Origin of the sequence: Streptomyces sp. TP-A0356, assembly GCF_001417775.1 — a bacterium.
GTDB lineage: Bacteria > Actinomycetota > Actinomycetes > Streptomycetales > Streptomycetaceae > Streptomyces.
The window spans coordinates 393,217-447,195 of record NZ_BBZJ01000016.1 but is presented as its reverse complement, the minus strand read 5'-3'; the positions used below and the strand labels follow the sequence as shown (position 1 = coordinate 447,195).

Below are 53,979 nucleotides of genomic sequence, written 5' to 3'. Positions count from 1 at the left end.
CGTACCGCACCCTGCGCGAGCGCGGGGTCATCGAGACCGCCGGGCGCCGCGGCAGCCGGGTGCGGTCCGCGCCGGCCACGACGGGGCGCGACCACATTCGCGTGGACGTACCCGTAGGCGTGCGCGACGTGTCGAGCGGCAATCCGGATCCGGCGCTGTTGCCGCCGCTGGCACAGGCGTTCACGGCGGCCGCCGTACAGAGCGACCGTGAGCCGGTTCTGTACGGTGACGTCGCGGTGGAACCGGAGTTGGCGCGGATCGCGCGGGCCGCACTGGACGCCGACGGGGTCCCGGACGGGCCGCTCGCCGTCGTCTCGGGATCACTCGACGCCGTGGAGCGCGTTCTCACGGCCCACCTCAAGCCCGGGGACGCGGTCGCCGTCGAGGACCCCGGGTGGGGCAGGACTCTCGATCTCGTTCCGGCGCTCGGGCTGCGCACGGTGCCGGTCGGAGTCGACGACGAAGGGCCGCTGCCCGGCGACGTACGCGGTGCGCTGGAAGCGGGGGCGCGGGCCCTGATCATCACGGACCGGGCGCAGAATCCGACCGGTGCCGCGGTGAGCGCCGCACGCGCGCGTGCCCTGCGGGCCGTGCTGCGGGCGCATCCGGAGATCCTGCTGATCGAGGACGACCACGGTCACGGGATCGTCGACGTGCCCCTCCATCCCCTCGCCGGGGTCACCCGGCACTGGGCCTTCGTCCGCTCCGTCGCCAAGGCCTACGGGCCCGATCTGCGCCTGGCCGTGCTCACCGGTGACACCCTCACCGTCGACCGGGTGCGGGGGCGGCAGCGGCTGGGGCCCGGCTGGGTGAGCCGGATCCTGCAGCGGGCCGTGGTGCGGCTGTGGGCCGACGGCACGGTGGACGCGCGAGCGGTGGCGGCGGCGTACGGGGAGCGGCGTGAGGCGCTGATCGGCGCGCTCGCGAAACGCGGTGTCGCGGCCCATGGGCGCAGCGGGATGAACGTATGGGTTCCCGTGCCCGACGAGACCGGCGTGGTCGCGCGGCTGCTGCACGCGGGCTGGGCCGTCGCGCCCGGCGCACGCTTCCGGATGAGCGCCCAGCCCGGCATCAGGATCACCGTCTCCACGCTGGCCACGGACGAGACCGGGCCGCTGGCGGACGCGGTCGCCGCCGCCCTCGGCCCGGCCCCCGCCCGGAGCTACGGCTAGCCCTTCTGACGTATCTCCGTGGGACAAGGAGCGGCGTCCGGTGCGGCGAGCGGGGGCACCTCCCGGCCGAAGGCCGGGGGCGCGTGCCGGACGTCGCGACGACTCGGAGATCCGTCACAAGCGCCCTACTTCTCGGGGCGGGCCTTCGGCCTGGACTGTGTCAGCGCCGCGCCCGCCAGCACGATCACCGCGCCGACCGGGGTCGACCAGGTCAGCGACTCACCGAGGATCGCGACGCCCGCCGCGGTGGCGATGACCGGGATGAAGTACGTCACCATCTGCGCCGTCGTCGGCCCGACCTCGGCGACCAGGCCGTACTGGATCAGCACGGCGAGTCCCGTGCCCAGGGCACCCAGGGCCGCCACCGCGAGCAGCGGCACGAGCGGGAAGCGGCTGGGGAGGGTGGTGAACAGCGGGGTGACCAGAGCCAGTTGGACGGTGGCCAGCAGCAGCTGCGCGCCGGTCAGTGACAGATGGGAGTGGCTGGATCCCGCCAGGGTGCGGCGGACGTAGATCCAGCCCACCGGGTAGGCGAGCGAGGCCAGCAGGGCCATCGCCGTGCCCGTCAGATCCAGACCGTGGAAGCCCTGCCAGACGCCGAGCACCGTCAGCACGCCCAGGAAGCCGATCCCGAGGCCCGCGACCCGGCGCCGGGTCGGCCGGTCCTCCGAGAGAGCGACCAGGGACAGGACCATCCCCCACAGGGGTGAGGTCGCGTTGCAGATTCCCGCGAGGGTGGACGGGATCGTCAGTTCCGAGTAGGCGAAGAGCGAGAACGGCAGCGCGTTGAGGAGGAACGCCGCGACCGCGAGATGGCCCCAGGTTCGGGCGCCGCGCGGCAGGCGCTCGCGCTTGACGGCGAGGGCTGCCGCGAGCACCGCCGTACCGAACGCCAGGCGGCCGAGTGTGACCTGGAACGGGGCGAACGCCCCGGTGCCGACCTTGATGAACAGGAAGCTGAAGCCCCAGATCAGGGAGAGGATGCCGAAACGGATCCGCCAGTCGAGGGCGACCCTGCGGCGGAGGGTGGGGGGAGTGGCGGTGACGGTTCGTTGGCCGGCGACGGTGCTCATGGCCGTAACTCTGGCTCAGTCGATCTCGTAGGACAATCGAGATTTCGCTCCCGGTACCTCGTAGCATTGCTTACATGTTGAACCTGGAGCGCCTGCGCACGCTCGATGCCCTGGCCCGACACGGCTCGGTCAGTGGCGCGGCCGAGGGCCTGCACGTCACGACCTCGGCCGTCTCCCAGCAGATGGCCAAGCTGGAGCGGGAAGTGGGGCAGCAACTGCTGGCCAGGAACGGGCGGGGGGTACGGCTCACGGACGCCGGCCGGCTGCTCGCCGATCACGCGGCACGCATCCTGTCGCAGGTCGAACTCGCCCAGGCCGACCTGGAGGCACAGAGCGGACAGGTGGCCGGTGAGCTGCGCCTGTCGGCCTTCCCCACCGCGGCGCGCGGGCTGTTCCCGACCGTGCTGGCCGCCCTGCGCGCCGCTCACCCCGCGCTGCGGCTGCGCTCGTGCGAGCTGGAACCCGAGGCCGGGGTCGCCGGCGTGGTGCGCGGTGACCTCGATCTCGCGATCGTCCTCGACTGGTACAACAAGCCGATGCCGCTGCCCGAGGGTCTGGTGAAGGCGGCGATCCTCGACGATCCCGCCGATGTGGCGCTGCCGGCCGGACACCGGCTCGCGGACCGTACGGAGGTCGACCTCGGGGAGTTCGCCGACGACGAGTGGATCACCTGGGGCGAGGGCGAGTTCTGCCACGAGTGGCTCGTGTTCACCCTGCGTTCCAAGGGCGTCGAGCCGTGCATCGGCCACTGGGCCGGCGAGACGCACACCCAGCTGGGGCTGGTCGCCGCCGGGCTCGGTGTGTGCGTCGCGCCCCGGCTCGGGCGCGATCCGGTGCCGGCCGGGGTGGTCATGGTGCCGGTGCGGCAGCGGGTGCGGCGCCACGTCTACGTGGTGTGGCGGGCCGACGCCGACCGCCGCCCGTCGATCCGGGCGGCGGTGGAGGCGCTGCGGGCGGCGGGACGGGCGGTCTCGGACGGTTGACCGGCGAAGATGCGCGCCGTCGGCCGGTCTACAGCGAGCCCAGCTTGCGGAAGTCCCAGGAGACGATCTTCTTCGGCGTCAGCCGCAGCCAGGCGTGGCTGCCGTCGTGCGGCATCTCCTCCAGGCCGAAGTTCTTGCGGGCGAACAGCATCTCCGGGACGTCGAGTTCGGCGCACAGCTCCCCGGTGCGCGGGATCTCGCCCACGAACTCCACCGTGCCGGACAGCTCGGCGCCGCGCAGGTGGTCGTACTCCTCGCCCGTGTCGATGACGACGGCGACCCGCGGGTCACGGCGCAGATCGGCCCAGCGCTTGCTGCGCACGACGGAGTACAACCACAGCGAGGTTCCGTCCCAGGCGAACCACAGGGCGCTCACGTGCGGGGCGCCGTCGGCCGACACCGTCGCCACCCGGCAGGTGCGCTGGGTGGTGAGGAATTCGTCCAGCTCACCGGGCGTCATCATGATCTTCCGGCCCCGGCGCTGAGTGTCGGTCATACGGTCCCCCTCCTCTTCTCCCACGTCGTGTCGGGGAGATCCTCTGACGTCACGTCAGAAGAGCATGATGTGTCTTCCGTCCGTCCGCAATGGTCGTTACGCTCGCCGCTCCCGACCGTCGACGACAAGGCAGCCATGCCGTCGTCACCGGCGCCCCCGGAGGCGAACCGTGCCCCAGCAACACGACCACCTCGGCGAACTCCTCGAACCCCGGACCACGGTGCTGCTCACCGTCGAGTGCCAGCAGGGCGTCGTGGGCCCGGACGGGGCGCTGCCCGAGCTCGCCGAGGAGGCACGCTCCTCGGGCGCCCTCGCCAATGTGGCCCGGCTGGTCGCCGCCGCGCACGAGGGCGGGGTGCAGGTGATCCACGCGGTCGCCGAGCGCCGCCCGGACGGCCGGGGCGCGAGCCGTAACGCCCGGCTCTTCCGCGCGGCCGAACGGCTCCCGGTCCAGCAGTTGTCCGGCACCTCGGCGGTACGCGTCGCGCCGCCCATCGAGGTGACGGAAGAGGACTTCGTCGTACGCCGGCTGCACGGTCTGTCGCCGCTGACGGGCACCGAGGTCGACGCGCTGCTGCGCAACCTGGGCTGCCGCACCCTGATCGTCACCGGCGTCTCGGCCAACGTGGCGATCCCCAACGCGGTGTTCGACGCCGTCAACCGCGGCTACGCCGCCGTCGTGCCCGCGGACGCCATCGCGGGGGTGCCCTCCGACTACACCCCCGCGATCATCCGCAACACCCTCGCCCTGGTCGCCACGGTCGCGACCACGGACGAGGTGCTGGCCTGCCTCGGAGCACCAGGCCGGACGGCGCGTGCCTGAGAGGCGCGGGGTCACGAGGTCACGCGAGCTTGATCTCGCCCCCGGCCACGGTGATCTTCGCGGCGGGCAGCGGCTGCGTCGCCGGACCCTTCTTCACACTGCCGTCGGTGGCGGAGAAGTGGCTGTTGTGACACGGGCAGGTGATCACGCCGTCGGCGATGCCCGTCACCGCGCAGCCCCGGTGGGTGCACTTGGAGGAGAACGCCTTGAACTCGCCGGCCTTCGGCTGGGTCACCACGACACCCTGGTCGGCGAAGACCTTGCCGCCGCCCTGGGGGATGTCCGCGGTCTTCGCCAGGACTGTGCCGCCGGAGCCGCCCGAGACGTTGTCACCGCCGCCGGTGCCGCCGCTGCCCGCGGTGCTGCCCGCGGTGCTGCTCGGGGAGCCGCCGTTCTGCGTGTCGGAGGAGCTCGACGAGGACTTGTTGTCCGAGCCCCCGCACGCGGTCAGCGCGACGGCGAGCCCTGTGGCGCCGACCGCCGCCACGACCGCGCGCCGGGCGGGTGTCGAGGCGGGCTGAAGCGATTCGCTGGTCATGCTGACGTTCCCTTCCACGGATGTCTCGTCGATCTGCACGGTGGTACGGCCCCCGGGCGGTGGCCGTTCAGACGGCGTCCACATCTTGACCCGTTCGGGATCAGCGGACCGTAAGTCACGCTGCTTACGCAGCAGATGTGGCCCGCGTACAGCACGCGACGGGACGCGCCTTCGGTTCTGTCGTCCCAGGGGTGGCGCACTGTCTGACGTGCTTGCGGTGGCGACGAGTCGTGACTGGCGTCGTCGGCATCGCAGGAGGGATGTCAACGACCTTGTAAGCACGGCGCTTTCGGAGCTGTCGGCGCTGGTCGTGCACATGACTGTTCAGGGGCTCGGTTCCGGCCAGAACGGTTGAGCCTGGCCGGCAGCGGCCTGAATCGCGTCCGCGTCCAGGACAAGGCTGGCGTCTTGAAACCCGCGCTGGGGCCACGCGCACGTCACGGTCAACGGCCCCGGCGGTGGCAGTGGCCATATCCACAGAGTCAGGCGCATGTCCTCGCGGTCATCCGGACCGCTCGAGCCGTACTCGGACTTGCTCACCACCAGCATTGGCCCACGCCCGCCGCGTAGGCCCGTCTCGTCATCCTGTGCCGCTTCCCGCCCGTCGGCGAAGCGGACACGGAAACACGGTTGCGGATACCACGGGCCAACTGCGACAGGCGGCATACCGCCGGGTGAGGATCCGCGCGTATGCGCCTCGACCTCGATCTCGACGCCGACCGGATACGCCAGGACCTGCCGGACGGCCACCACGAACCCATCCGAGCGTCCAATGAGTACCGGTCCCGTGACGTATCCGCCGATCAACCGCGGCGGCATGCGCCACTCGGGCAGATCATCGGCAACCCCGTTGTCCGGCATCCCAAGCACTCCCGGAGCGTACATCTGCCGACTGCGCCGGTGGCGGTGCTCCTGAAGGTCTGGCTCGCCTCACATGCCTGCCGGTTGCGAAAGCCGGCAGCCTCTTGACCTGAGAACCCCTCAGCAGCCGGGTTCGCCGGCGGTCGCTGCACATCACCAGGATCAGGCGATGCGCGTTCACCAATCCGGGCCGGAGGCTTAGGTATGGCTGACGGAGACGAGGAGGACCGGTGAGCGTGCTGGTGCTGGGCCTGAGCCACAAGAGCACGCCGGTGGCGGTCCTGGAACGGGCCTCGGTGACCGGGGACACGCTCAGCAAGCTGCTGCATGATGTGGCGCAGGCCGAGCCCGTGGCCGAGGTGTTCGTGGTCTCGACGTGCAACCGGATCGAGGTGTACGCCGACGTGGACCGATTTCACGCCGGCGTGACGGCGATCTGCGAGCTGCTGGCGCGCCACTCCGGTGTCCCCGTCGGTGACCTGATCCCCCACCTGTACGTGTACTACGAGGACCGCGCGGTGAGCCACCTGCTGGCCGTGGCCTGCGGGCTGGATTCGGTGGTGGTGGGCGAGGAGCAGATCGTCGGCCAGGTGCGCACGGCGATCAAGCTGGCCGACCGGCAGGGCACCATCGGACGGGTCCTGGCGACCTCGGTCGGCTCGCGCTGCGGGCGGCCAAGCGGGCCCGGGCCGAGACCGGGATCGGCCGGGCCGGGGCCAGCCTGCTGAGCCTGGCGGTGGAGCTGGCCTCCCCGAGCCTGGACGGGTTGGGCCTGGCGGGCCGGGATGTGCTGGTGGTCGGGGCCGGGTCGATGGGCGGCCTGGCGGTGGCGACCGCGGCCAGGAGCGGCGCGGCCAGCATCGTGGTGGCCGACCGGACGCGCCGGAAGGCGGAGCGGCTGGCCGCCCGGCCGGGTACGGCGGTGACCCGGGCCGCCGGGCTGGATGACCTGCCCGCCGTCATCGCGGAGGCGGACGTCGTGATCTGCTGCACCAGCGCGACCGGGCACGTGATCACGGCGGACATGATGCCCGCCCGGCGGCGCGGCACCCTGGTGCTCCTGGACCTGGCGCTGCCCCGCGACGTGGAGCCCGCCGTGGCGGACCTGCCCGGCGTGACGGTGGTCGGCATGGACACGCTCAGCGCATACCGGACTGCCGCCAGGACCGATGACGTCGCTGCGGTGCGGGCGATCCTGGATGCCGAACTGGCCGCGTACAAGTCGGCGGTCGACGCCGTCCGGGTCGCTCCCACGGTGGTCGCGCTGCGAGCCAAGGCGGCCGGCGTGGTCGACGCCGAGCTGGCCAGGCTGGCCGGCTGACCTCCGACGGGCTGAGCGGGCACGCGCTCGATGAGATAGCCCAGGCCGTGCGGCGGGTGGTGGACAAGCTCCTGCACGCGCCGACCGTGCGGGTGAAGGAACTCGCGGGCTCACCGGGGGGCCGAGCGATGAAGCCGATGTTGGGTACCAGCTGAATGCGGTGATTTGGCACCGATACCGTGCGGGTATCGTCACAGGTCATGGATCTACGCACGCTGCGCTATTTCGTGGCCGTCGCCGAGGAACTCCACTTCGGCCGGGCCGCCGCCCGGCTGCACATGAGCCAGCCGCCGCTGAGCCGGGCGATCAAGCAGCTGGAGGCCGACCTCGGTGCCGTTCTGCTGCACCGCTCCGCCGCAGGCGTCACGCTCACCCCGGCCGGGGCGGCGCTGCTGGACGAGGCGCGTACCCTGCTGGATCGGGCCGACCAGGCCCGCATACGCGTGGCCGCGGCGGCCGGCGCCGCGACCATCACCGTCGGCATCCTGGGCGACAGCTCCGACCGGGGCGCGACGCGGCTGGCCGCCGAGTATCGCCGACGGCACCCGGGTGTCGAGGTCCGCGTCCGCGAGACCGACCTGACCGATCCGACCTGCGGGCTGCGCGCCGGACTGGTCGACGTCGCCCTGACCCGCGCGCCGTTCGACGAGACCGGCCTGACGGTGCACGAGCTGCGCGCCGACCCGGTGGGCGCGGTGCTGCGCGCCGACGATCCGCTGGCCCGCCGCGACCACCTGACTCTGGCCGACTTGGCCGACCGGCCCTGGTTCCAGTTCCCGGACGGCACCGACCCGATCTGGCAGTCGTACTGGAACGGCGGCGAGCCTCGCGAGGGTCCGGTGGTGCGCGCCGTCCAGGAGTGCTTGCAGGCCGTGCTCTGGAACGGCACGGTCGGGATGACCCCGCTCGGGCACCACCCACCCGAGGAGCTGGCCGTGGTGCCTATGATCGACATGGCGCCGAGCCGCGTCGTGGCGGCGTGGAACGAAGGCGACGCGAACCCGATGATCCGGTCGTTCGTCCAGATCGCGACGGCCGCCTACCGCGAATGAGCGACTCCCGGACGGCGAACGCACTGCGGGGGCTGCTGACGTCCGGCACCAGCGGCTGGAACCCCAACCAGCAGAAGTACGCCACCGCCACCAGCCTGGCCGGGCCCTGGACCGCCTTCACCGACGTCGGCGACGCCACCGCCTATGGGTCCCAGACCGCGTACGTGCTGTCTGTCCAGGGAACTTCGGGCACGTCGTACTTCTACATGGGCGACCGCTGGGGCAACTCCATGGGCGGCACCGTCAGCGACTCCCAGTACGTCTGGCTTCCGCTGGCCTTTCCCACCAGGACCACGATGAATCTGCCCTGGTATCCGCAGATCGCCATCGACACCGCGGCCGGCACGGTCACCGGCGTGGGCGGCGGCCCGTACTACGACCTCGTGGCCGAACACAGTGGCAAGTGCCTGGACATCACCGACAACTCCGCCGCCGACAACGCGACTGCCCTGCAGTACACCTGCAACGGCCGCCTCAACCAGCAGTGGCGGCTGCAGGACGCGGGCGGCGGCTACGTCCGCGTCCTCGCTCAGCACAGCGGCAAGTGCCTCGACGTCGCGGGCGGTTCCACCGCCGACGGCGCCTACGTGAACCAGTACCACTGCACCACCGGCACCAACCAGCAGTGGCAGTTCCAGGACCAGGGGGGCGGCCACTACCGCCTGGTGGCCCGGCACAGCGGCAAGTGCCTCGACGTCTCGGACGCCTCCACCGCCAACGGCGCCCGCCTCATCCAGTGGCCCTGCGGCGCCGGTGCCAACCAGCGGTTCCAGCGACGCTCGGCGTGATGGTGCCGCACACCTGTGCCTCGATCGTGACCTTGGCGCGGTGGCTCGGGCACTCCTCGCCCGCGATCACCCTCGGTTACTATGCTCACTTCATGCCGGAGGCCGGAAGCAAGGGTCGCACCGCCATAGACGGACTGCTCGGGAGGCAGGGGGAGTCGCATGCCAGCCAAGACTCCCCAGGTTCTCCCCAGGGCCGTCGACGGACGATTCCCGCTGCTCCTCCCCTCCGAAGTTGGTCGTGGATCGCAAGGCTGAAGAGACGGGTGGCCTGGGGACATGTTGAAAGAGGTCACCGTGACCCGCTACATCACCCCCCTGCGTGAGGGCGGATCGCTGCCGGGGCTCGTCGAGGCCGACGATCTCGGGACCTACGTCATGAAGTTCACCGGCGCCGGACAGGGTCGCAAGACGCTCGTCGCGGAAGTCGTCTGCGGGGAACTGGCCCGCCGGCTCGGCCTGCGGGTGCCCGGACTGGTGACCATCCACCTCGACCCGGTGCTGGGTCTGGGCGAGCCCGACCAGGAGGTGCAGGAGCTGCTCAAGGCGAGCGGCGGACGCAACCTCGGCATGGACTTCCTCAGCCGCGCGATCGGCTTCGACCCGCTCGCCTTCGAGGTCGGCTCCCAGGAGGCCGGGCGCATCGTCTGGTTCGACGCGCTCGTGGGCAACGTCGACCGCTCCTGGCGCAACCCCAACCTGCTGATGTGGCACGGCGACCTGTGGCTCATCGACCACGGCGCCACCATGATCTGGCACCACAACTGGCCCGGCGCCGAGGCCTCCGCCGCAAGGCCCTACGACGCCTCCGACCACGCCCTCGCCCCCTTCGCGCCGGACGTGGCGGGCGCCGCCGCCGAGCTGGCCCCGCTCGTCACCGAGGAACTGCTGACCGAGGTGACCGCCGCGATCCCGGACGAGTGGCTGACCGGGGAGGCGGGCTTCGACACCCCGGACGCGCTGCGCCGGGCGTACGCGCGGCCGCTGCTCGCCCGCGCCGCCGTCATCCACGAACGCATCCGGGGCATCGAGACCCTCCAGGGGGGCAAGTGAGCTCGGAAGGACGCATGACCGAGCGGGACGTCTTCGAGTACGCGCTGCTGAGGGTCGTGCCACGGGTCGAACGCGGTGAGTGCGTCAACGCGGGCGTACTGGTCTACTGCCGCGCCCAGTCGTTCGTCGCCGCCCGGACGCATCTGGACGAGGGAAAGCTGCTGGCGCTGGACCCGGGCGCGGACGTGGCCGGCGTGCGCGCCGCGCTCCGCGCCGTCGAGAGCGTGTGCGCCGGGGGCGCGGCGGCCGGGCAGGCGGCGCTCGACGACGCGGGTCGGCGCTTCCGCTGGCTGATCGCGCCCCGCTCGACGGTCGTCCAGCCCGGGCCGGTGCACACCGGGCTGACCGCAGATCCTGCGGCCGAGACGGAGCGGTTGCTGGATCTCCTGGTGAGGTAATGGATCACACGCGCCGGGTGTGACGTTGACACCGGGTGCCAGGGCTTCTAGCGTCACGTCTACTGAAGGTACTAAGCGGTCGCTCACCTGTGGGGGCTACCGTGGGAGCCCCAGACTTTCGAAGGTGTTCCAGGCTTTCCAAGGGCGAGGAGAACCAGCAATGTCCACCACTGAGCAGCGCGTCGCCGTCGTCACCGGCGGAGCGCGCGGCATCGGCGCAGCCACCGCCGTACGACTGGCCGCGGAGGGCCGCGCCGTCGCGGTGATCGACCTCGACGAGGCCGCGTGCAAGGACACCGTGGAGAGGATCACCGCCGCCGGCGGCAAGGCCATCGCCGTCGGCTGCGACGTCTCGGACGAGGCGCGGGTCGAGGAGGCCGTCGCGCGGATCGCCGAGGAGCTGGGCGCGCCGACGATCCTCGTCAACAACGCGGGCGTGCTGCGCGACAACCTGCTGTTCAAGATGAGCGTCTCGGACTGGGACACCGTCATGAACGTGCACCTGCGCGGCGCCTTCCTGATGTCCCGGGCGGTGCAGAAGCACATGGTGGACGCGGGCTTCGGCCGTATCGTCAACCTCTCCTCGTCCTCCGCGCTCGGCAACCGCGGCCAGGTGAACTACTCCGCCGCGAAGGCCGGGCTGCAGGGCTTCACCAAGACCCTGGCCAAGGAGCTCGGCAAGTTCGGCATCACCGCCAACGCCGTCGCCCCCGGCTTCATCGCCACCGAGATGACCAAGGCCACCGCCGAACGCGTCGGCATGGACTTCGAGGACTTCAAGGCCGCGGCGGCCACCCAGATCCCCGTGCAGCGCGTCGGTGAGCCCGACGACATCGCCAACGCGATCGCCTTCTTCACGGGCGAGGCGGCCGGATTCGTCTCCGGCCAGGTGCTGTACGTCGCCGGCGGACCGCTCGACTAGGGCCGGGGGAAGCAGACCATGACTTCGGTGGAACTCTCCGGCAAGGTCGCCCTCATCACGGGCGCCAGCCGCGGCATCGGCTACGGCATCGCCGAGGCGCTCGTCGCCCGCGGTGACCGCGTCTGCATCACCGGACGCAACGAGGAAGCCCTGAAGGAGGCCGTCGAGCAGCTCGGCGCCGACCGCGTCATCGGGGTCGCGGGCAAGGCACACGACGAGGCCCACCAGGCCGCCGCCGTGGAGCGGACCATGGAGGCCTTCGGCCGGGTCGACTTCCTGGTCAACAACGCCGGTACGAATCCGGTGTTCGGCCCGATCGCCGACCTCGACCTGAACGTGGCGCGCAAGGTGTTCGAGACGAACGTCGTCTCGGCGCTCGGCTTCGCGCAGCAGACCTGGAAGGCCTGGCAGAGCGAGAACGGCGGCGCCATCGTCAACATCGCCTCCGTGGCCGGTGTCTCCGCCTCACCGTTCATCGGCGCGTACGGCATCAGCAAGGCCGCCATGATCAACCTGACCCTGCAGCTCGCGCACGAGTTCGCGCCCAAGGCGCGGGTCAACGCGATCGCGCCGGCCGTGGTGAAGACCAGGTTCGCCCAGGCCCTGTACGAGGGCCGGGAGGCGGAGGCCGCCGCGGCCTACCCGCTCGGCCGGCTCGGCGTGCCCTCCGACATCGGCGGCGCCGCAGCGTTCCTGACGTCGGACCAGTCCGACTGGATCACGGGGCAGACGCTCGTCGTCGACGGCGGCATCTTCCTGAACGCGGGGGTCGGCTGACGGACGTCTCGACACGGGCGCGGATCGCCTCCAACCATTGACAGATTCCGCGCCCGTGTCACCGCGAAACGGGCACGCACGGGGATGACAACGTCGTCATAACGCGCTGGTCACACGCCCCGCCGGAACACGGTGAACCCGGCGGGGCGCTGCGGTATGGTCTGCCAACCCCTGGTGTGGCAGCTCGAGGAGCAACGCGTGTTCAACCGGAACCGAGGTCTGCGTCAGCTGGCGACGATCGCGTCCATATCGCTGGTGACCGGATGCGGGGTCCTGTCGTCGGACTCCTCCGGCAGCAAGAGCCCGATCGTGGTGGGCACCACCAGTTCCCCGAGCACGCTGGATCCGGCCGCCTCCTGGGACAGTTCCTGGGAGCTGTTCCGCAACGTCTACCAGACCCTGCTGAACTACCCCGACGGCGCCAGCCAGCCCGGTCCCGACGCGGCCGAGAAGTGCGCGTTCACCGACACCACGAACCTCACCTACCGCTGCGTCCTGCGCAGCGGCCTGACCTTCTCCAACGGGGACAAGCTCGACGCCCGGTCCGTGAAGTACTCGATCGACCGGATCAAGCGGATCAGTGTGTCCGGCGGCCCGGCGGGCCTGCTGGGCAGCCTCGACCGGATCGAGGTGAAGGGCGACCTGGAGGTCGTCTTCCACCTCAAGGAACCGGACGCCACCTTCCCCTTCGTCCTCGCCACGCCCGCCATGTCGATCGTCGACCCGGCCGACTACTCCGCCACCCAGGTGCGCAAGGACGGCCGGATCACCGGGTCCGGACCGTACACGCTGCAGTCCTACCAGGACGGCAAGGAAGCACGACTCGTCGGGAACAGCCGTTACCAGGGCTACGCCAAGCGGAAGAACGACGAGGTCACCATCCGCTACTTCCAGGACTCCTCCAGCATGGTGGACGCCCTCAAGAGCCGGAAGATCGACCTCACGTACCGCGGTCTCGCCGCCTCCGACATCGTCTCCCTCCAGCGCCACCAGTCCAACAGCGGCATCCAGCTCCTGGAGAACTCGGGCATCGAGATCAGCTACCTGGTCTTCAACCCCAAGGACCCGTGGGCCGGCAAGACCGCCGTCCGCAAGGCCCTGGCCCAGGTCGTGGACCGGGCCGCCATCGCCCACAACGTCTACAAGGACACCGTCCAACCGCTCTACTCCATGGTCCCGGCGGGGCTGACCGGACACACCACCGGCTTCTTCGACCAGTTCGGGGACCCCAGCACCGCCAAGGCCCGCAAGATCCTCTCCGACGCGGGCATCACCCAGCGCGTCCCGCTGACCCTCTGGTACACCACCGACCGCTACGGCTCCGAGACCGCGCCGGAGTTCCAGGAGATCAAACGTCAGCTGGAGGACTCCGGCCTCTTCCAGGTCACCCTGAAGAGCCGTCCCTGGACGACGTACGTGGAGGGCTACCAGAAGGGCGAATACCCTGTTTTCGGCCGCGGGTGGTTCCCCGACTTCCCGGACCCGGACAACTACATCGCGCCCTTCGTCGGCCAGCAGAACGCGCTCGGCACGCCCTACCCGGCGCCGAAGATCACCGGGGAGCTGCTGCCGGGGTCCCGGCGCCAGAGCGACCGCGCCAACGTGGTCAAGCAGTTCGAAGCGGCCCAGCAGATCCTCGTCGACGACGCCCGACTGCTGCCGCTGTGGCAGGGCAAGCAGTACGTGGCGGCGAACGAGGACATCTCCGGCGGTGAGCGCGCGCTGGATCCATCGACGATCATGATGATGTGGGAGCTGTCCCGCAAGACCAGCTGGTAGTCCGGCCCGGGAGGGTTCGGGAGCCCGTTGTCAGTGGTCGCCTGTAGGTTCTGAGACCTGGAAGTGACCGCACATCGGAGGAAGTTGACGTGACCGACATCGCCATGCTGCCGGAGTCCTGGCGGGGCGTTCTGGGCGACGAACTGCAGCAGCCCTACTTCAAGGAGCTCACGGAGTTCGTCGAGGTGGAGCGCGCCAAGGGTCCCGTCTACCCTCCGCGCGAGGAGGTCTTCGCCGCACTCGACGCCACGCCGTACGAGAAGGTGAAGGTGCTCGTCCTCGGCCAGGACCCGTACCACGGCGAGGGCCAGGGACACGGCCTGTGCTTCTCCGTGCGTCCCGGTGTGAAGACCCCGCCGTCCCTGCGGAACATCTACAAGGAGATGCAGGAGGAACTGGGCACGCCGATCCCGGACAACGGCTACCTCATGCCATGGGCCCGGCAGGGCGTGCTGCTGCTCAACGCCGTGCTGACGGTGCGCGCGGGGGAGGCCAACTCGCACAAGGGCAGGGGCTGGGAGAAGTTCACGGACGCGGTGATCCGTGCCGTGGCCGACCGGCCGGACCCGGCGGTGTTCGTGCTGTGGGGCAACTACGCGCAGAAGAAGCAGCCCCTGATCGACGAGACGCGGCACGTCGTCGTCAAGGGCGCCCACCCCTCGCCCCTGTCCGCGAAGAAGTTCTTCGGCTCACGCCCGTTCACGCGGATCAACGAGGCCGTGGCCCGGCAGGGGCACGAGCCGATCGACTGGACGATCCCGAATCTCGGGTGAGGCCCGACGGGGCGGACCGGCTCCGGCCCGCCCCCGCCGGTCACTGGCCGGCTCGTGTCGTCACCGTCTTGGCCCAGCGTCCGTACGGAGCCGCCTGACCGCGATCGACGGTGGGGGCGGTTAGCGTCGTGGTGACGGGTGACGAGCGTGGAGGACGCGGTGGCGAAGGGACAGGAACAGACGGCGCCGGACGCCGTCATGACCCGCATCGGGCAGGTCGTCATGCTGCACCACGGCGGCGACCGGGAGGAGGCCCGCGACCGCTTCCTCCAACTGTGGGCGGAGATCGGCGAGGACGGTGACCCGCTGCACCGCTGCACCCTGGCGCACTACATGGCGGACACGCAGAACGACCCGGCGGACGAGCTCGCCTGGGACCTCAGGGCGCTGTCCGCCGCCGAGGAACTCACCGACGAGCGCCTGGCCGAGCACGACAGGGCACTCGCGGTGCGTGCCTTCTATCCCTCGCTCCATCTGAATCTGGCCGCCGACTATGTGAAGCTCGGCCGCTCCGAGGCCGCCCGCGTCCATCTGGGCTGGGCCCGCGGCGCGGTGGGCGTCCTCGGCACCGACCCCTATGGCGACGGCATCAGGGCGGCGATCGGCCGCCTGGAGCGGCGGCTCGCGGAGGAGTGGCCGGCCGGCGGCGTACCCGAGCCCGGCCCCCGGGACGGCCCGGGCGGGGAGACCCTGGGGCCGCCGCGACGGCCTTAGGGGTCCTTGCACTATGCCCGCCCGGGTCGCGTGGTCTGGCACCGCACCTCGCCACGCGACCTCATCGGGCGCTCATAGTGCAAGGACCCCTTAGAGCTCCGAACAGAAGGGGAGGCCGCGAGCCGGGCGCCCACTCTGTTCGGAGCTCTTAGGGTTCCTCCCGAATGGGCTTCGGGCTTCAACGCCCGTAGGTGCTCCGGCAGATGACCGCCTCGGGGCTGTCCGAGGGCCACCCTCCGTATCTGCGGCCGAGCGCGCACACCTCCGCGTTCCTCGGGAAGGCCTCGGCGACGGCCGGGGGCACCTGGATGGGCGTCCCCGGGTGGGCCCGCCTCGGGTGTGGCTCGGGGTGGGCCCACCCGGGGGGCGGGGCCGCGGGCGGTCGGTGCGGGCCACCCGTCGGCGCGGCGGCGGGGGCCTGGCGGGGAGTGCGGCGCGAGGTGTCGGCGGACGGCGACGGGCCGGTGGACGGCCGGACCATCTCCAGCGCCTCCCGTGCCGGGGCCTGGACGACACGGGGCTGTGCGCTGCCGTCGGGGTGCGGTGCCGAGGGCGTCGAAGGCGCGGGCGGCGGGCCGGGGGCGGTCGGTCGCTGGACGGTCACACAACCGGTGAGGGCCGAGACGGCCACGGTGACCAGGAGCGTTGCGGTGGTCGTCGTTCGATGCACCCGCGCAACTCTGCTGGGTCCGGCCCGCTTTGGGGAGCGGACAGGCGGAGGATGCCCCGCACGGGTGATCCCCGCCTCCGCCGGAGGGCCGCGGGCCGCCCCGAGTGCGTCAGTCCCCGGTGGCCCCGTCGATCCGCTCACGGATCAGGTCGGCGTGGCCGTTGTGGCGCGCGTACTCCTCGATCATGTGGGTGTAGATCCAGCGCAGGCTGAAGGGCTAGTCGGTGAACCGGCTCGGGCCCTTGGAGAGGTCGTCGAGGTCGTGGTCGGCCGCGTGCCGCCGGGCGATCTCGATCTCGGCCTGCCAGGTGGCGTACGCCTCCTCCCAGGTGTCGGCCTCGGTGAGGTGGAACTCGCCGTCCGGGTCCTCGTCGCTGCAGTAGATCAGCCCGGGATCGTCACCGACGAGGACCCTGCGGAACCAGTTCCGCTCCACCTCCGTCATGTGCCGCACGAGCCCCATCAGGGAGAGCTCGGACGGTTCCACCGAGGCGGTCCTGAGCTGGGCGTCGGTGAGGCCCTCGCACTTCCACGCGAGTGTCTGGCGGTGGTAGTCGAGCCAGCCCTCCAGCATGGCGCGCTCGTCGGCGTTCAGGGCGGGCTCACGGCGCTCGACTGTCATGTCCGCATCCTGCCCCGGATCCCCGCATCGCCACAACGCATTTCCCACCGGGCGGCGGTCGCCCGGCCGGTATCCGCCGGACGGTCCTGGCCGGCCGCCGCACGCAGGTGCGCGAGCGCCGCCTCGCCCGTCCCCGGCAACGGCGCCCCTCTCGCGAGATCTCGGCGACCTCGTCGACCGGCGGCCCCGCGGCGGCCGTATCCTTCCGACGAGGCACCCGTCGGCAACCCCCAGGAGACGTCCCCGTGAAGGTCGGCTGCATCGGACTCGGCGACATCGCGCAGAAGGCCTATCTGCCGGTGCTCGCGCTGCAGCCGGGGATCGAACTGCACCTGCGGACGCGGACTCCCGCGACCCTCCACCGCGTCGGCGACAGCCTGCACCTTCCGCACGATCAGCGGCACCCCGACCTGGACACGCTGCTCGCCCAGGACCTCGACGCGGCGTTCGTCCACGCGCCCACCGCCGCCCATCCCGAGATCGTCACACGACTGCTGGAGGCGGGCGTACCGACGTACGTGGACAAGCCCCTCGCCTACCAACTCGCCGACTCCGAACGGCTGGTGCGGCTCGCGGAGGAGCGCAACGTGAGCCTCATGGTGGGCTTCAACCGACGCTACGCACCCGGGTACGTGCAGTGCGCCGACCACCCCCGCGAGCTGATCCTGATGCAGAAGAACCGCGCCGGTCGCCCCGAGGAACCGCGCAGGATGATCCTCGACGACTTCATCCACGTCGCCGACACCCTGCGCTTCCTGGTGCCGGGGCCGGTCGACGACGTGACGATACGGGCCCGGGTCGAGGGCGGTCTGCTGCACCACGTGGTGCTCCAGCTGGCCGGCGACGGCTTCACCGCGCTCGGCGTGATGAACCGGCTGAGCGGTTCGGCGGAGGAGATCCTGGAGGTCTCCGGGCAGGACACCAAGCGGCAGGTGTGCAACCTCGCCGAGATCATCGACCACAAGGGCCAGCCGACCGTGCGACGGCGCGGGGACTGGGTGCCGGTGGCCCGCCAGCGCGGCATCGAACAGGCCGCGCTCGCCTTCCTCGACGCCGTCCGCGCGGGCAAGGTACTCAGCGCCAGGGACGCACTGGCGACTCACGAACTGTGCGAGCGCGTGGTAGCTGCGGTGCGGGAGCGCCCCGTCGCACTCTGAGGGCACGCACGCCCTCGGCGGCGCACAGCCCGGCGAGCACCAGCACAGCCGTGTGCACAGGCCAGTCGCCATAGCGGACGTACGGAGTGATGCCATGGGCGAGGGGGACGTCGTACACCGCCGAAGTGCTTGCGCCGGTCCCCAGCCAGGAGCCGACGCGCTCGCCGCTCGGGCCGTAGACGGCGGAGACGCCGGTCAGCGTGGCGTGCACCATGGGGCGGCCGGTCTCCGCGGCGCGCAGCGCGGCCAGCGAGGCGTGCTGCTCCGGCGCCCAGCTGTCCTGGAACGTCGACGTCGACGACTGGGCGAGCAGCACCTCCGCGCCGTTGTCCGCGAGGTGGCGGCTCATGTCCGGGAACGCGGACTCGAAGCAGACCATGGGGCCGACGCGCAGCCCGTGCCCGACGTCCATGACCACCTGCTCGGTACCGCGTCTGCGGTCCTCGCCGGCTGCCCTGCCGACCGAGGTGGCCCAACCGAGCACGGACCGTGCCGGTATGTACTCGCCGAACGGGACGAGCCGCATCTTGTCGTAGCGCTCTCCGGTCGGGCCGTTCGGGCCGACGAGCACCGAACTCTTGTAGATGCCGCGGCGGTCGGAGCGGCGGGCGTCGACGTTGACGAGGATGTCGGCCTTCACCTGCCGGGAGAGTGCCGCGATCCGGGTGGCCAGATCGGGCCGGTGCGCGAGGTCGAACCCGACGCTGCTCTCGCCCCACACGACCAGGTCCACGTCCCGCCCGGCGAGCCGCCGCGTCAACTGCTCCTCGCGTTCGAAGCGCTGCGCACCGCTGGCCGTGCCGTCCACGATCCCGGGCTGGACGACCGCTATGCGCACCTGCCCGTCGAGGTCGGGGCGCGGCGACCACACCCAGGCCGCCGACGTCGCGGCGGCCGTGGCGACCAGTCCGGCCAGGGCGGGCAGGCGTGACGCGCGTACCGACAAGAGGACGGCGAGGGCGACGTTGACGCCCACGACCAGGAAGCTCAGCAGCCACACCCCGCCGACCGAGGCGAGCCGCAGAGCGGGCTCCACCTGCCACTGGCTCGACCCGAGCAGCCCCCAGGGGCCGCCGAGTCCCTGCCACGAGCGCACGAGCTCGACCAGCAGCCAGCCCGACGGCAGCACGACGAGGGCCGCGCCGATCCGGCCCGGGGAGGGCACGCCCGCCAGGAAGCGCCGTACCAGCAGCCCCCACGGCGCCCACAGCGCGCCGAGCAGTGCGGCTATGACGAACGTGAACACGTTCAGGTTCGGGATCAGCCAGTGGTGCACGGCCGTCATGAAGCCGAACCCGCCGAGCCAGCCGTCGTACGCGGCCTGCCGTCCGGTCGGCGCCGACCGGACGAGCAGGATCCAGGGGACCAGCGCCATGTAGGCGAACCACCACAGGGACGGCGCCGGGAAGGCGACCATCGGCAGCGCACCGGCGAGCATGGCGGCGACACCGCGCCGTCGGCGGGAGGTGAGCCAGTTGCTGGGCGTCCTCATTCGGCGCGTTCCTCCCTCTGCATGTCTCCAGTGTGCGCGCCGGAGAAGATCTTCGACAGGGGGCGTGGGGGAGCGCGGGGAGCGGCGCCGTGGTGGCTCCGGGCCTACGTGCGCGGATGCCGGGTGAGGCGCCATTTCTCCTCGACGACCACCTCACGCAGCCGCCAGCCCCCGTCCGTGCGCAGGAACGCGAACGCGTAGCGGCCGCCGCAGACGAAGTCCGGCTCGGACGGCGCGGAGGGACCGGACACTCCCTCGTCCGGTCCCTCGAACCGCATGGGATTGATGTAGTCGGCCTGGACCTGGGCCGTGTCGCCGACGTCCTGCGCCAGGACACCGAACGTCACACGCCGGTTGACGATCAGATGCTGGCGCATCGGAACCAGCAGCATGGTCCGCTCCAGCCATCCGGCTACCTGCCCGGCATCGCCCTCGATACCGCCCGCCGAGCGGTAGTCGGCCCGTCCGTCCGCCGTGAACAGTCCTCGGTACGCTTGCCAGTCGCCGTCGTCCACGGCCGCCGCGTACTCGGTGACGAGTCCGTCGACGGCCAGCCGGTCCATCACGGTAGCGAGCTCCACACGCTGGGTCATCGGCCAAGTGTTGGGGACGGGGGTGGCGGAGCCAAGAGGTGTGCGGGGTGTTTCGGCCCCGGGTTCGTACGCCGGAGTCGTGCCGGTGGCTCAGGAGGCGGCGGACGTCAGGTACGTCAGGTACACCCCTCCCTCGCAGCCGGGCATCTTCCGCAGGGTCCAGCGGCCGTCGACGGTCCCGGAGGAGAAGTTCGACTCGGCGTCGTTCTCGTCCACCTCGCCCTGCTTCAGGGCGTACCCGGCCTTGGGGAGCCGCTGTTGCAGGAAGGTCAGCGTGGCCTTGAAGCCGCCCCGTACGACCGTGCCGAGGACGAGCCGGTCGTGGGTGCGGTGCTCCACCGAGATCACCACGGCGCCGTCGGGCACCGGCAGGTTCGCCGGGAAGTCCTTGGGAAGCGGCAGTGAGGCGGCGGTGGGGCAGCCGCCGGGCGTGGCGTCGGCCTTCTTCCCGGCCGACGCGTCTGTTGCCCGCCCGGCCGCCTGCGGCGTCTCGCCCCGGGGCTCGGCGGGCCGGGCCGTCGCCGAGCATCCGGCGACGGCCGTCAGGCATAGGACGGCGCCGGCCAGCACGGCACCCGGAAGCACAGGCCTCATCTACCGGCCTCCTGCGCGCTTGTTGTGCTTGGCGCCGACCACGGCGTCGTACGCGCCGTACAGCGTGTTGCCGGAGGACTGGCGGGCGATGGAGGCCAGCGCGTCGTAGTTCTGCGCGCCGCCGGTGGCGCAGCTGCCGGTGCATCCGTCGGCGTAGGCGACGAGGACGCGGCCCTGGGCGTCGGTGGTGACGTCGTTGAAGTCCAGGAGGTTGCGGTCCTTGCCGCAGGTGGTGCCACCGGTGCAGATCGACCCCTTCTGAACCGGGTCGGTGGGGGTGGCGTCGACGGTGGCCCAGGACTGGCCGCCGTCGTAGGTGGTGGCCACATACAGGTGCCAGACACCCTTGAAATTCGCCGTGTCCTGGTAGTTGCCGCCCGTGGTGGTGCCGAGGAAGGCGAAGGCGGCGCGGTTGTCGTCGCCTGCGGTCACGGCTGGGAAGACGATGTTCTTGACGCCGAGGGCGGCGCCGACGTTCTGGTCGTGCAGCCACGTCTTGCCCTTGTCGTGGCTGACAGCGATACGGGCGGTTCCATCGCTGTTCTGGTACCCCATGTAGACGGTCCCGCCGGCGCCGACTCCCACGCTCGGGTCGGAGTCACCGGGGGTGCTGGACGGGTTGTGGCGGACGGTCCAGGTCAGCCCGTTGTCCTCGGAGACGGCCACGGCCTGATGGCCGCCGCAGCCCTTGTTGGGTACGTACACCGTGCCGTCCGGGGCGACCTTCACATGCCCGTGCAGGCCGCCGCAGTCCAGGAGTGAGTACATCGGGACGGCGGGCCCGTACGTCAGACCGCCGTCCCGGCTGATCGCGCAGGAGGCGTCGGCGATGTCCTGGGAGCAGTAGTACACGGCATGGGGGTACGAGGTGACGGCACCCGGGACGCCCGGGGCGAAGGGGCCGCCCCCGATGGTCTGGTGGTCCACGCCGGAGTTGATGCCCGACCCGCCCGTCGGCGTCCACGTCTCACCGTCGTCGTCGGTGTAGCAGGTCAGGGCGGTCTTGCCGGCGAGCTGCGACTCGAAGGTGCGGTGGGTGGCCGGGTCGGTGAACAGGATCGGGTCGAGGCTGGTGGTACTGCCCTGAGGACAGCCGTTGGCCGCCTTCGCGCTCTTGTCCTGCCAGGTGGCGGTCCCGGCGCTGTCGTACGTGACCTTGAGGGTCGAGGTGTACGCCTGGAACATCGCGGCGCCACTCGCGCGGTCGACGCCGATCGAGGGTTCACCGGCCTTGTGCGCGGCCGCGATGCCGTCGGGCGCCGAGGAGTTCGCGTACGTCGGCGGGACGGCCGTACTCGGTGGCGGATCAACCGGGTTGGCCACCAGGCTCGCGGTGCCGCTGAAGCTGTCGCCGAGCGGAGCGAACGGCACCACGCGCACGGTGTACGAGGCCGTCACCGCCGGAAGCAGCACGGTCTCGGGGTCGCTGGTGGAGGCCGAGGCGGCCACCTGACGGCCGTTCGTATCGAGGACGTACAGGTCGAAGTCGGCTGCGGAGTCGGGCCACTTGACGTCGATGCGCAGGCTGTGACCGGCGTCGTAGCCCGCGGGCACCGACACTTTCAGGGCGTAGTCGTCGCAGAGTTGCGGATGCGCGCAGCTCACCGTCCCGGCGGTGCCCGAGACGTTCGGGGCGACGAAGGGACCGGCGCTCCACGTGGCCGTGGGCGCTGTGTCGCTGACCGATCCGGAGGGCGGAGTGGCGGCGCCGGCCGACACACTCGGCAGGCTGCCGGCGACGAGCGCCAGCAGCCCGACGGCGAGTCGCCCCCGCGACCGCGGGTGGCGGTGAGGACGGAGTGCGGAGAGGAGAGCCACAAGTACCTCGTGGGTTCGTGAGTCGGACGAAGGGCGGTGGTGCGTGGCGTACGGTCGAGCCTTCGTCTGCTCTACGGGGAGGTGCGCGGCGTCCGTCGCGAGAGACCGAGATCTGTTCGAAGCGGGCTCCTACGCGTCCGGTCACGGTGGTAACGGGCGGTGGCCGGTCATCGGTGCCTTGACGCCCTTCGAGACCGCGGCCGACGAACTCGGGCCGGTGACAGGCCTGGTGACAGGGCTGGTGAACAACGCCGGGGGTGACGGGTCCGCTCGGCAGGCTCACGGACACGGACCCGGCCGATCTGCGCCGGGCCGTGGAGGTCGACGTGCTCAGGCCGCCTCGATGACCTCGCCGCGTATCGCAGCCGCCCACTCCACGACCAGCAGCTCGTACTCCGCGCGTTCCTGAGCCGACAGGGAGCCGCCCGCGCGCAGCCACAGCGCACGGATCCGCTCGTTTAAGTCGTCGGCGGAACGCGTGGAACCAGGGCTCATGGGATCGGGGGACATGCGGATTAGCCTAGGGGCAAGGGCTGACACTGCGCTACCGCACCGCTACGCGCGCGGTATGTGGTTGGTCACGGTCGTTCCTGTGAAGGGCAGTTGGAGACAGCCGGGTTCGTCGCTCCCGCAACTCGGGTCCGCCGCGTACCGTTCACCCCAAGGGGCGTCCCTCTCGCCCGCTCAGCCCCCGGACTCAGCCGCATGCGGACTGAGCAGACCCGCACCGACCAGCGCGATGATGGCCAGCCCAAGGGTCACCCGGTACCAGACGAACGGCATGAAGCTCTTGCTCGAAATGAACTTCATGAACCACGCGATGACCGCGTATCCCGACACGAACGCGATGGCCGTCGCGAACAACGTCGGCCCCCTGCTCACCTGCCCGCTCGCCGCGGCGTCCTTGAGTTCGAACACGCCGGAGGCCAGCACGGCCGGGATGGCGAGCAGGAACGAGTAGTGAGCCGCGGCCTCGCGCCGGTAGCCGAGGAACAGGCCGCCGCTGATCGTGGCCCCGGAGCGGGAGACGCCGGGGATCAGGGCCATCGCCTGGCAGATGCCGTAGACCAGGCCGTCCTTGACGTTCAGGTCCTGGAGCGTCTTGCGCTGCTTCGGCAGCCGGTGCCGGCCGCCCGTCTCGTCGCGCGCCGCGAGCCGGTCCGCGACGCCGAGGATCACGCCCATGACGATCAGCATCGTCGCCGTGACCCGCAGATCCCGGAACGGGCCCTCGATCTGGTCCTTCAGGGTCACGCCGAGCACGCCGATGGGTATGGAGCCGACGATCACCAGCCAGCCCGTCTGCGCATCGTGGTGCTGCCGCGTGTTCTTGTCGAACAAGGAGCGGAACCAGGCCGAGAGGATGTTCGCGATGTCCTTGCGGAAGTAGATCAGCACCGCGGCCTCCGTGCCGATCTGGGTGATCGCCGTGAAGGCCGCCCCCGGGTCCTCCCAGCCCGCGAAGGCCGCGGTCAGCCGCAGGTGCGCGCTGGAGGAGACGGGGAGGAATTCGGTCAGCCCCTGGACGAGTCCGAGGATGAGGGATTCAAGCCAAGACATGAAGTGATGTGGTCCAAGCGCTGATCGTGGAGGCGACGACGGGCACACCGGGCCGCGGCGTGCCGTGGTGCGGCCGGGGATCAAGGGTGCTGGGTGGCAGCGTAGCGCCCCGGGATGACGATGCCATCACCGGGGCTTTACCGGCGCTTGGGACAGTGCGTCCGATGTCGTGCGGGTGCGAGCCCGTCCACCTCGTGGAAGGGTCCGGCGCGTGGTGTTGACCGGCCGCTCGAACCCGCTTACGTTGCAGCGGAGGGAAAGCGCTTGCTGCCCCCGGGCTCCTCCGGAGTCAACACGCGTTGGTCAACGTCCGACGTCACGTCTGACGTCACGTCCGATGGAGCGCTGATCACGTTCATGCCGACAGCCCGCAACGCCTCCACAGCCGACAACGCCACGACCCCCGAGCCCACTCCGCCCCAGACTCCGAACCCGAGTTCGGACTCCGGCTGCTCTTCGAACTCGAACCTGAACCCGGACTCCGACCGCTCTTCGAACCCGACCCCGGACTCCGACCGGAGTTCGAACCCGCGCCGGTATCCCGAGCGGTCTTCGAACCCGCGCCCGGACCGCCCCGCATCCCCCTTCGCGGGCCGTCGCATCAGGGCCGCCCTCATCGGCACGGGCGCCATCGCGCGCGGCTCCCATCTCCCCGCGCTCGCCCGCCTGGCCGAGGAGGGCGAGACCGAGATCGTCGCCGCCGTCGACATCGACGCCGACTCCGTCAAGCGGCTGTGCGCGGAGGGTGGCATTCCGCACCCGTACACCGACCTCCGGCGCATGCTCGACGAGCAGCGGCCCGACCTGGTCAGCATCTGTACGCCGCCCACCCTGCACCGCGAGCAGACCGTCGCGGCGCTGCGGGCCGGCGCCTGGGTGTGGTGCGAGAAGCCTCCGGTGCCGACGCTGGCCGACTTCGACGCCGTCGAGGCGGAAGAGGGGACGGACGGCGGCCCCTACGCGGCGATCGTCTTCCAGCACCGCTTCGGCTCCGGCGCCCGGCACGTCGGGCGACTGCTCGCCGAGCGGGCCCTGGGCCGCCCGCTGGTGGCGCACTGCCAGACCACCTGGTACCGCGACGCCGCCTACTACGCCGTGCCCTGGCGCGGACGCTGGCAGACCGAGGGTGGCGGACCCGCCATGGGCCACGGCATCCACCAGATGGATCTCCTCCTTGACCTGCTGGGACCGTGGAGCGAGGTGCGGGCCATGGCCGGCCGCCTGGTGCACGACCTGGAGACCGAGGACGTCTCGACGGCGCTCGTCCGCTTCGAGAACGGGGCGCTCGCCACGATCGTGAACAGCGTGCTCAGCCCGGACGAGGTCAGCCGCATCCGCATCGACTGCGAGCGGGCCACCGTCGAACTGACGCATCTGTACGGGCACAGCAACGACAACTGGCGCATCACAGCCGCTCCCGATGTGCCCGAGGAGGAGGCCGCCCGCTGGCGGGACTTCGGTGCGGACGTGCCCAGTTCGCATCTTGAACAGCTGCGCGAGCTGGTCGCGAGCATGCGCGCCGGCGAGCGGCCCCGCAGCAGCGGCGCGGACGGCCGCACCAGCCTGGAGCTGATCACCGCGCTGTACAAGTCGGCGTTCACCGACACGACCGTCCTCGCCGGTGATATCGGCCCCGGCGACCCGTACTACACGGCCCTGCACGGCGGCGCGCCCGGCTGGGCGCCCAGGGTGACCGAGGCGTCCGCGGCGGCGCGGGGCGAGGAGGTGTCCGCATGACCGGGACCTTGCGGATCGCGCACGAGCACGGCGACCGCATCACGCTCACCGAACCGGCCACCGGCATCGAGCTGTTCAGCTACGTGTACGGCCCCGAGGCGGCCTGGGAGGCACCCAAGCCGTATCTGCACCCCGTGCGGACGCTCGCCGGGGACATCGTCACCGACTACCGGCCCAACGACCACCGCTGGCACAAGGGCCTGCAGCTGACGGCTTCGCACCTGTCCGGGCAGAACCTGTGGGGCGGCTACACCTATGTGCACGGCGAGGGGTACCTGGCGTTGCCGGAGCGCGTCGGGTCGATGGCGCATGTGGCGTTCGACGAGATCGACGCGGGCGGCGGTCGGGCGGTCGTCGCCGAGCGACTCACCTGGCATCCGTACGACGGCGAGCTCTGGGCCGACGAGGAGCGCCGCATCGAGGTGCACGACGTCGACCTCGGATCCCGGTCCTGGGCGCTGACCTGGACCTCCGCGATCACCAACCGCCGCGACGAGCCACTGCTCTTCGGCAGCCCCACGACCGCAGGACGGGAACTGGCCGGTTACACGGGCCTGTTCTGGCGCGGGCCGCGCGCCTTCCGTGGCGGGCGGATCGTCGGGCCGGACTCGGAGGGCCCCGGACTGATGGGGCAACAGGCGCCCTGGCTCGCGTACTCGGGGGAGCACGACGGCGCCGACGGGCACGCGACACTCGTCTTCGCGCATGCCCCCGAGAACGACCACCTGGGAGAGCGCGGCACCCACCCCGCCCACTGGTTCGTGCGCAACGACCCGTTCGCGACCGTCGCCCCGTCCTGGGCGTTCCACGACGAGCTGGAGCTGGCCCCCGGCGACACGCTGCGCCGCCGGTACCGGGTGGTGGTGGCGGATGGCGCCTGGGAGCGCGCGGAGGTTGCCAAGTACCTGCAGGAGCACCCGTGGTGAGCGCCGGGGAGTTCACGGGGCTGCCGGGCGCCGTCGCCGTCTCGCACCTGACCGTCTACGACTGGCCCGCGGCCGACGGTGTGTGCGGTGGAAGTCCCCATCTGCATCTGACCTGTTCGGAGGCGTACGTCGTCACCGGCGGGCGCGGGGCGGTGCAGACGCTGACGACGTCCGGGTACGAGGTCACGCCCCTCGCTGCCGGCACGGTCGCCTGGTTCACGCCCGGCACCATCCACCGGCTGGTCAACGAGGAGGACCTGCGCATCACCGTCCTCATGCAGAACGGCGGGCTGCCGGAAGCGGGTGACGCCGTCCTCACGCTGCCCCCGGAGTACCTGACGGATCCGCAGACGTACGCCGCCGCGACCGCCGTCCCGGCCGACGCGCCCGAGGCGGAGCAGGAGCGCATCGCCAGGGCCCGCCGTGATCTGGCCCTGGAGGGCTACCGGGCGCTGCGCGACGCGGACGGCCCCGAGCCGCTGGCCGCGTTCCACCGGGCCGCCGCCGCGCTCGTACGGCCGCGGCTGGCCGAGTGGCGCGAGCGGTGGCGGCGCGGCGCCGAGGCCGCCGCCGCGGCCACGGGCCATCAGCTCGACCGTCTGGAGCGCGGCGATGCCTCCCACCTCGCCGACGCTGTCGTACGGACCCGGAAACCGTCCGCCGGCGGGAAGTTCGGGATGTGCGGGTGGCTGAGCGTCTACCGGGGGACGTCGTAGAGCTCTAAGAGCTCGGAGCTCCAAGGGGTCCTTGCACTATGAGCGCGCGACCCGGGCGGGCATACCCCTAAGCCACGGCCGGACCGGAGACCGTCCAGCCGGGCGCCTGAGGGTGGGCCGTCATGTCCTCGTGGCGGACCTCCTCGCCGCAGGCGGAGCAGGTGACCACCGGGACCAGCTCGTTGCCGCAGATGTGCTCGATCACCATGGGGCGGTCGTCGTCCTTCCGGAGATGGCGGTCGCCCCACGCCATGAGGGTCATCAGGACCGTCTCCAGTTCCAGGGCCGCCGCCGTGGGCCGGTACTCGAAGCGCTGCGGGCGCTCGCTGTACATCTTCTTCGTCAGGATTCCGGCGTCCACCAGACGCTTAAGACGCGCGGCCAGGATGTCGCGCGGGGCGCCGATGTTGCGCACGAGCTGGTCGAAGCGTCCGTTCCCGAGGCACACCTCGCGCAGGACGAGCAGGGAGTACTTCTCGCCCACGACAGCGAGGGTGTCGGCGATCGAGCAGGGGCGCGGGTCCTTGGTGGCGGCCATGCCCCCAGTCTAGGTGAGGGTTTGCTTTTCCAACCCTACGAGCTATGGTGGATCCAGATTTCCTACTCACCGGTAACGCCAACCGGCACCCGCCGGGCAAGGAGGCCCGCACCATGCGCGACGCCGTGATCGTCGAAGCCGTACGCACCCCGGTGGGCAAGGGCAAGCCGAACGGCGCCCTCGCCCATGTCCACCCCGTGGAACTCCTCGCGCACACCCTGCGCACCCTCGTCGAGCGCTCGGGAATCGACCCGGCGCTCATCGACGACGTCATCGGCGGCACCGTCGACCAGGTCGGCGAGCAGGCCATGAACACCACCCGGTACGCCGTGCTGTCCGCCGGCTTCCCCGAGACGGTCCCCGCGACCACCGTGGACCGCCAGTGCGGCTCCTCCCAGCAGGCCGTGCACTTCGCCGCGCAGGGCGTCCTCTCGGGCGCGTACGACATCGTCGTCGCCTGTGGTGTGGAGTCCATGAGCCGCGTACCGATGTGGTCGAACGTGCCCCCGGGCAAGGACCCCTTCGGGCCAGGGGTCGCCGCTCGCTACCCGGAGGGCCTGGTGCCGCAGGGCGTCAGCGCCGAGTTGATCGCCGCGAAGTGGTCGATCAGCCGCGAGCAGATGGACGCCTTCGCGGTGTCCTCGCACCGGAAGGCGGCAGCGGCCTGGGACGCCGGGCTCTTCCACGACGAGACGGCCCCCCTGGAGGGCCTCGAGCGCGACGAGTGCGTCCGGCCCTCGAGCACCACGGAGATCCTGGCCGGACTCAAGGCCGCCTACCACGACCCGGCCTTGGCCGAACGCTTCCCGCAGATCGAGTGGAACGTCACCGCGGGCAACGCCAGCCCCATCAACGACGGGGCGTCGGCCGTGCTGATCACCTCCAGCGAGACCGCGGCCCGCCTCGGCCTGCGCCCGCTCGCCCGGCTGCACAGCTTCGCGGTGACCGGATCCGATCCCCTGCTGATGCTCACGGGCGTCATCCCAGCCACCGAGAAGGTGCTGCGCAGGGCGGGGCTGACCCTCGACGACATCGACCTCTTCGAGGTGAACGAGGCCTTCTCCAGCGTCGTGCTGGCCTGGCAGCAGGAGACGGGCGCCGATCTCGCCAGGGTCAATGTGCACGGCGGGGCCATCGCCATCGGCCACCCCCTGGGCGCGAGCGGCACCCGTCTGACCACCACCCTGGTGCACGCCCTGCGCGCGCGGGGAGCGCGCTACGGACTGCAGACGATGTGCGAGGCGGGCGGCCTGGCCAACGCGATGATCGTCGAGGCGGTCTGACCGGGGGGTGGTGTCCGACCCTTCCCGGCCAGGCGCCGTGCGCCCGGCGTGGAAGGGCCGGACACCGTCAGAACGCCTAGACCCCGCGCAGGTGGTGGCGCTTGCGCCAGGCCACCACCGCGCCGGCCAGAGCAGGCACCGCTATGAAGCCCATCGCGATCAGGAAGGCGGGCGAGGTCGGCTTCGAGGCGCGGGCGCCGGCCACGACGTACGCGGCGGTGTTCGGAATCGACCCGAGCGCCGTCGCGAGCAGGAACGGCCCCCAGCGCATCCGTGAGACGGCCGCGCAGTAGTTGGCCACCCAGAACGGCACCCCGGGGAACAGCCGGGCCGCCATCATCGAGCGGAAGCCGTGCCGGCTGAGCTGCCCGTCCGCCGCCTTCAGCCAGCGCCCGCGCAACAGCGGGCGCAGCGCGTCCTGTCCGAGCCCCCGTCCCAGACCGAAGGCCATCCCGGCCCCGAGCACCGTGCCCGCGAGGGCCGTGCCGGTGCCCAGCGGCGAGCCGAACAGGGCGCCCGCCGCGAGGTTCAGCAGCGGTCGCGGCACGAACGCGACCGAGCACAGCCCGTACGCCACCGCGAAGACCACGGCCGCCGCGGCGCCCCCGAGCTGCGGTGGCCAGCCGTGCGCCAGCAGCTTCTGCGGCTGGAACAGCAACACGCAGAACGCGGCCGCGGCGAGCAGCACCACGAGCAGGGACAGCCGCGACCAGGGCGACAGCAGCACTCTCTTGCAGCGGGCGGTGAAGCCGAGCGGTACGACGACGGCCCCGGCCGGCGCGGCGGTGAGCTCCGTGGCGGCGGCCCGGGGAGAGGCCGTGGCGGTGCCCCCAGAGCGGGTGGTGGCATCGAGCATCCGGTGACACTAACCGACCCATGTGTGTGATCGGCGTATGGTCCGTCTTCAATGCGTTACGGGTGAGGGAACCCCGCGTGCCGCCCAACCGGGCCCGCGCGGAAAACCATTCGACGCGGGCGGGTCCCTCGGCGAGGATTCACGGCATGTTCCGGTACGCCTCCGTCCTCGCAGCATCCGCCGCCGCGGATGCGCCGAAGGCTGCCGTTCCCGTCCTGGTGGCCGCCGTCGACGGCGCCCGAAGCTGACCCTTCCCGGATCGTCCGGCGGACCCCGCAGGGGGAGGGTCGGCACCACCTCGGGGTCCCCGTCCCGGCCGGATCTTCCGACGCCGGGGCCATCACTCGGTACCACTGAAGAGACTTCGAGGTACAGCCATGCCCAAGACGGCATACGTGCGCACCAAACCGCACGTGAACATCGGCACGATGGGGCACGTCGACCACGGGAAGACCACCCTGACCGCCGCGATCACCAAGGTTCTCGCCGAGCGCGGCACCGGCACGTTCGTGCCGTTCGACCGGATCGACCGGGCCCCGGAGGAGGCGGCGCGCGGCATCACCATCAACATCGCGCACGTCGAGTACGAGACCGACACCCGGCACTACGCGCACGTGGACATGCCGGGCCACGCCGACTACGTCAAGAACATGGTCACCGGGGCCGCGCAGCTCGACGGGGCGATCCTCGTCGTCTCCGCGCTCGACGGGATCATGCCGCAGACAGCCGAACACGTGCTGCTCGCCCGGCAGGTGGGTGTGGACCACATCGTCGTCGCCCTGAACAAGTCCGACGCGGGGGACGAGGAGCTCGCCGACCTCGTCGAGCTGGAGGTCCGGGACCTGCTGACCGCGCAGGGCTATCCCGGCGACTCCGTACCGGTGGTACGCGTCTCCGGGCTCAAGGCATTGGAGGGCGACCCCCGTTGGACGGCGGCGATCCACGCGCTGCTCGACGCGGTGGACACCTATGTGCCCATGCCCGAGCGGTACGTGGACGCGCCGTTCCTGCTGCCGGTGGAGAACGTGCTCACGATCACCGGCCGCGGCACGGTCGTCACCGGCGCCGTCGAGCGCGGCACGGTGCGCGTGGGTGACCGGGTCGAGGTGCTGGGCGCCGCTGTGGAGACCGTGGTCACCGGCCTGGAGACCTTCGGGAAGCCCATGACGGAGGCGCAGGCCGGGGACAACGTGGCGCTGCTGCTGCGCGGGGTGCCACGCGACGCGGTGCGCCGCGGGCACATCGTCGCGGCGCCCGGCAGCGTCGTGCCGAGCCGCCGGTTCTCGGCGCGGGTGTACGTCCTGTCGGCGCGCGAAGGGGGCCGCACGACCCCGGTGTCGAGCGGCTACCGGCCGCAGTTCTACATCCGCACCGCGGACGTGGTCGGTGATGTCGACCTCGGTGAGACGGCGGTCGCCCGGCCCGGCGACACGGTCACCATGACGGTCGAGCTGGGCCGCGAGGTCCCGCTGGAGCCCGGCCTCGGCTTCGCGATCCGCGAGGGCGGCCGGACGATCGGCGCGGGCACGGTGACATCCGTCGACTGACGGTGCCCGGCCGAAGAAGCGCCGGGTGAGGAAGGGGGCCGAGGGGCGCGGGCAGCCGCGAGCCGTTCGTGGCTGGTCGCGCCCACGCGGCGCAGCACCGGGGCGACTCGGCCCCCCCACTCCTCGCGGCGGCGCGGCCGGCACACCCGTCTCGCGGTGCGGCGCACAATGGACGCGTGAACGAGCCCATACCCGTCACCCGTTCCGTCGATCACGGGACCGCCAAGCTGATGCCCGACGTGGACCGGGAGCGCGCCTGGCTGCTGACAGTCGACGGGGCGCCGCAGTCGTACGTCGACCTGGACGCGCCGACGCATCTGGAGTTCGAGTACGCTCGCCGGCTCGGCCATGTGCTGGACACCGTGAAGGAGCCCGAGCGTCCGCTGGATGTCCTGCACCTCGGCGGGGGAGCGCTCACCCTGCCGCGCTATCTCGCCGCGACCCGCCCGGGCTCACGGCAGGACGTGGTCGAGGCCGACGGGGGCCTGCTGGACCTCGTCATCGAACATCTGCCGCTGCCCGCCGACAGCGGTATCACCCTGCACGCCGCCGACGCCCGCGCCTGGCTGGAGGCGGCTCCGCCGGACTCCGCCGACATCCTGATCGCGGACGTCTTCGGCGGCTCCCGCATCCCGGCCCATCTGACGACGGTCGCCTACGCACGTGCCGCCGGGCGGGTGCTGCGCGCCGACGGCATCTATCTGGCCAACCTCGCCGACGCCGCGCCCTTCGCCTTCCTGAGCTCCCAACTCGCCACGTTCGCGGCGGTGTTCCAGGAACTGGCGCTGATCGCCGAGCCGGGCGTGCTGCGCGGGCGCCGCTTCGGCAACGCCGTGCTCATCGCCGCCCACCACCCGCTGGACACGGCCCTCCTCGCCCGGCGCACCGCCGCGGACGCCTTCCCGGCCCGTGTCGAACACGGCGCCTCGCTGCGCGACTTCATGGGCGGCGCCGAACCCGTCCACGACGAGAACGCCGTCCCGTCACCCGAACCCCCCGACGGCGCCTTCACGATCGGCTGACCGGGCCGTCGGTCCGCCGGGCGCCACGACCGCCGTGGTACCCGGCGGGCGGGCTCAGGACGACGTCGGGTCGCCGTGAAGGCGTACGGTGCTGAGGATCTTCATGATCGTCGCGTCGGGAAGCTCGTCCTTCACACCCGTGGCGCCGTAGAGGTTCCAGGCGACGAAGTCGCCCGCGGAGTTCTTGAAGCCGAACGTGATGGCCTTGCCGTCGCTCGCGCACTTCCCCTTCTGGGGCGTGTTCTTGGAGCGGGCCCAGGCGATGCTGCCCTCGATGCCGGCCGCGGTCTTGTACGGCTTCGCCTTCTTCTCGAAGGTCACGCTCTTCTTGTCGGGCTGCGTGTAGCCGCCGTACACCCACCAGGCCACCTGGTTCACCGCGACCTCATCGGTGTTCTTGGCGCCGCTCGCACCCTTGGTGCCCACCGCGGCCAGGGCCGTCTTGTCGACCCGGCCGGACTTGCTGTCGTCGGACGTGCACCAGTCCTCTTTGAGGTACGCGGGCGCGGACATGGTGATCAGGGGCTTGGCGCCGGCCTGGGCGTTGTGGTCCTCGAAACCGATCATCAAGTCCGGCTCCTTGACGTCCCAGTCCGGCGGCACGTCGAAGGCGGTGCCCCACTTGGGATTGACGACGACCTTCCAGCCCGGGATGGTCGGCTTGTCCGCCGCACCGTTGCGAGGGTTGTCGGTCGCGGAGGCCGAGGCCGTCGAGCTGTGCGAGGCACTGGGCGACGTCGTGGCGTTCTTGCCGCCGCCGTTGGCGTTGTCGTTCTTGTTGCCGCCCAGAACCACGACGCCGGTGACGCCCGCCGCCACGACCACGGCGGCGGCCGCCGCGATCGCGATGACCTTCGTACGGTTCCCGCCGCCTGCGCCGCTCGGCGGCTGGGGCGCTCCCGCGGGCGCGGGCGCGCCCCACTGCGGCTGCCCCGGCTGCTGATAGGGATTCGGCTGCTGGTACCCCGGCTGCTGGTACGGGTTCGGCTGCTGGTACCCCGGTTGCTGGTAGGGGTTCTGGTTCTGCGGGTTCTGCTCGCCCCCGGGCGGCTGCTGTCCTGGCCACATGGGCAGTAACCCTAGTGCCGCCTGTGACACGTTTGGGTCACTGCCCTTCGTCAGACCCGTACCGGATGCGGGGTGTTCAGGACCCGGACGAGTCCTTGTAGAGCCGTACGGTGGCCGCGATCCTGCGCACCGTCGCGTCCGGTACCTCCTCGGATACGCCCTTGGCGCCGAAGAACGACCAGGAGACGAGGTCCCCTTGGGCGTTCTTGAAGGCGAATGTCCACGCCTTGCCGTCCGTCGCGCACTTTTGCGATTTCTCCACACCCACGGACCAGGCGGTGCCCAAAGTGCCCGTGATGCCGGATTGCGTGGTGAAGGACTCCACGGCACCCGACTTCACCTTCGCCTTGTCGGGCTGGGTGTACTGTCCGTAGACCCAGGTCCGTGGGTCGGCGCCCGCTATCTCCTCGGTGCTCCTGGCACCGTTGTTGACCTTGGAGCCTGCGGCGGCCAGTGGCGAGTACTCGTTCGTGCCGTCCCTGTTCGCGTCCGAGGCGCACCACTGCTGCTTCAGGAACGCCGGGGCCCGCATGGCGATCAGCGGCTTGTCCTCGGGGTCCCCGTTCTCCGACACCCATGTGACCCAGCTGGTCGACATGAGTGCCCACTGCGGCGGAACGTCGAACGCGATGCCCGCTTGCGGGTTCACCACGGCCTTCCAGCCCTTGACCGTCGCGTGCTCGCCGTCCGTGCCCCGCGGGTTGCTCGCACTCGGCGTGGGTGAGCCGGACGTGGTGGGCCCGGGGTCCCCCCTGTGGTCCTTGCCCCCGCCGAGAAGCAGGAAGCCTGTCGCGGTGGCGGCGACCACGACGGCCGCCGCGGCGGCGACCGCGACGAGCATCGTCCGGTTCCGGCCGCCACCGCCCGGGGGCGGAGGGCCGGGCGCGGCGGTCGGCTGCGGTGACCCGTTCCACGGCTGGGGTTGCCGATACGGGTTCGGCTGGTGGTACCCGGGCTGCTGGTACGGATTCGTCTGCTGTCCGGCCGCGGGCTGCTGCGGGCTCCGCCCGCCCCCCGACGGCTGCTCTCCGCCGTAACGATACGGCGATCAACGCACGGCCCTGGCCACGGGCAGCTACTCATGGGTAACATCGCGGCATGAGCGCAGACCAGATGTCGATCGGCGAGATGCTCGCCGCCACGGTGCCGATGGCCAGGACCCTGAACCTGGAGTTCCTGGAGACCACGCCGGAGAAGGCCGTCGTGGCCCTGCCGGACCAGAGCGACTTCCACAACCACGTCGGCGGGCCGCACGCGGGAGCGATGTTCACGCTGGGCGAGTCGGCGAGCGGCGCCATCGTGCTGGCCGCGTTCGGCGATCAGCTGTCCAGGGCCGTTCCGCTCGCCGTCAGCGCCGAGATCGCGTACAAGAAGCTCGCCATGGGCCCGGTCACCGCGACCGCCACGCTCGGCCGCCCAGCCGCCGAGGTCGTCGCCGAACTGGACGCCGGCCGGCGCCCCGAGTTCCCCGTCTCCATCGCCATCCAGCGCGGGGACGGCGTGGTATCGGGACAGATGACGGTGGTGTGGACCCTGCGCCCCAACGGCTGACGGCGCCCGCACACCCCATGCCCAAGGGTTCCGGCCGGAGCCCTTCGGTGTCCACCGCGGCCCGCGTCAGAAGCGCAGACACCGGCTGGGGTCCGACGCCGACGTGGTGCGGATGCTCAGGGAGTCCGGCCGGAAGTCGTTGTACGCGCTCCCGCAGCCGTACTCGTGCAGGGTGACCGTCCCGTCGTCGCCGACGGCCGCGACGTACGCCACATGTCCCTCGCCGCCCCCCCCGCACGCCCGGGTCCCACTGGGCGATGTCACCGACGTGCGGGACCGCGCTGGTCATGGCGCCGGTCCAGGACCGGGCTCGCCAAGGAAGTCGGGGGGACTTGCGGTGAGGGCGTCCGTCTGCGCGGATCGCCCAGGCGGCGAACGACGTGCAGGAGCGCCGGGGGTAGCCGTGGCCGTCGAACCGGAGGGGGCCGCCCGCGTCCCTCCAGGGGTAGGCGGTCGGGTCGAATGCCGTGAGGGACACCGGCCGGGCGACCGCGCGGCGGAGGCGGTGGCCGTGGTGGTTCGCGTCGCGGGCGCGGGCTCCGCGTGAGACGTGGTGCCGAAGACCGCGAGCGCGGCCGTGGCTGTCATTCCGGCGGCCACGACCCTTAGTGGATTCGTCGACGTGCGCCTGTGCATGGGGGGTTGGTCCTTTCCGAAGAGCGTGGGGCAGCGTCCGGAACGGGACGTCGTGGTGGCGGCGTCGTGGTGCGGTGAGCGGGTCGGTGCGGTGACGCCGGTCAGCGCGGCCCGGCACCGACCAGCGAACGTATCTGGAACTCCTCGTATCCGGACGTTCTCTGATGGGGCCTCAGAACACTGCCCAGCCAGCCGAGGAGGAAGCCGACGGGGATCGAGACGATTCCCGGGTTCTGCAACGGGAACCAGGCGAAGTCGACGTCGGGGTAGACCGAGGTGGGGGTGGAGGAGACCACGGGGGAGAACACCACGAGGAGCACGGAGCAGATCAGGCCGCCGTACAGGCTGAGCAGCGCGCCGTGCCCGCTGAAGCGCCGCCAGAACAGGCTGTAGACGAGGGCGGGCAGGATGGCGGAGGCGGCGATGGCGAAGGCGAGGAACGCCAGGCTCGCCGTGCTGATGTGCCACGGCAGCAGGGCGAGCAGCATGCCCAGGACGCCGATCAGGGCCGCCGCCATGCGTGCCACGCCGAGCTCCTCGGCCTGGGACGCCCTGCCCTTGCGGATGACCTCGCCGTAGAGGTCATGGGCGAGCGAGGTGGCGGCGGCGAGGGTGAGCCCGGCCGCGACCGCGAGCAGCGTCACGAAGGCCAGACAGGAGATCAGCGCGGTGAGCACGCCGCCGCCGATGGACTGGGCGAGCAGCAGGACGGCCGCGTCACCCCTGGGGTCGATCCGCGCGATGTCCTCCCGTCCGACGATCGCGGTGGCGCCGAGGCCGAGGATGCCCGCGGCCAGGCAGACGAAGCCGACGAGGCCCATCGCCCAGACGACCGAGGTGCGCAGCACCCGGTTGGTGCGCGGGGCGAGCAGCCGCATCACCACATGGGGAAGCGCGGCCAGGCCGAGCACGATCGCCAGTTGCAGGCTGAAGAAGTCGAGCTTGCTCGCGGTGCCGCCGCCGTAGCGCAGCCCGGACTCCAGGAAGCGCCGGCCCAGCCCGCTGTTGTGCGCGGCGGCCGACAGGAGCGCGTCGACGTTCCACCGGAAGTGGGTCAGCACGACGACCGCCGTGATCGCCACGCCCGACACCAGCATCACGGCCTTGACGACCTGGATGAAGGTCGCGCCGGGCATGCCACCGAGTGCCGCGTACACCACGACGATGGTGCCGATGACGACCACGCACAGTGTGCGGGTGGTCCGGCTGGGCTCGCCGACGAACTGGGTCAGCAGGGCGACGCTGCCGACGAGCTGGGCCACCAGGTAGAGGGTGGTGATGGTCAGCGTGCAGACGGCGAGGGCGAGGCGCACCGGCCGCTGGAGGCGGGGCAGGCGCAGTGCCAGGGTGTCGCCGAGTGTGAACCTGCCGGAGTTGTGCAGGGGTTCGGCGATGACGAGCAGCACCGTCATCCAGGCGACGGTGGTCCCCCCGAGGTAGAGCAGACCGTCGTAACCGGTGAGCGCGACCAGGCCCGTACTGCCCAGGAGGGTGGCCGCCGACAGGTAGTCACCGCACATCGCCAGGCCGTTGCGCAGCGGGGACATGTTCCGGTTGCCGAGGTAGAACTCGCTGATCTCGTCGCGTTGAGGGGCCGTCAGCAGTGCCGTGAACAGGGTGACCACGACGACGGAGAGGAAGAGGAGGAACGTCAGCTGCAGGCTGAATCGGTTCACAGGGCTCGCGGAGACCGTCACCACGCGGGGAACCTCCTCTCCCGCGGCATGGGGGGCCTCTCCCACGGGGCGCGATCCCGGCCGGCCTCCATCCGGTCGAGCTCGGCCCGCAGCCGTCGTGCCACCGGGTCGACACGCCGGCGCATGTGCACGGTGTAGCGCCATACCGCGAGGGCCATGACGGCGAACTGGGCGAGACCGAGAGTGAGGTGGCCGGCCAGGGGCTGGTTCATCACGCCGGGGGCGAAACTGGACAGCAGTACGTACAGCAGAAATCCGCCCACGACAAGTGTCACGGCGATGGCCCCGAAGGCGCGGAAGGCGCCGCGCATCGACTGGAATTCGGGATGTTCGTACAGGGAAGGCGGTCTCTCGGAACCGGATGTCGTGGCGGGGGAGGGAGGCCAGTTGGCGTGTTGCGGCGGATATCCGGTCATGACGCACCTTCTTTTGCTGCCGTGTAACGCGATCCAGGCGGCGGCCGACTCCGGGCGTCGGCTTCGGAGCAGGTCAGAGAGATGAGCGGTGGTCAGGTTCTCCAGGGCAATGGCTCATCCGGAACTCCTGGGAGCTGAAGCCGGGATTCTGTGCGGACTTTGTGGGGGGTTCGTGACGTCCCCGTTCTCGGGATTTCGGGAGGTCGGGGCGGCCCTGTCCAGGGATGTCGACGGGGTCGGATGCGGAGTATTGCAGCGGGGCCATTGAACTATCAACCGGCCGTGGGACGCGAATATTTGAAGAGGGCCGCTTCGGCTTTCCTTCTGGCTTGAATGCATCACACATCTGTCTTCGCTCGTGCGCCCCGGCCTCGGCCAAGGGCGCGGCGCGGACTCCGTCATCGCGTGAACGGCACCGAGGAGTACTCGGAGGGCATCCACGTCGGCTACCGCTGGTACGACGCGTGGGGTGCGCGACCGCTGTCCCCGTTCGGACCCGGACTCTCGTGCACGACGTTCGCGTACGACGAGCTGAGCGCCCGCTCGACCCGGCACGGCCTCGATGTGAGCGGGAACACCGGTGCGCACTGTGGGACGCCGCCGGATCCGGCTGAGCAGGTAGGCTGCCCGGGGGACGCCGGACCGGGCGTGCCGGCAGGACACGGATGCGGATCGGGGAGGAACCGGCAGTGCACGTCCAGGAATGGCTCGACACGGTACCCGCCGTCGCCGTCTACGCCGTGGTGGCCCTGGTCATCGGTCTGGAGAGCCTGGGCATCCCGCTCCCGGGCGAGATCGTCCTGGTCTCCGCCGCGCTGCTGTCCTCGCAGCACTCCGGTGTCAACCCCGTCGTCCTAGGCGCCTGCGCCAGCGCCGGAGCCGTCGTCGGCGACTCCATCGGTTACGCGATCGGCCGCAAGGGCGGACGGCCGCTGCTGGCCTGGCTCGGGAAGAGGTTCCCGAAGCACTTCAGCGAGGGCCATGTCGCGACGGCAGAGCGGTCCTTCGAGAGGTGGGGCATGTGGGCGGTCTTCTTCGGCCGTTTCGTCGCCCTGCTGCGGATCTTCGCCGGCCCGCTGGCCGGTGTGCTGCGGATGCCGTACTGGAAGTTCCTGATCGCCAACTTCCTGGGCGGTGTGATCTGGGCGGGCGGCACCACGGCGGTCATCTACTACGTCGGTGTCGTCGCCGAGTCCTGGCTGAAGAAGTTCTCCTGGGTCGGGCTGGTGGCGGCGGTGCTGGTGGGGCTCGCGTCGATGCTGATCGTCAGGCGGAAGGCGAAGAGGGCGGGGGCCGCGCAGCGGGAGGCCGAAGCGGAAGCGGTTCCGGCCGGAGAGTAGGCAAGGGCGCGGGTGCGCCGCGGTCGCTCGCGGCGCCTGGTACGCACTCGCACTGTTCGGAGCTCTTATCGGACTCCCAATCGGAGCTCTTAGTCGTGCACCTCACGATGTGCCCGGGCGAGTTCCGCGTACATCGTGCCGTTCACCGTGATGCCTTCGCGCTCCTCGTCGGTCAGCTGCCGCTTGACCTTCGCGGGTACGCCCGCCACGAGTGAGCCCGGGGGCACCCGCATGCCCTGGGGCACCAGCGCCTGTGCCGCGACGAGTGAGCCCTCGCCGATCACCGCGCCGTTGAGAACCGTGGCGCCCATCCCGATCAGGCAGTCGTCCTCGACGGTCGCGCCGTGGACGACGGCGTTGTGCCCGACGGAGACCCGTTCGCCGATCGTGACCGGGAAGCCCGGGTCGGCGTGCAGGGTGCAGTTGTCCTGCACATTGCTGCTCGCCCCCACGGTGATCCGCTCGACGTCGCCGCGCAGCACCGCGCCGTACCAGACGCTCGCGCCCGCGTGCAGCGTCACATCCCCGATCACGACGGACGTAGGTGCCGCGAACGCCTCGTGATCCACCTTGGGATCCTTGCCGCCGATGCCCGCGATCAGCGCCTTGTGCGTCATTGCCGTCTCCTCGTGCTCGCCTCGCCGCCACGCTACGCCATCGGTGGGGCGAAGATCACAGCCGTACGGTCCCATGAGCGCTCCCCGCGCCGATTACCGTGTGCGGGTGCCCAGGAGCAAGAACACGTTCTCATCATGGCGTCGCGGCCTCGCGCAACGCGCGGTCCACGCGGGCTGGGCCTGGGCGCAGCGCACGGGGTCCGTCACCGCGGAGCACCCCGGGCGCTTCCGCTTCGGTGCGATGGGAACAGGTACCAGACTCGCCTTCCCGCTCGGCACGGTCTTCGGCGAACCCTGGATCCACCTCGGCGCGCACTGCATCATCGGCGAGCAGGTCACCCTGACCGCCGGGCTGATGCCCGACCTCGACCTCGGCCCCGACCCGATCCTGCGCATCGGCGACGGCGTCGTCCTCGGCCGGGGCAGCCATGTCATCGCCGACACGACGGTCACGATCGGCAGCGACTGCTACTTCGGGCCGTACGTCTATGTGACCTCCACGAACCACTCCTACGACGACCCGCACCAGCCCATCGGCAAGCAGTGGCCGCGGATGGAGCCGGTGGAGATCGGTCCCGGGTGCTGGATCGGGACCGGCGCGGTGATCCTGCCGGGCGCGCGGATGGGGCGGAACGTGGTGGTGGCGGCCGGCGCCGTCGTACGGGGCGCGGTGCCGGACCACGCGGTGGTGGCCGGGGCCCCGGCGCGGGTCGTGCGGCGCTGGACGCCCGACGCCGGGTGGCAGCCGCCGCTGAGGACCCCCGCGCCGGTGCCGATCCCCGACGGGGTCACCCCGGAGCAGCTGTTGGCGCTGTCGGAGCTGGACGAGGAGGCCGTCGCCCGGCTCGCGGAGCTGGACGCCGAGACGGCCGAGTCATGAGTCAGCCGGTGGCCAGGAGCACCGTGCCGAGCAGCGCGAGGCCGGCGCCCGCCGCCTGCACCGCGCGCAGCCGCTCGCTGAGGAAGCCGCGCGCGGCAAGCGCCGTGACCACCGGGTAGAGCGAGGCGAGCACGGCGGCCACCGTGACGGGGCCGTGCTGGGCGGCGATCGCGTACGTGCCGTTTGCGGCGACGTCGGCCAGACCGACGAAGGCGAGGGCGGGCAGGGAACGCCAGGGGAAGCCCTCCTCCGGGAGGGCCTCGGTGCCGCGCCGCACGGCGACGTACAGGGCGGCGCCGCCCGCGGCGACGTTGGTGACGCGCTGCACGGAGAGCGCCAGGAACAGGCCGGTGACCGTGGTCGACGCCTCCGCGATCAGCGCGAACACCGTGCCGAAGCCGAGCGCCGCCACCAGTGTGAGCAGGATCGCCTGCCGCTGGACCGGTGCGCCCCTGAGCTGGGGGCCGCCCGCGAGCACGACCCCGAGGACGGCGACGGCGATGCCGGCGGCCTGCAGCGGCCCGGGGCGCTCGCCGAGGGCGAGCCCGACGCCCACGGGGACCGCCACGCTCAGGGTGGCGAGCGGGGAGACGACGCCCATCGGGCCCAGTGCGAGCGCCTGGTAGAAGGAGAGCAGGGCGATGGGCCCGATCAGCCCCGCGGCGAACGCGAACCACAGCCGCGGTCCCGCCTCGCTCCAGCCGCCGGTGGCGAACACCATCGCGCCGAGCATCGCCGCCGCGATGGCCTGCGAGACGACGACCACCGTCAGAGCGGGCATCCGTCGCGTCAGCAGCCCACCGCCGAAGTCGGCCAGACCCCACAGGAGGCTGGTGGCCAGGGCGAAGAGTGCTGTCATGGCCGCCTCGCAGTACAGTTCAGTGAACGATCAGGTGCACCCCACCATAGTGCAATTCACTTAACTCTGTCATACAGAATATTGGACGGAATGTGTCGGATCTCGACCTGCTGACCCAGTCCCTGGCCCGCAACGTCAAACGCTGGCGTACCGAGCGGGGCTTCACGCTGGAGGCGCTCGCCGCCCGGGCCGGAGTCAGCCGCGGCATGCTCATCCAGATCGAGCAGGCCCGCACCAACCCGAGCATCGGCACGGTCGTCAAGATCGGCGACGCGCTCGGCGTCAGCGTCACCACCCTGCTCGACTACGAGCAGGGCCCGAAGGTCCGCATCGTCCCGGCCGAGCAGGCGGTACGCCTCTGGCACACCGACGCCGGCAGCTACAACCGCCTGCTCGCCGGCACGGAGGCGCCCGGCCCACTGGAGATGTGGGACTGGCGGCTGATGCCGGGGGACCGCAGCCCCTCGGACCCGCACCCCGTCGGCACGGTCGAGCTGGTCCATGTCACCGCGGGCGAGCTGACGCTCACCGTCGACGGCGTCGAGTACCGGGTACCGACCGGCGCGAGCGCCTCCTTCGAGGCCAACACCCCGCACACGTACGGCAATGACGGCGACGTACCGATGGAGATGGTGATGGCGGTCTCGGTGCCGCCCGTGCGCTGATACGCCCGTCCGGCAGCCGGTGTACGGCTGTTAGCGTGCGGTCATGCGTGCACCCATCGGAGAATTCGACCACGCCATCGCCGCCCCCGACTGCCTGGACGAGCTGATCGGCCCGGTGGCGGACGCCGTACGCCGCTGGAGCGGCAGCGTGCCCGCCGACCGGATCGTCTACGTCGACACCGAACCCGAGTGGGCCGACACCGCGGTCTTCCTCGAGCACTACGGCAAGGAACTGCTCGACCGGTCCGCCAACTGCGTCGTGGTCGCGGGCAAGCGGGGCGGCGAGACGACACTGGCCGCCTGTGTGGTCCTCTCCGGCACCCGGGTCGATGTGAACGGGGTGGTGCGCCGCCACCTCGGCGCCCGCAAGGCCTCGTTCGCGCCGATGGAGGTGGCGACGGGGGAGACCGGTATGGAGTACGGCGGCATCACGCCGATCGGACTGCCCGGCGCCTGGCCGGTGTTGGTCGACTCGGCCGTCGTCGACCTGCCGTACGCGCTGGTCGGCAGCGGCCGGCGCCGGGGCAAGCTGCTGGTGCCGGGGACGGCGTTCGCGGAGCTGGCGAACGCGGTCGTGGTGGAGGGGCTGGGCGTCTGACGGCCGTGCCCGGGTCCGGTGCCCGAGCCGTGACAGGGCCCCGGCCCGGGGTGAGGCGTGGGGGGACGGGCCCCTGGCCCGGTGTTTCGCACCGCCCTGTCAGGCCCGCGCACGGGCGTGGTGAGCCAGGGCCAGGTGGGGATCCGACTCGCCCGGCCCCGGGGCCGGATCGGCGTGGACCAGGGCCGCGGTGAGCCTCGGGACCGCGTGCAGCAGGGCGTGTTCGGCCTCGACCGCGATGTCGTGCGCCCGGCGCACGCTCACCTCGCCGTCGACCACGACAGCCACCTCGGCACGTAGCCGGTGTCCGATCCAGCGCAGCCGCAGCTCACCCACCCCGCGCACGCCCGGCACCGCCCGCAGCGCCTGCTCGGCCCGGTCCACCAGCGCGGGATCGACGGCGTCCAGTACCCGCCGGAACACCTCGCGCGCCGCGTCCCGCAGCACCAGGACGATCGCGGCGGTGATCGCCAGCCCCACGAGGGGATCGGCGAGCTGCCATCCGAGCGCCGCGCCGCCCGCGCCCACCAGCACCGCGAGTGAGGTGAATCCGTCGGTACGCGCGTGCAGCCCGTCGGCGACCAGCGCTGCGGAGCCGATCGCGCGGCCCACGCGGATACGGTGACGGGCGGCCCACTCGTTGCCCGCGAAGCCGAGGACCGCCGCGACGGCGACGACGGGGATGTGCTGCATGGGGCGCGGATCCAGCAGCCGTCCGACCGCACTCCAGGCGGTGAAGGTCGCCGACGCGGCGATCGTCAGCACGATCGCGATTCCGGCGAGGTCCTCTGCGCGGCCGTATCCGTAGGTGAAACGGCGCGTCGCCGCCCGTCGCCCCAGCACGAAGGCGATGCCGAGCGGCACGGCCGTCAGGGCGTCCGCGGCGTTGTGCACGGTGTCGCCGAGCAGCGCGACCGATCCGGAGAGCACGACGACGACCGCCTGCGTCAGTGCCGTCCCGCCGAGCACGGCCAGCGAGACCCACAACGCCCGCATGCCCCGCGCGGAGGACTCCAGCGCCGGGTCGAGCTTGTCGGCGGTCTCGTGGGAGTGAGGGGTGAGTAGGGGGCGGAGGTGGCGGAGGCGGGGGAGGCGGCCGCGGGGGTGCGGATGACCGCCGTCGTGGTCGTGGTCGTGACGGCGGTGATGAGCGTTCAGGGGGTGATGCCGATGAGAGTGATCATGGCCGTACGCCAGCGCCCGGCCGTCCTCGTTCTCCGCGCGTGCCCGTCCCATTCGAAAGCACCCCTTCCGCGACGCGGCGGTGGACGCGTCCGCATCCACGGAGCCATTATGTGCATATGAGCGCACGCATGCACCTATCACCTGCACAGGATGCGCAGCCGCACAGGGGCGGCGCGCCCGTCGGCCACCCCTGGGCGCCCGGCGAGGAGCAGTTCGCGCTCGCGGCCGAGCTGCTCGCCCTGCTCGGCGACCGTACGCGACTCGCCCTGCTGCACGCCCTGACCCATGGTGAGGCCGACGTCTCGACATTGACCGAGGCGTGTGGCGCTGCTCGGCCCGCCGTCAGCCAGCATCTGGCGCGACTGCGGCTCGCGGGCCTGGTCGACACGCGCAAGGAAGGCCGCCGCGTGGTCTACTCGCTGCGCGACGGCCATCTGCGCCGGGTCGTGGACGAGGCGCTCAGCCTGGCCGACCACCGGCTCACCGACCGCCCGGTGCACGACTGAGGGCGCGTCGGCGGACCCGCGTGAACGGCTGTGGGCCAGGACCGGAGGGTCCTGGCCCACAGCCGTGCCGGTCTCGGCCCGGTCCCGGAGATCAGGCGGCGGCGGGGGTGGCCTGCGAGAGCTGCTCGACGACCTTGGTCAGAGCCTCGGCGACCTCGCTGTCGTCCGCCGGGTGGGTCTCGGCGAAGCGGGTCATGGAGCCGGGGATGGACAGCTTGGCCTCCTCGACGACGGCGGCGCCCGCGATGCCCGCGGCCTTGCGGGTCTCGTCCTGCGCCCACACGCCGCCGTACTGGCCGAACGCGGTGCCGACGACGGCAACCGGCTTGCCGGACAGCGCGCCGGCGCCGTAGGGACGGGACAGCCAGTCGATCGCGTTCTTCAGGACGGCCGGGATGGTGCCGTTGTACTCGGGCGAGAAGAGGAGAAGCGCGTCGGCCTGGGCGGCGGCGGTGCGCAGCGCGGTCGCGGCCTCGGGGGTGCTGCCCTCGACGTCGATGTCCTCGTTGTAGAAGGGGATCAGGCCCAGGCCCTCGTGGAGCACGACCTCGACGCCCTCGGGGGCGTGCTTCGCGGCCGCCTCGGCGAGCTGACGGTTGTGGGAACCGGCGCGAAGGCTGCCGACGAGAGCGAGGATACGGACGGACATGTCAAGTCTCCGGGGGGTGTGAGATCAGTAGGAACGGACCCAGGGCGAGTCCGTTCAATGTTGTACCACTTTAAGCGGACCGTGGTCCACTTCGTGTGACAGGGTAACCGGACCAGGGTCCGATTGTCTTCCTTTCGAGCTAGGCTGGAAACCATGACCGACCCGTTCGCGCCGTTTCCCGTGCCGCACCACGATCCAGGCCGGGTGACCGACCTCGCCCTCATGCCGACCGGCGATACGCCCCAGCTGCGCGCCGACGCCGCGCGCAACCGCACCCGTCTGCTGGAGGTCGCCGCGTGTCTGGCCGCCAAGCGCGGAATCGCGAACGTGACCATGGACGACATCGCCTGTGGCGCGGGGGTCGGCAAGGGCACCGTCTTCCGGCGGTTCGGCGACCGTACGGGCCTGCTGGTGGCGCTGCTCAGTCATCACGAGGAGCAGCTCCAGGCCGCGTTCCTGTCGGGGCCGCCGCCGCTGGGGCCGGGAGCGTCCGCGGTGGAGCGGCTGCGCGCCTTCGGTGCGGCCGTCATCCGCCACGAGCACGCCCACCGCGACCTCTATCTGGCCGCCCACGCCGAGCCGGGCCGCCGCCGCACGAGCCCGGCGTACCAGTTCCGGGTGGCCCACGTCTGCATGCTGCTGCGCGAGGCGCGGGCGGACAGCGACATCGAGCTCTCCGCGCACACCATGCTCGGCTATCTGGAGACGGTGCTCATCGACCACCTGCTCTCCCGCCGCGGGATGACGCTGGAGCGCGTGGAGGCGGGCTGGTGCGACCTGGTCGACCGGTACACGAGCCGATGTACCGGCTGAGGCGCGCACCCGGTGCCCCATGATGGTGGGCATGGCCACTCCTCGCAGACGAGCGGAGATGTTCGTCCCCGCCGACGGTGATCCCCGTGTCCTCGGCCCCGCCACCGGCGACGAACGCACCCTCCTCGTCGACTTCCTCTCCGTCCAGCGCGCCACGCTGGAGCTCAAGTGCACGGGCCTGGACACGGATCTGTCGCAGCGTTCCGTCACGCCGTCCACGCTCTCGCTGCTGGGCCTGCTGCGACACCTGGCCGACGTCGAACGCCGCTGGTTCCGGCGGGTCCTCGCAGGCCATGACGCGCCGCCCCTGTTCTCCTCGCCGGCCGCCCCCGACGCCGACTTCTCCGGCGCGGTGCCCGACCCGGAGGTCGTCGCCGAAGCCTGGGCGGCCTGGCGCGCCGAGATCGCCTTCGCCGAGGCCTTCGTCGCGGGCGCGCCCCATCTCGGCGTCGACGGTCACGACTCCTGGCGCGGCAGGGTGTCGCTCCGTTGGGTGCTCATCCACATGATCGAGGAGTACGCCCGCCACAACGGCCACGCGGACCTGCTACGGGAGCGCATCGACGGCTCCATCGGAATGTGACAAGGCCCCCGGCCGCCGGACGCGCTGGGTGCCAGTGGCAGTGCCAGTGCCAGTGCCAGTGCCACTGCCACAGCCGGTGCCGGTGAGCGCCGCTGCACCGGTCCCGTCGTCGCCGCGTTTGCGCAGGTCAGCGGTCGTATTATCGGACATGACAACGGTCACCGGTGCAGCCTTTGCCGAGCGGCGCCGATATGCGTTTCACTGCGGTCGAGGCACCCGATGCGAGGGGGAAGGCGGACCACATGAGCGACCACGGCCATGAGCATGGCCCAGGGGGGCATGCCGGGCACTCCCACGGTGTGTCGGCAGACGCCGACCGCCGCTGGCTGGGCCTGGCGCTGGCCCTGATCACCGTGTTCATGGCGGCCGAAGTGGTCGTCGGTATCATCGCCGACTCGCTGGCCCTGCTCTCCGACGCGGCTCACATGCTGACCGACGCCGCGTCCATCGTGCTCGCCCTCATCGCGATGCGGCTCGCCGCCCGCCCGGCCCGTGGCGGCTTCACCTACGGGCTCAAGCGAGCCGAGATCCTCTCCGCGCAGGCCAACGGCCTCACCCTGCTTCTGCTCGGCGCCTGGCTGGCGTACGAGGCGGTATGGCGGCTCATCCAGCCACCGGAGGTCCAGGGCGGCCTCATGCTGGCCACCGCGCTCGCCGGGATCGTCGTCAACGTGGCCGCCACCTGGTGCATCTCCAGGGCCAACCGCACCTCCCTCAACGTCGAGGGCGCCTACCAGCACGTCCTGAACGACCTGTTCGCCTTCGTCGGCACCGCGATCGCCGCGGCCGTGGTCGTCATGACGGACTTCGAGCGCGCCGACCCCATCGCCACGCTCGTGGTCGTGGCACTGATGGTGAAGGCCGCGTACGGGCTGCTGCGCGACTCCGGCCGTATCTTCCTGGAGGCCGCGCCCGCCGACGTCGACCCGGACGCGCTCGGCGACCGGCTCGTCGCCCGGCTGGGCGTCGTCGAAGTGCACGACCTGCACGTCTGGCAGATCACCTCCGGCCAGGCCGCGCTGTCCGCACACGTCCTGGTCGAACCGGGCGGCGACTGCCACGCCGTCCGACGCGACCTGGAGGACCTCCTGCGCCACCACTACCGGATCACCCACACCACTCTGCAGGTCGATCACGCGCCGGAGCGGGTCCTGCAGGTGACCCTGCCCGGCGATCCGGACGCGGTGGACGACCCGGCACACTGCGAGGCCCCGCACGGACCGGTGCATCGGGGGCGGCCGCCCCGCCACTGAAGGCGGCGGCCCGGCCCTCCGCACGGACGACGCAGCCCCTCCCGGCCCCTTCTTGACCCGCTCTTTCCCCGAATACCTCTTATACAGAGCTACTGTCGAAGGGTGGAACCGGAGAGCCTTGCCGACGATCTGGCCGACGCACTCGTCGGAGTGCAGCGGCTGATCCGACGCCGGCTGCGCAGCGGGATGACCGCACCCCGGCTGCGGGGGGCCGAGGTCGAGCTGTTGCGCCTGGTCGTGACGCGCCCGGGCGTACGGGTGTCGGACGCCGCCAAGGAGCTGTATCTGGCGGGCAACTCGGTCTCGACGCTCGTCAACCATCTGGCGCGGGGCGGCTATCTGATCCGCGAGACGGACCCGGCCGACCGGCGGGCCGCGCGACTGCTGCCCACCGAGGCGGCCCAGACGCGGCTGCGCGACTGGCGCGAGCGACGCACGGCACTCGTACGCCGTCAGATGGGCCGTCTCGACGAGGTGGACCGCAAGGCACTGGAGGCGGCCCTTCCGGCCCTGCGCAAGCTGGCGGAGAACCTGCACGAGGAGGCCGAGGACACATGACGCGCAACGCCACCGACGGCGAGGCCCCCGCGGCCGACGCCGTCACCTGCGCCGGGCTCGCCTACTCCTTCGGCGAGACGAAGGCGGTCGACGGGCTCGACCTGACCGTCCGCGACGGCGAGGTGTTCGGACTGCTCGGCCCCAACGGCGCGGGCAAGACCACCGCGATCCGCTGCATCACCACGCTCCTCCCGGTACCGGCCGGCATGGTCAGCGTCTTCGGCCATGACGCGGCGCGCGAACGCATGGCCGTACGGCGCCTGCTGGGCTATGTACCGCAGCAGCTCTCAGCCGACGCCGGGCTCACCGGCAGGGAGAACGTGGCGCTGTTCGCCCGTGTCTTCGACGTCCCCCGACGCGAGCGGGCCCGGCGCGTCCAACAGGCCCTCGCGGCCGTCGACCTCACCCACGCGGCCGACCGGCTCGCGAACACGTACTCCGGCGGCATGGTCCGCCGGCTCGAACTCGCCCAGGCGCTGGTCAGCGCGCCCAGGCTGCTGATCCTCGACGAGCCGACCATCGGCCTCGACCCGATCGCCCGGACCAATGTGTGGGAGCACATCAACGTCGTGCGCGCCGCCACCGGCATGACCGTCCTCGTCACCACCCACTACATGGACGAGGCCGACCAGTACTGCGACCGGGTCGCCCTCCTGCACCGCGGTCGCGTCCGTGCCCTCGGCACGCCCGAGGAGCTCAGGACCGGGCTCGGGGAACGGCTCGGCACCGAAGGACCGCTGCCGACGCTGGAGGACGTCTTCCGCGACGTGGCCGGCAGCGGACTCGACGACCAGTCAGGAGACTTCCGCGATGTCCGAAGCACCCGCCGCACCGCGTCCCGCGTCGGCTGACCGCGCCCACCCTGCGGAGCTCGACCTGCTGGTGGTCCCGCCGCGGGCCCGTACCGGCTGGAAGGTGCTGCCCGCCCGGGTCGTCGCGATGTGTGTGGTCGAACTGCAGAAGCTGCGCCACGACCGCACCGAGCTGTACACCCGGGCGGTCCAGCCGGCGCTGTGGCTGCTCATCTTCGGTGAGACGTTCACCCGGATCAGGGCCATACCCACCGGCGGGATCCCGTATCTGGACTACCTCGCGCCCGGCATCATCGCCCAGTCCGCGATGTTCATCGCCATCTTCTACGGCATCATGATCATCTGGGAGCGGGACGCCGGGATCCTTACGAAACTGCTGGTCACGCCGACGCCCCGGGCCGCGCTCATCACCGGCAAGGCCTTCGCCGCCGGGGTGAAGTCGCTGGTCCAGGCGGTCGTGGTCGTGGTCATCGCGGCGCTGCTCGGCGTCGCGATGACCTGGAACCCGCTGCGGCTGCTGGGCGTGGCGGTGGCCGTGGTGCTGGCCTCCGTCTTCTTCTCCTGCCTGTCGATGACGATCGCGGGCATCGTCCTCACCCGCGACCGTCTGATGGGCATCGGCCAGGCGATCACGATGCCGCTGTTCTTCGGCTCCAACGCCCTCTACCCGGTGGCCGTCATGCCCGGCTGGCTGCAGGCCGTCAGCAAGGTCAACCCCCTGAGCTACCAGGTCGACGCCCTGCGCGGCCTGCTGCTCGGCACCCCTGCCCATCTGTTGCCCGACTTCACCGTCCTGGCGGTGGCCGCGGCCCTGGGCATCACGTCCGCGTCGTCGCTGCTGGGGCGGCTGGCCCGGTGAACGCGACGGGTGAGGTCACGGCCGGCCTTCCCGGCCGTCATCTCTTCTTCCAGAACGCCATCAGATCGGCGAGAGCCCGGATGATCTCGGGCCGTGCCGAGGCCTCCGCCTGGCGCAGGCTGATGACGAGCGACAGAAGGATCATGACGACGAAGAGGCCGACCACGTAGAGGAAGAGCTGCGGTGCAGCTGCGGCCACTTGCTCAAGCACGGCCCACATACCGCCTCCCGAACGGTCCCGGCCGCGCGCGCCCACCGACTGCGAACCCCCCGTACCCGGGGGTCCTTCGCTGAGATCGGTTGATCTTCGTGATGCGGTGTGGCGCCCGTACGGCAGCGGCTCGACGCCCCTGACCGCGCTGTCCTGCTCGGCGAGTTCGGCGGGCACGGCGTCATCGAGTCGGGCGAGTCCGGCGCCCTGTGCGGCTCCGTCTCGTCGACGCTGGCGGTGGCGGGGGAGACTCCTCGTCGCCGCCTGACCAGTTGCTTCGCGGTATCAACATAGCCGCGAGGGCAACGTCAACGTGCCTGACCCGCACATCTGTTCACTCGTTAGGGCTCTGGACCCCCGCCCATTCGGGTATGTCCACCGCATATGCGGAGCGTGCGGGTCAGCCCAGCCGTGGGATCTCGATGGCAGGGCAGCGGTCCATCACCATCTCCAGACCGGCGCCGCGCGCGCGATCGTAGGCCCGCTCGTCGATGACGCCCAGCTGGTACCAGACGGCCTTGGCGCCGATCGCCACCGCCTCGTCGGCGACCGGGCCCGCCAGGTCGCTGTTGACGAAGACGTCGACCACGTCGACCGGGAACGGGACCGCGTCCAGCGAGGGGTAGCCCTGTTCGCCGTGGACCGTCTCGGCCTTCGGGTGGACCGGCACGATCCGCTTGCCGAAGCGCTGGAGGACGGAGGCGACCCCGTAGGCCGCACGGCGCTGGTTGCCCGACAGGCCCACGATCGCCCAGGTGTCGCCCAGCTCGGTGAGGATCTTGCGGATCGTTGCTGAGTCGCCGTACACGGACGCTCTCCTTCGGCGTTCCGCGGCGCGATGGTCCCGCACCGCCTGCTGTGGGGCCAACAGCAGGCGGGATGCGGTGATTCCCCAGGCCGCATGGCCGGTCGGGGGACCCGGTTCCCGAGGGACGTTGTCCGGAACGAGGCCCACCTCCCCGCACCGGAGCTCTCGCCCGCCTACGCTCACCTCGTGCTCCGTATCATCGACGCCCGCACCGGCGAGCCCACCGAGATCCGTCCCGGCCTCGTCCGCGTCCACGCGCACGTGGCCGGAGCCGACACCTCGGCCCTGCGCGTACTGCTGGTGGCCGATGTGCTGGCCCGGGCCCTGGAACTCGGCGGAACGCCCGTCGTCACCGTCGCCGACCCGCCCACGGAGCTCCGGGCCCGCGCCGACGCCCTCGGTATCCGCCCGGCGGAGCCGGACGCGCCAGGAGTGGGACGGGCCCTGCACGTCGCCCCGGCGACCGGCCCGGCCGACGGGGTACACATCGAGGTCGCCCCGGCGACCGGTCCCGCCGACACCGACGCGCCGCCCTCCGCCGTACGCCTCGCCCTGCTCGCTCGCCCCCGCCGGCAGCCCGTCGACCTCGACACGACCGCTCTGACCGAGGCCGGGGACACACTTCTGCGGTGGCGCAAAGCCGTCGCCGCCTGGGCGACCCACCCCTCCCGGCCCATCCCCGAGCGGGTACGGCAGGAGCTGCGCGCCGCCTGGGAGGACGATCTCGACGTGCCGGCCGTTCTTGAGGTGCTGCGGTGCGTGGAGAGCGCGAAGGACATCCCGGACGGCGCGTGCTTCGAGACGTACGCCTATGCCGACCGCCTGCTCGGCCTCGACCTCACCCGGGAGATCGGGGGCCGGGCGTGATCACCCGTTCCGCGGCGGGCCCGCTGCGCAGACTGGTCGTGCTGCGGCACGCCAAGTCCGCCTGGCCGGGCGGGGTGTCCGACCATGAACGGCCGCTCGCGCCACGCGGCCTGCGGGACGCCCCGGCCGCCGGGCGCGCGCTGGCCGAGGCCGACTGCCTGCCCGACCTCGCGCTGTGCTCGACCGCCGTCCGTGCCCGCCAGACCTGGGAGCTGGCCTCGGCCCAGTGGGGCACCCCGCCGCCCGTACGACTCCAGCCGCTGCTGTACGCGGCCGACGTACCGGACCTGCTCGAAGCCGTGCGCGAAGTCCCCGCCACGGTAGGGACGTTGCTGCTGATCGGCCACAACCCGGGGCTCGCGGAGCTGGTCCTCACCCTCGCCGGGGACGGGCTCGACGACACACTGGACCGGGTCCACGCCAAGTTTCCCACCTCGGCGATCGCCGTCCTCGCCTGGCACGGCGCCACATGGGACTCCCTCGCTCCCGGCACGGCGTTGCTGGTGGAGGTGATCGTGCCCAGGGGCAAGAAGAAGGACAAGAAGAAATAGCCGACGTGGGCCCCGGGGCGGCGTTCCGGGTCGGGCTCGGCGCGGCGCAGCACCTCGCGCGTGACCGGGGCCACCTCGCCCTCCCCGAATACCGGGAAGCGCAGCGGATGGCTGATCACGGCGGCGGTGGTGAGCAGCTTGCGGGTCTCGCGGACGCGTCCGGCCGGCGGGCCGTAGCCGCTGCCGTGGCCTGGGCCTTCGGGCGGCCCCGGACGTTCGGACGACGAGCGAGTGTCCGCTACGAGGTCAGGTGCCCCGGCTCCGGGGCGGACGCGTCGGGTGAGCCGGCGGGCGGCGCGCGGTGCGCGTACCGCCGCCGGGCCCTCGTGCGGCGCTCACTCGGTCGGCGCCTACGCTGGCCTGATGCAGGACGAGTACCGCACAGTCGCCCGCGCGGGCGTGCACGAGACCGAGGTCAACCGCTCCCGCTTCCTGTGCGCCCTCGCCCCGGCCGCCACCGAACAGGAGGCCCAGGACTTCATCGCCGGAGTCCGCAGGGAGCACGCCGCCGCCACCCACAACTGCTACGCCTACGTCATCGGCGCCGACGCCGCGATCCAGAAGGCGAGCGACGACGGCGAACCGGGCGGCACCGCGGGCGCGCCCATGCTGCAGATGCTGCTGCGCCGCGACATGCGGTACGTCGTCGCCGTCGTCACCCGCTACTACGGCGGGGTGAAGCTCGGCGCGGGCGGACTCATCAGGGCGTACGGGGGAGCGGTGGGCGAGGCCCTGGACGCGTTGGGCACGCTCACCCGCCGCCGCTTCCGGCTCGCCACGGTGACGGTCGACCACCAGCGCGCGGGCAAGGTGCAGAACGATCTGCGGGCGACCGGCCGCGAGGTGCGGGACGTGCGCTACGGCGAGGCCGTCACGATCGAGATCGGACTGCCCGACGCGGACGTGGAGGCCTTCCGGGCATGGCTCGCGGATGTCACCGCGGGCACGGCCGGGTTCGCGTTGGGCGCAGAGGCGTACGGCGACGCCTGACCAACCGCCGCCGACGCAGGTGAGAGTCGCGGCTCGGCTCATTGAGCGAACTCGGGGGCTTCCCGGACGGACGCGTCACGGGCGGTGGGCACTCGCCGCCGCCTTTCAGGCCATCAGGGACATTCTTGGCGATCCAGGACCAGAAGTGAGATGACAGGTTGAGGTTCGTGGGAGACCAGGTGCCAGGAGGCGTTAGCGTGGTGGGTGCTCACCGCGAGCCCGTGCGGATTCGTGCGGGTTCGTGCTGGTCCCAGAAGTCTGTCGTGGGGGGTAACGTGCAGGTCGGAGCCGATTCTTGAGACTGCTCCACACGTCCGACTGGCATCTGGGCCGGGCGTTCCACCGCGTGAACATGC

At 71.5% G+C, this 53,979-nt stretch carries 62 protein-coding genes and 2 pseudogenes (2 of these 64 cut by a window edge); 39 read left to right on the top strand and 25 right to left on the bottom strand.

The window, feature by feature from the left end; genetic code table 11:
- Positions 1–1,172, top strand: the 3' portion of a protein-coding gene (locus tag ASC56_RS12925; protein WP_055491457.1) for an aminotransferase class I/II-fold pyridoxal phosphate-dependent enzyme. The gene continues 160 nt to the left of window position 1, outside the view; only the last 1,172 of its 1,332 coding nucleotides appear in the window; its start codon lies off the left edge, out of view; the stop codon is at positions 1,170–1,172.
- Positions 1,173–1,297: 125 nt separating this feature from the next.
- Here ASC56_RS12925 and ASC56_RS12920 read toward each other — a convergent pair whose 3' ends face one another.
- Positions 1,298–2,245 (bottom strand): DMT family transporter, encoded by a 948-nt coding sequence (locus ASC56_RS12920; protein ID WP_055491456.1) that lies wholly within the window; start codon positions 2,243–2,245, stop codon positions 1,298–1,300.
- Between the two features lie 74 nt (positions 2,246–2,319).
- Between ASC56_RS12920 and ASC56_RS12915 the strand changes: the two genes are divergently transcribed.
- Complete coding sequence (locus ASC56_RS12915) at positions 2,320–3,228, top strand: LysR family transcriptional regulator (protein WP_055491455.1); 909 nt, start codon at positions 2,320–2,322, stop codon at positions 3,226–3,228.
- A 28-nt stretch (positions 3,229–3,256) separates the two neighbouring features.
- Here ASC56_RS12915 and ASC56_RS12910 read toward each other — a convergent pair whose 3' ends face one another.
- Positions 3,257–3,724 (bottom strand): pyridoxamine 5'-phosphate oxidase family protein, encoded by a 468-nt coding sequence (locus tag ASC56_RS12910; protein ID WP_055491454.1) that lies wholly within the window; start codon positions 3,722–3,724, stop codon positions 3,257–3,259.
- A 169-nt stretch (positions 3,725–3,893) separates the two neighbouring features.
- Between ASC56_RS12910 and ASC56_RS12905 the strand changes: the two genes are divergently transcribed.
- The gene (locus ASC56_RS12905) at positions 3,894–4,547 is read left to right on the top strand and encodes a cysteine hydrolase (protein ID WP_055491453.1); all 654 of its coding nucleotides are present in this window, start codon (positions 3,894–3,896) and stop codon (positions 4,545–4,547) included.
- Positions 4,548–4,566: 19 nt separating this feature from the next.
- Here ASC56_RS12905 and ASC56_RS12900 read toward each other — a convergent pair whose 3' ends face one another.
- Positions 4,567–5,085, bottom strand: coding sequence for a Rieske (2Fe-2S) protein (locus ASC56_RS12900; protein ID WP_055491530.1), 519 nt, complete (start codon positions 5,083–5,085; stop codon positions 4,567–4,569).
- Between the two features lie 324 nt (positions 5,086–5,409).
- Positions 5,410–5,946 carry a hypothetical protein gene (locus ASC56_RS40580; RefSeq protein WP_159039640.1) on the bottom strand — a complete coding sequence of 179 codons (537 nt, stop codon included), beginning with the start codon at positions 5,944–5,946 and terminating at the stop codon, positions 5,410–5,412.
- Between the two features lie 230 nt (positions 5,947–6,176).
- Here ASC56_RS40580 and ASC56_RS12885 point away from each other — a divergent pair, with 230 nt between their 5' ends.
- From ASC56_RS12885 to ASC56_RS12835, 12 genes are all read left to right on the top strand, one after another.
- Positions 6,177–6,674 (top strand): hypothetical protein, encoded by a 498-nt coding sequence (locus ASC56_RS12885; protein ID WP_055491450.1) that lies wholly within the window; start codon positions 6,177–6,179, stop codon positions 6,672–6,674.
- An 8-nt stretch (positions 6,675–6,682) separates the two neighbouring features.
- Entirely contained in the window at positions 6,683–7,267 is a 585-nt protein-coding gene (locus ASC56_RS12880; RefSeq protein ID WP_055491449.1) for a saccharopine dehydrogenase NADP-binding domain-containing protein, read from the top strand.
- A complete protein-coding gene (locus ASC56_RS43090; protein WP_371330065.1) occupies positions 7,264–7,422 on the top strand; it encodes a hypothetical protein in 159 nt (52 codons plus the stop codon). Before ASC56_RS12880 ends, ASC56_RS43090 begins: the two co-directional genes overlap by 4 nt.
- A 45-nt stretch (positions 7,423–7,467) precedes the next feature.
- Positions 7,468–8,319 (top strand): LysR family transcriptional regulator, encoded by an 852-nt coding sequence (locus ASC56_RS12875; RefSeq protein WP_055491448.1) that lies wholly within the window; start codon positions 7,468–7,470, stop codon positions 8,317–8,319.
- Complete coding sequence (locus ASC56_RS12870; protein ID WP_079102461.1) at positions 8,316–9,107, top strand: RICIN domain-containing protein; 792 nt, start codon at positions 8,316–8,318, stop codon at positions 9,105–9,107. Before ASC56_RS12875 ends, ASC56_RS12870 begins: the two co-directional genes overlap by 4 nt.
- A gap of 276 nt (positions 9,108–9,383) precedes the next feature.
- On the top strand, positions 9,384–10,157 hold the full coding sequence (locus tag ASC56_RS12865) for a HipA family kinase (protein ID WP_055491447.1): 774 nt from the start codon (positions 9,384–9,386) through the stop codon (positions 10,155–10,157).
- Positions 10,158–10,171: 14 nt separating this feature from the next.
- Positions 10,172–10,555: a DUF3037 domain-containing protein gene (locus tag ASC56_RS12860; RefSeq protein ID WP_055491446.1), complete on the top strand. Its 384-nt coding sequence runs from the start codon at positions 10,172–10,174 to the stop codon at positions 10,553–10,555.
- A gap of 160 nt (positions 10,556–10,715) precedes the next feature.
- Positions 10,716–11,477, top strand: coding sequence for a 3-oxoacyl-ACP reductase FabG (fabG, locus tag ASC56_RS12855; protein ID WP_055491445.1), 762 nt, complete (start codon positions 10,716–10,718; stop codon positions 11,475–11,477).
- Positions 11,478–11,495: 18 nt separating this feature from the next.
- Positions 11,496–12,254, top strand: a complete 759-nt coding sequence (locus ASC56_RS12850) for an SDR family oxidoreductase (RefSeq protein WP_055491444.1) — start codon at positions 11,496–11,498, stop codon at positions 12,252–12,254.
- A gap of 156 nt (positions 12,255–12,410) precedes the next feature.
- Entirely contained in the window at positions 12,411–14,033 is a 1,623-nt protein-coding gene (locus tag ASC56_RS12845) for an ABC transporter substrate-binding protein (RefSeq protein WP_055491443.1), read from the top strand.
- A gap of 89 nt (positions 14,034–14,122) precedes the next feature.
- Entirely contained in the window at positions 14,123–14,806 is a 684-nt protein-coding gene (locus tag ASC56_RS12840; RefSeq protein ID WP_055491442.1) for a uracil-DNA glycosylase, read from the top strand.
- A gap of 159 nt (positions 14,807–14,965) precedes the next feature.
- Positions 14,966–15,520 (top strand): hypothetical protein, encoded by a 555-nt coding sequence (locus tag ASC56_RS12835; protein ID WP_055491529.1) that lies wholly within the window; start codon positions 14,966–14,968, stop codon positions 15,518–15,520.
- Between the two features lie 178 nt (positions 15,521–15,698).
- Here ASC56_RS12835 and ASC56_RS37900 read toward each other — a convergent pair whose 3' ends face one another.
- Both ASC56_RS37900 and ASC56_RS12830 read right to left on the bottom strand, forming a co-directional pair.
- On the bottom strand, positions 15,699–16,190 hold the full coding sequence (locus tag ASC56_RS37900) for a hypothetical protein (RefSeq protein ID WP_079102460.1): 492 nt from the start codon (positions 16,188–16,190) through the stop codon (positions 15,699–15,701).
- Between the two features lie 109 nt (positions 16,191–16,299).
- Positions 16,300–16,812 (bottom strand): annotated as a pseudogene (locus ASC56_RS12830) (DinB family protein).
- Positions 16,813–17,057: 245 nt separating this feature from the next.
- On the opposite strand from ASC56_RS12830, the gene ASC56_RS12825 reads away from it, so the two are divergent.
- Positions 17,058–17,969 (top strand): Gfo/Idh/MocA family protein, encoded by a 912-nt coding sequence (locus ASC56_RS12825; RefSeq protein WP_055491441.1) that lies wholly within the window; start codon positions 17,058–17,060, stop codon positions 17,967–17,969.
- On the opposite strand, the gene lnt is transcribed toward ASC56_RS12825, so the two are convergent.
- The 4 genes from lnt to ASC56_RS12805 all read right to left on the bottom strand — a co-directional run bounded on the left by lnt (position 17,887) and on the right by ASC56_RS12805 (position 22,466).
- On the bottom strand, positions 17,887–19,461 hold the full coding sequence (lnt, locus tag ASC56_RS12820) for an apolipoprotein N-acyltransferase (RefSeq protein ID WP_055491440.1): 1,575 nt from the start codon (positions 19,459–19,461) through the stop codon (positions 17,887–17,889). The genes ASC56_RS12825 and lnt overlap by 83 nt on opposite strands.
- Before the next feature lie 104 nt (positions 19,462–19,565).
- Positions 19,566–20,054, bottom strand: a complete 489-nt coding sequence (locus ASC56_RS12815; protein WP_055491439.1) for a nuclear transport factor 2 family protein — start codon at positions 20,052–20,054, stop codon at positions 19,566–19,568.
- Between the two features lie 90 nt (positions 20,055–20,144).
- A complete protein-coding gene (locus ASC56_RS12810; RefSeq protein WP_055491438.1) occupies positions 20,145–20,648 on the bottom strand; it encodes a hypothetical protein in 504 nt (167 codons plus the stop codon).
- Positions 20,649–22,466, bottom strand: a complete 1,818-nt coding sequence (locus tag ASC56_RS12805) for a sialidase family protein (RefSeq protein WP_055491437.1) — start codon at positions 22,464–22,466, stop codon at positions 20,649–20,651.
- Positions 22,467–22,668: 202 nt separating this feature from the next.
- On the opposite strand from ASC56_RS12805, the pseudogene ASC56_RS41855 reads away from it, so the two are divergent.
- Positions 22,669–22,798, top strand: a pseudogene (locus ASC56_RS41855) (oxidoreductase); the annotation flags it as partial.
- Here the strand turns inward: ASC56_RS41855 and ASC56_RS12800 are convergent.
- On the bottom strand, positions 22,797–22,976 hold the full coding sequence (locus ASC56_RS12800; RefSeq protein WP_055491528.1) for a hypothetical protein: 180 nt from the start codon (positions 22,974–22,976) through the stop codon (positions 22,797–22,799). The pseudogene ASC56_RS41855 and the gene ASC56_RS12800 sit on opposite strands and share 2 nt — an antisense overlap.
- Before the next feature lie 174 nt (positions 22,977–23,150).
- The gene (locus tag ASC56_RS12795; protein WP_055491436.1) at positions 23,151–24,026 is read right to left on the bottom strand and encodes an undecaprenyl-diphosphate phosphatase; all 876 of its coding nucleotides are present in this window, start codon (positions 24,024–24,026) and stop codon (positions 23,151–23,153) included.
- Between the two features lie 357 nt (positions 24,027–24,383).
- Here ASC56_RS12795 and ASC56_RS12790 point away from each other — a divergent pair, with 357 nt between their 5' ends.
- From ASC56_RS12790 to ASC56_RS12780, 3 genes are read left to right on the top strand one after another with little or no spacing between them, the layout of a single operon-like run.
- Entirely contained in the window at positions 24,384–25,763 is a 1,380-nt protein-coding gene (locus ASC56_RS12790; RefSeq protein WP_234376945.1) for a Gfo/Idh/MocA family protein, read from the top strand.
- Positions 25,760–26,689, top strand: coding sequence for a PmoA family protein (locus ASC56_RS12785; protein ID WP_055491435.1), 930 nt, complete (start codon positions 25,760–25,762; stop codon positions 26,687–26,689). The genes ASC56_RS12790 and ASC56_RS12785 overlap by 4 nt, the downstream gene beginning before the upstream one ends.
- Positions 26,683–27,405 (top strand): cupin, encoded by a 723-nt coding sequence (locus ASC56_RS12780; RefSeq protein WP_055491434.1) that lies wholly within the window; start codon positions 26,683–26,685, stop codon positions 27,403–27,405. The genes ASC56_RS12785 and ASC56_RS12780 overlap by 7 nt, the downstream gene beginning before the upstream one ends.
- Before the next feature lie 67 nt (positions 27,406–27,472).
- Here ASC56_RS12780 and ASC56_RS12775 read toward each other — a convergent pair whose 3' ends face one another.
- Positions 27,473–27,943 carry a helix-turn-helix domain-containing protein gene (locus ASC56_RS12775; RefSeq protein WP_055491433.1) on the bottom strand — a complete coding sequence of 157 codons (471 nt, stop codon included), beginning with the start codon at positions 27,941–27,943 and terminating at the stop codon, positions 27,473–27,475.
- A 113-nt stretch (positions 27,944–28,056) separates the two neighbouring features.
- On the opposite strand from ASC56_RS12775, the gene ASC56_RS12770 reads away from it, so the two are divergent.
- Positions 28,057–29,226 (top strand): thiolase family protein, encoded by a 1,170-nt coding sequence (locus ASC56_RS12770; protein WP_055491432.1) that lies wholly within the window; start codon positions 28,057–28,059, stop codon positions 29,224–29,226.
- A 76-nt stretch (positions 29,227–29,302) separates the two neighbouring features.
- Here ASC56_RS12770 and ASC56_RS12765 read toward each other — a convergent pair whose 3' ends face one another.
- The gene (locus ASC56_RS12765) at positions 29,303–30,082 is read right to left on the bottom strand and encodes a TVP38/TMEM64 family protein (protein WP_055491431.1); all 780 of its coding nucleotides are present in this window, start codon (positions 30,080–30,082) and stop codon (positions 29,303–29,305) included.
- Between the two features lie 377 nt (positions 30,083–30,459).
- Between ASC56_RS12765 and tuf the strand changes: the two genes are divergently transcribed.
- Positions 30,460–31,629, top strand: a complete 1,170-nt coding sequence (gene tuf, locus ASC56_RS12760; protein WP_055491430.1) for an elongation factor Tu — start codon at positions 30,460–30,462, stop codon at positions 31,627–31,629.
- 176 nt (positions 31,630–31,805) lie between these two features.
- Positions 31,806–32,651, top strand: coding sequence for a spermidine synthase (locus ASC56_RS12755; protein WP_107309238.1), 846 nt, complete (start codon positions 31,806–31,808; stop codon positions 32,649–32,651).
- 54 nt (positions 32,652–32,705) lie between these two features.
- Here ASC56_RS12755 and ASC56_RS12750 read toward each other — a convergent pair whose 3' ends face one another.
- Both ASC56_RS12750 and ASC56_RS12745 read right to left on the bottom strand, forming a co-directional pair.
- On the bottom strand, positions 32,706–33,719 hold the full coding sequence (locus tag ASC56_RS12750; protein ID WP_055491429.1) for a hypothetical protein: 1,014 nt from the start codon (positions 33,717–33,719) through the stop codon (positions 32,706–32,708).
- Between the two features lie 76 nt (positions 33,720–33,795).
- Entirely contained in the window at positions 33,796–34,560 is a 765-nt protein-coding gene (locus ASC56_RS12745; protein WP_055491428.1) for a hypothetical protein, read from the bottom strand.
- Between the two features lie 272 nt (positions 34,561–34,832).
- Between ASC56_RS12745 and ASC56_RS12740 the strand changes: the two genes are divergently transcribed.
- Complete coding sequence (locus ASC56_RS12740) at positions 34,833–35,270, top strand: DUF4442 domain-containing protein (RefSeq protein WP_055491427.1); 438 nt, start codon at positions 34,833–34,835, stop codon at positions 35,268–35,270.
- A 66-nt stretch (positions 35,271–35,336) separates the two neighbouring features.
- Here ASC56_RS12740 and ASC56_RS40575 read toward each other — a convergent pair whose 3' ends face one another.
- The 3 genes from ASC56_RS40575 to ASC56_RS12730 form a co-directional block, all read right to left on the bottom strand.
- The gene (locus tag ASC56_RS40575; RefSeq protein ID WP_159039638.1) at positions 35,337–35,483 is read right to left on the bottom strand and encodes a hypothetical protein; all 147 of its coding nucleotides are present in this window, start codon (positions 35,481–35,483) and stop codon (positions 35,337–35,339) included.
- Positions 35,484–36,007: 524 nt separating this feature from the next.
- Entirely contained in the window at positions 36,008–37,606 is a 1,599-nt protein-coding gene (locus ASC56_RS12735; protein WP_055491426.1) for a cation acetate symporter, read from the bottom strand.
- On the bottom strand, positions 37,600–38,019 hold the full coding sequence (locus ASC56_RS12730; RefSeq protein ID WP_055491425.1) for a DUF485 domain-containing protein: 420 nt from the start codon (positions 38,017–38,019) through the stop codon (positions 37,600–37,602). The genes ASC56_RS12735 and ASC56_RS12730 overlap by 7 nt, the downstream gene beginning before the upstream one ends.
- Before the next feature lie 689 nt (positions 38,020–38,708).
- Between ASC56_RS12730 and ASC56_RS12725 the strand changes: the two genes are divergently transcribed.
- Entirely contained in the window at positions 38,709–39,359 is a 651-nt protein-coding gene (locus ASC56_RS12725; RefSeq protein ID WP_055491525.1) for a DedA family protein, read from the top strand.
- An 89-nt stretch (positions 39,360–39,448) separates the two neighbouring features.
- Here ASC56_RS12725 and ASC56_RS12720 read toward each other — a convergent pair whose 3' ends face one another.
- Positions 39,449–39,976 (bottom strand): gamma carbonic anhydrase family protein, encoded by a 528-nt coding sequence (locus tag ASC56_RS12720; protein ID WP_055491424.1) that lies wholly within the window; start codon positions 39,974–39,976, stop codon positions 39,449–39,451.
- 106 nt (positions 39,977–40,082) lie between these two features.
- Here ASC56_RS12720 and ASC56_RS12715 point away from each other — a divergent pair, with 106 nt between their 5' ends.
- Positions 40,083–40,856, top strand: a complete 774-nt coding sequence (locus ASC56_RS12715; protein ID WP_055491524.1) for a DapH/DapD/GlmU-related protein — start codon at positions 40,083–40,085, stop codon at positions 40,854–40,856.
- Position 40,857: 1 nt separating this feature from the next.
- Here the strand turns inward: ASC56_RS12715 and ASC56_RS12710 are convergent, their stop codons facing one another.
- Positions 40,858–41,715 carry an EamA family transporter gene (locus tag ASC56_RS12710; RefSeq protein WP_055491423.1) on the bottom strand — a complete coding sequence of 286 codons (858 nt, stop codon included), beginning with the start codon at positions 41,713–41,715 and terminating at the stop codon, positions 40,858–40,860.
- Positions 41,716–41,807: 92 nt separating this feature from the next.
- Here ASC56_RS12710 and ASC56_RS12705 point away from each other — a divergent pair, with 92 nt between their 5' ends.
- On the top strand, positions 41,808–42,380 hold the full coding sequence (locus ASC56_RS12705; RefSeq protein WP_055491422.1) for a helix-turn-helix domain-containing protein: 573 nt from the start codon (positions 41,808–41,810) through the stop codon (positions 42,378–42,380).
- A gap of 43 nt (positions 42,381–42,423) precedes the next feature.
- Positions 42,424–42,978 carry a YbaK/EbsC family protein gene (locus ASC56_RS12700; RefSeq protein WP_055491421.1) on the top strand — a complete coding sequence of 185 codons (555 nt, stop codon included), beginning with the start codon at positions 42,424–42,426 and terminating at the stop codon, positions 42,976–42,978.
- A 99-nt stretch (positions 42,979–43,077) separates the two neighbouring features.
- Here the strand turns inward: ASC56_RS12700 and ASC56_RS12695 are convergent, their stop codons facing one another.
- Positions 43,078–44,214, bottom strand: a complete 1,137-nt coding sequence (locus ASC56_RS12695) for a cation diffusion facilitator family transporter (RefSeq protein ID WP_079102459.1) — start codon at positions 44,212–44,214, stop codon at positions 43,078–43,080.
- 65 nt (positions 44,215–44,279) lie between these two features.
- Here ASC56_RS12695 and ASC56_RS12690 point away from each other — a divergent pair, with 65 nt between their 5' ends.
- On the top strand, positions 44,280–44,669 hold the full coding sequence (locus ASC56_RS12690; RefSeq protein WP_055491420.1) for a metalloregulator ArsR/SmtB family transcription factor: 390 nt from the start codon (positions 44,280–44,282) through the stop codon (positions 44,667–44,669).
- A gap of 91 nt (positions 44,670–44,760) precedes the next feature.
- Here ASC56_RS12690 and ASC56_RS12685 read toward each other — a convergent pair whose 3' ends face one another.
- Positions 44,761–45,318 (bottom strand): NAD(P)H-dependent oxidoreductase, encoded by a 558-nt coding sequence (locus tag ASC56_RS12685; RefSeq protein WP_055491419.1) that lies wholly within the window; start codon positions 45,316–45,318, stop codon positions 44,761–44,763.
- Between the two features lie 153 nt (positions 45,319–45,471).
- On the opposite strand from ASC56_RS12685, the gene ASC56_RS12680 reads away from it, so the two are divergent.
- From ASC56_RS12680 to ASC56_RS12655, 6 genes are all read left to right on the top strand, one after another.
- Positions 45,472–46,131, top strand: coding sequence for a TetR/AcrR family transcriptional regulator (locus tag ASC56_RS12680; protein ID WP_055491418.1), 660 nt, complete (start codon positions 45,472–45,474; stop codon positions 46,129–46,131).
- A gap of 31 nt (positions 46,132–46,162) precedes the next feature.
- Positions 46,163–46,714 carry a DinB family protein gene (locus ASC56_RS12675; protein ID WP_079102479.1) on the top strand — a complete coding sequence of 184 codons (552 nt, stop codon included), beginning with the start codon at positions 46,163–46,165 and terminating at the stop codon, positions 46,712–46,714.
- A 242-nt stretch (positions 46,715–46,956) separates the two neighbouring features.
- Positions 46,957–47,967 (top strand): cation diffusion facilitator family transporter, encoded by a 1,011-nt coding sequence (locus ASC56_RS12670; protein WP_199835972.1) that lies wholly within the window; start codon positions 46,957–46,959, stop codon positions 47,965–47,967.
- Positions 47,968–48,069: 102 nt separating this feature from the next.
- Positions 48,070–48,525, top strand: a complete 456-nt coding sequence (locus ASC56_RS12665) for a MarR family winged helix-turn-helix transcriptional regulator (RefSeq protein ID WP_055491415.1) — start codon at positions 48,070–48,072, stop codon at positions 48,523–48,525.
- Complete coding sequence (locus ASC56_RS12660; protein ID WP_055491414.1) at positions 48,522–49,376, top strand: ABC transporter ATP-binding protein; 855 nt, start codon at positions 48,522–48,524, stop codon at positions 49,374–49,376. Before ASC56_RS12665 ends, ASC56_RS12660 begins: the two co-directional genes overlap by 4 nt.
- Positions 49,336–50,196: an ABC transporter permease gene (locus tag ASC56_RS12655; RefSeq protein ID WP_055491413.1), complete on the top strand. Its 861-nt coding sequence runs from the start codon at positions 49,336–49,338 to the stop codon at positions 50,194–50,196. Before ASC56_RS12660 ends, ASC56_RS12655 begins: the two co-directional genes overlap by 41 nt.
- A gap of 37 nt (positions 50,197–50,233) precedes the next feature.
- On the opposite strand, the gene ASC56_RS12650 is transcribed toward ASC56_RS12655, so the two are convergent.
- Positions 50,234–50,416 carry a hypothetical protein gene (locus ASC56_RS12650; RefSeq protein WP_055491412.1) on the bottom strand — a complete coding sequence of 61 codons (183 nt, stop codon included), beginning with the start codon at positions 50,414–50,416 and terminating at the stop codon, positions 50,234–50,236.
- Between the two features lie 391 nt (positions 50,417–50,807).
- Positions 50,808–51,215, bottom strand: coding sequence for a CoA-binding protein (locus tag ASC56_RS12645; RefSeq protein WP_055491411.1), 408 nt, complete (start codon positions 51,213–51,215; stop codon positions 50,808–50,810).
- Positions 51,216–51,401: 186 nt separating this feature from the next.
- Here ASC56_RS12645 and ASC56_RS12640 point away from each other — a divergent pair, with 186 nt between their 5' ends.
- The 4 genes from ASC56_RS12640 to ASC56_RS12625 form a co-directional block, all read left to right on the top strand.
- Positions 51,402–52,082, top strand: coding sequence for a hypothetical protein (locus ASC56_RS12640; protein ID WP_055491522.1), 681 nt, complete (start codon positions 51,402–51,404; stop codon positions 52,080–52,082).
- A complete protein-coding gene (locus ASC56_RS12635) occupies positions 52,079–52,633 on the top strand; it encodes a histidine phosphatase family protein (RefSeq protein ID WP_055491410.1) in 555 nt (184 codons plus the stop codon). The genes ASC56_RS12640 and ASC56_RS12635 overlap by 4 nt, the downstream gene beginning before the upstream one ends.
- A gap of 363 nt (positions 52,634–52,996) precedes the next feature.
- Entirely contained in the window at positions 52,997–53,623 is a 627-nt protein-coding gene (locus ASC56_RS12630) for a YigZ family protein (RefSeq protein ID WP_055491521.1), read from the top strand.
- 295 nt (positions 53,624–53,918) lie between these two features.
- On the top strand, positions 53,919–53,979 hold the 5' end (the start) of the coding sequence (locus ASC56_RS12625) for an exonuclease SbcCD subunit D (protein ID WP_055491409.1). The gene runs 1,103 nt beyond the window's last position; the window shows 61 of its 1,164 coding nt (coding positions 1–61); it begins with the start codon at positions 53,919–53,921; the stop codon falls past the right edge of the window.

Bases quoted from the DNA above. Each gene is read 5' to 3' on its own strand.
- ASC56_RS12920 (WP_055491456.1), bottom strand. From the start codon at position 2,245: ATGAGCACCGTCGCCGGCCAACGAACCGTCACCGCCACTCCCCCCACC.
- ASC56_RS12915 (WP_055491455.1), top strand. From the start codon at position 2,320: ATGTTGAACCTGGAGCGCCTGCGCACGCTCGATGCCCTGGCCCGACAC.
- ASC56_RS12910 (WP_055491454.1), bottom strand. From the start codon at position 3,724: ATGACCGACACTCAGCGCCGGGGCCGGAAGATCATGATGACGCCCGGT.
- ASC56_RS12900 (WP_055491530.1), bottom strand. From the start codon at position 5,085: ATGACCAGCGAATCGCTTCAGCCCGCCTCGACACCCGCCCGGCGCGCG.
- ASC56_RS40580 (WP_159039640.1), bottom strand. From the start codon at position 5,946: ATGCCGGACAACGGGGTTGCCGATGATCTGCCCGAGTGGCGCATGCCG.
- ASC56_RS12875 (WP_055491448.1), top strand. From the start codon at position 7,468: ATGGATCTACGCACGCTGCGCTATTTCGTGGCCGTCGCCGAGGAACTC.
- ASC56_RS12870 (WP_079102461.1), top strand. From the start codon at position 8,316: ATGAGCGACTCCCGGACGGCGAACGCACTGCGGGGGCTGCTGACGTCC.
- ASC56_RS12865 (WP_055491447.1), top strand. From the start codon at position 9,384: ATGTTGAAAGAGGTCACCGTGACCCGCTACATCACCCCCCTGCGTGAG.
- ASC56_RS12860 (WP_055491446.1), top strand. From the start codon at position 10,172: ATGACCGAGCGGGACGTCTTCGAGTACGCGCTGCTGAGGGTCGTGCCA.
- fabG (WP_055491445.1), top strand. From the start codon at position 10,716: ATGTCCACCACTGAGCAGCGCGTCGCCGTCGTCACCGGCGGAGCGCGC.
- ASC56_RS12850 (WP_055491444.1), top strand. From the start codon at position 11,496: ATGACTTCGGTGGAACTCTCCGGCAAGGTCGCCCTCATCACGGGCGCC.
- ASC56_RS12845 (WP_055491443.1), top strand. From the start codon at position 12,411: ATGGTCTGCCAACCCCTGGTGTGGCAGCTCGAGGAGCAACGCGTGTTC.
- lnt (WP_055491440.1), bottom strand. From the start codon at position 19,461: ATGAGGACGCCCAGCAACTGGCTCACCTCCCGCCGACGGCGCGGTGTC.
- ASC56_RS12815 (WP_055491439.1), bottom strand. From the start codon at position 20,054: ATGACCCAGCGTGTGGAGCTCGCTACCGTGATGGACCGGCTGGCCGTC.
- ASC56_RS12810 (WP_055491438.1), bottom strand. From the start codon at position 20,648: ATGAGGCCTGTGCTTCCGGGTGCCGTGCTGGCCGGCGCCGTCCTATGC.
- ASC56_RS12800 (WP_055491528.1), bottom strand. From the start codon at position 22,976: ATGTCCCCCGATCCCATGAGCCCTGGTTCCACGCGTTCCGCCGACGAC.
- ASC56_RS12795 (WP_055491436.1), bottom strand. From the start codon at position 24,026: ATGTCTTGGCTTGAATCCCTCATCCTCGGACTCGTCCAGGGGCTGACC.
- ASC56_RS12790 (WP_234376945.1), top strand. From the start codon at position 24,384: ATGCCGACAGCCCGCAACGCCTCCACAGCCGACAACGCCACGACCCCC.
- ASC56_RS12785 (WP_055491435.1), top strand. From the start codon at position 25,760: ATGACCGGGACCTTGCGGATCGCGCACGAGCACGGCGACCGCATCACG.
- ASC56_RS12775 (WP_055491433.1), bottom strand. From the start codon at position 27,943: ATGGCCGCCACCAAGGACCCGCGCCCCTGCTCGATCGCCGACACCCTC.
- ASC56_RS12770 (WP_055491432.1), top strand. From the start codon at position 28,057: ATGCGCGACGCCGTGATCGTCGAAGCCGTACGCACCCCGGTGGGCAAG.
- ASC56_RS12765 (WP_055491431.1), bottom strand. From the start codon at position 30,082: ATGCTCGATGCCACCACCCGCTCTGGGGGCACCGCCACGGCCTCTCCC.
- tuf (WP_055491430.1), top strand. From the start codon at position 30,460: ATGCCCAAGACGGCATACGTGCGCACCAAACCGCACGTGAACATCGGC.
- ASC56_RS12750 (WP_055491429.1), bottom strand. From the start codon at position 33,719: ATGTGGCCAGGACAGCAGCCGCCCGGGGGCGAGCAGAACCCGCAGAAC.
- ASC56_RS12745 (WP_055491428.1), bottom strand. From the start codon at position 34,560: ATGCTCGTCGCGGTCGCCGCCGCGGCGGCCGTCGTGGTCGCCGCCACC.
- ASC56_RS12740 (WP_055491427.1), top strand. From the start codon at position 34,833: ATGTCGATCGGCGAGATGCTCGCCGCCACGGTGCCGATGGCCAGGACC.
- ASC56_RS12730 (WP_055491425.1), bottom strand. From the start codon at position 38,019: ATGACCGGATATCCGCCGCAACACGCCAACTGGCCTCCCTCCCCCGCC.
- ASC56_RS12720 (WP_055491424.1), bottom strand. From the start codon at position 39,976: ATGACGCACAAGGCGCTGATCGCGGGCATCGGCGGCAAGGATCCCAAG.
- ASC56_RS12710 (WP_055491423.1), bottom strand. From the start codon at position 41,715: ATGACAGCACTCTTCGCCCTGGCCACCAGCCTCCTGTGGGGTCTGGCC.
- ASC56_RS12700 (WP_055491421.1), top strand. From the start codon at position 42,424: ATGCGTGCACCCATCGGAGAATTCGACCACGCCATCGCCGCCCCCGAC.
- ASC56_RS12695 (WP_079102459.1), bottom strand. From the start codon at position 44,214: ATGGGACGGGCACGCGCGGAGAACGAGGACGGCCGGGCGCTGGCGTAC.
- ASC56_RS12690 (WP_055491420.1), top strand. From the start codon at position 44,280: ATGAGCGCACGCATGCACCTATCACCTGCACAGGATGCGCAGCCGCAC.
- ASC56_RS12685 (WP_055491419.1), bottom strand. From the start codon at position 45,318: ATGTCCGTCCGTATCCTCGCTCTCGTCGGCAGCCTTCGCGCCGGTTCC.
- ASC56_RS12680 (WP_055491418.1), top strand. From the start codon at position 45,472: ATGACCGACCCGTTCGCGCCGTTTCCCGTGCCGCACCACGATCCAGGC.
- ASC56_RS12675 (WP_079102479.1), top strand. From the start codon at position 46,163: ATGGCCACTCCTCGCAGACGAGCGGAGATGTTCGTCCCCGCCGACGGT.
- ASC56_RS12670 (WP_199835972.1), top strand. From the start codon at position 46,957: ATGAGCGACCACGGCCATGAGCATGGCCCAGGGGGGCATGCCGGGCAC.
- ASC56_RS12660 (WP_055491414.1), top strand. From the start codon at position 48,522: ATGACGCGCAACGCCACCGACGGCGAGGCCCCCGCGGCCGACGCCGTC.
- ASC56_RS12655 (WP_055491413.1), top strand. From the start codon at position 49,336: ATGTCCGAAGCACCCGCCGCACCGCGTCCCGCGTCGGCTGACCGCGCC.
- ASC56_RS12650 (WP_055491412.1), bottom strand. From the start codon at position 50,416: ATGTGGGCCGTGCTTGAGCAAGTGGCCGCAGCTGCACCGCAGCTCTTC.
- ASC56_RS12630 (WP_055491521.1), top strand. From the start codon at position 52,997: ATGCAGGACGAGTACCGCACAGTCGCCCGCGCGGGCGTGCACGAGACC.